This is a genomic window from Actinoplanes campanulatus (assembly GCF_014647795.1).
In the GTDB taxonomy this organism is placed as follows: Bacteria; Actinomycetota; Actinomycetes; order Mycobacteriales; family Micromonosporaceae; genus Actinoplanes; species Actinoplanes campanulatus.
The window spans coordinates 1-57,671 of the sequence record NZ_BMPW01000023.1; the positions used below are offsets into that span (position 1 = coordinate 1).

Genomic DNA, 57,671 nt, shown 5'->3' on the forward strand with positions numbered 1-57,671 from the left:
GAGGTCGTCGGTGGGTTCGCCGCGGCCGGAGTAGCGGTGGGCGAGGTGCCGGGCGAGCGGCAGCCAGGCCTCGATCGCCTGGGCGCGGAGCCGATCGCGGTGCCGGCCCGGTGAGGCGGTGGCCATCGCGGCCAACAGATCTGACGCACTGTTACCGGCCACGCTGTGCACGGGCTGGTGCGGCGCTTCGGTCACGGTCATGTCTGGTCCTCCATCAGACGGGCAGAGAGCCGTGCCCGCACGCGGCGACCGTTCTGAAATGCAACGCTAACCGAGAAGCCTACGCCTGAATAGCCGAAAGTATGAGTGACGTTGCGTAAACGCGGGGAACACGGCGCGGATTCACCCGGCGGTGGCAGGCATGCCGGTCCCGGGACGGGGGGATTCAGTGTCGGTCGCGCGTGGTAGACACCCACCAGAAGTGGCATCCGGAAGAACGGAAGACGCATGACCATCCTCGGTATCGACATCGGCGGGTCCGGCGTGAAGGGCGCACCGGTCGACCCGGCCACCGGCGAGTTGCTCGCCGAGCGATTCCGCGTGCCCACGCCGCAGCCCGCGGACGTGGACAGCGTCGCCGCGGCGGTGGCCGAGGTGGCCGCGAGGTTCGGCGGCTTCGACCGGGTCGGTGTGACGTTCCCCGGCGTGGTGGTCGACGGTGTGACCCGCAGCGCCGCCAACGTCGACAAGTCCTGGCTCGACGCGCCGGCCGCCCAGATCTTCGCCCAGCGGCTCGGCCTGCCGGTGACGGTGCTCAACGACGCCGACGCGGCCGGGGTGGCCGAGGTGGCGTTCGGGGCGGGCCGCGACCAGTCCGGCCTGGTCATGATGCTGACCTTCGGCACCGGCATCGGCAGCGCCCTGTTCTCGGACGGGATCCTGATCCCCAACACCGAGTTCGGCCACGTCGAGATCGACGGCGCCGACGCCGAACTGCTCGCCTCCGACCGGATCCGCGAGGCCGAGGGCCTGAGCTGGGAGCAGTGGGCGGCCCGGGTCGAGCGCTACCTGCACCACGTCGAGATGCTGCTCTCCCCCCGCCTGATCATCGTCGGCGGCGGCGTGAGCAAGAAGTCGGAGAAGTTCCTTCCGCTGATCGACATCAAGACACCGATCGTCCCGGCCACCCTGCTCAACAACGCCGGCCTCATCGGCGCGGCCATGGCCGCGCATCAGGCCGCGGCCGGTCCGGGTGGCCAGCATCCGGGGGCGATCCCGGTCAACGCGGCCGCGGCCTTCTGACAGACACGAGGGGTACGGGCATGGCGCGCTCGATCGCGACGAACAACCGGGTCGACCGGGCCGGGCTGCTGGAGTTCCTGCGGCCCCGGCACCGGGCGATCCTGATGACCACCCGTAAGGACGGCCGCCCGCAGTCGTCGCCGAACGCGTGCGGTGTCGACGCCGAGGGCCGGATCGTCATCTCCAGCTATCCGGAACGCGCGAAGACGGCGAACGCCCGCCGCGATCCACGGGTCTCCGTCTGCGTCCTGTCGGACGAGTGGAACGGCCCGTGGGTGCAGGTGGACGGCGTCGCCGAGGTGCTCGACCTGCCGGAGGCGCTGGAGCCGCTGGTGGAGTATTTCCGCGGCATCTCCGGCGAGCACCCGAACTGGGAGGAGTACCGCCAGGCCATGCGGGACCAGGGCAAGTGCCTGATCCGGGTGACGATCGAGTCCTGGGGCCCGATCGCCACCGGCGGTTTCCCGGCCCGCCTGGCCTGACCCGAACAGAAACGAAGGAGGCCGCAAGGCCGGCACCCAGGAGGACAGATCCGGTGCCGGCCTTGCGGCCTTCGAGCCCCTCCCGTTCCGGCGGACCACAACCATGGCCCTCGGGAGGGGAAAGCAAAGAGGTTCGAGGCGCAACCCGAGTCGGATCGCGCCCGTCGGTGTCGAGGGCTCCGAAATCGGCTAGCGAAGCGTGGTCGATTTCGGCGCCCTCGACACCGACTTAAGGGGCGTGATCCACGCCGAGCGGAGCGAGGCCATTCAACTCAGCACCGAGCAGGTAGAGCAGGGTGTCGCGGTGCAGGGCGGCGATCGGCTCGAGGAGGTCCGGGTGGCGCAGCAGGGCGGCGGCCTCCCGGTCACGGTTGTCCGGCTGGAGCAGGCGGCGGAACTCGGTGGGCATCCCGCCGGCCCGCCGGCCGGCCGGCCGGGGCCGTTGGTCGGGCATCGGCAGGGCGGCGATCACCGAGTCCACGCCGCGCCGGGCCAGCAGCGGGTCGGCCAGCAGGCAGGCGGCCCAGCTGACGACGACCTCGTCGACCCAGGTGCGCCAGCCCTCGCCCTCGGCGAACTCGTCGTCCGGCTCGCTGCCGGCCTTCCAGTCGAGGATCGCGGAGCCGCCGGGGCCGGCGATCGCCACCAGCGCGGCGTCGATCTCGGTCGGGTAGCGCAGCCAGGCGGCGACCGTCACGGCCTGCCGGGCCTGCAACTCGGCGAGGGTGTGCGACACGGTGTTGGACTCGCCCCCGGGGTAGGCGCGGGCCAGCCAGTGGGTGCTGGCGGCGATCACCGGGGACAATGCGGTGGACGGTCCAGCCACGTCGCTCTCCTCCATCAGGCGCTCGCCGGGGCCGGCTCGCGTTCAGGAGTACAACTCGGAGCCGACGAGCCCTCCTTGAGCCGGGTTCCTCGATGGCAACGCACGGCAACCGACACGCTCCCGGGACCACGCCGGCCGGCGGCCCGTCCGCAGCGTCGGGCGGCGTACCGCCGAACCTGATCCGGCTCGCCGGGGCCGTTTCACGGATTCCGCCCGGGAAAGATGAACGCCTGTTGCAAGCAGGTGAAATTGTCGTGTTTTCCGGCGGCGCGCGGCCGCGTCTGGATGCGCCGTGGGCACCCCCCTCCGGTAGGTTGGGACGCATCGGCGATCGGCCGTTTCAAAGCCTCCACTGCGGAGAAGTCACAGAGACGCCGGCGGTGGTTTTCCCGGTCGCCGAGTCCTCCCGCGCCCCTCTGACTACGGTGGAGATCATGACCGGTCGCTTCCCCATCGAAGACGTGACGCCGGCGGTCGCCGGTGGCCGCTATCCCGCGAAAGCGGTGGTCGGCGAACTGGTCCCGGTGTCGGCGGTGTCCTATCGCGAAGGACACCACGCGCTCGGGGTGAACGTGGTATGGCGCGGCCCCGACGGCGAGACCAGGCCGTTCACCCGGATGACCCCGGGCGAGCCGGGCCTCGACCAGTGGCACGCCGCGATCCGGCCGGACCAGGTCGGCCGGTGGACGTTCACGGTGGAGGCGTTCGACGACCCGTACCGGACGTGGCGCGACGCCGTGGTGAAGAAGATCGGCGCCGGTCAGGACGTCGACGACCTGGCGAACGACCTGGCCGAGGGCGCCGACGTGCTGGACCTGGCCACCAAGATCGTGCCGGCCGAGCAGGAGGACCTGGTCCGCGACGCGGCGGCCGCGCTGCGCGACGAGCAGAAGTCGCTGTTCTCCCGGGTCACGCCGGCGCTGGACCTGGAGGAGCTGCTCTGGCACAACCCGGTGCGGCACCTGGTCACCGCGACCCGCTCGTTCGCCATCTGGGTGGACCGCACCCGGGCCCTCTACTCGGCGTGGTACGAGTTCTTCCCCCGGTCCGAGGGCGCCGAGATCGGCCCCGACGCGACCCCGGTGGTCCACGGCACGTTCCGCACCGCCGCGCGACGGCTGCCGGCCATCGCGGCGATGGGCTTCAACGTGGTCTATCTGCCGCCGATCCACCCGATCGGCAGGGTCAACCGCAAGGGGCGCAACAACACGCTGGTGGCCCGGCCGGAGGACGTCGGCTCGCCGTGGGCGATCGGGTCGGCCGAGGGCGGCCACGACGCGATCCACCCCCAGCTCGGCACCCTGGAGGATTTCGTCTATTTCCGGGAGAAGGCGGAAGAGCTCGGCATGGAGGTGGCGCTGGACCTGGCGCTCCAGGCCGCGCCGGACCACCCGTGGGTCAAGCGGTTCCCGCAGTTCTTCACCACGAAGGCGGACGGCACCATCGCGTACGCCGAGAACCCGCCCAAGAAGTACCAGGACATCTACCCGATCAACTGGGACAACGACTACCGCACGCTGCGTGACGAGGTCTACCGCGTGGTGATGCACTGGGTGAACAACGGGGTCAAGATCTTCCGGGTCGACAACCCGCACACCAAGGCCGTCAACTTCTGGCAGTGGCTGATCCCGAAGGTCAAGGAGACCGACCCGGACGTGCTGTTCCTGGCCGAGGCGTTCACCCGCCCGGCGATGATGAACGGGCTCGGCAAGATCGGCTTCACCCAGTCGTACACCTATTTCACCTGGCGGACCACCGCGCAGGAGATGCGGGAGTACATGGGCCAGCTGCTCGCCTCGGCGGACTGGATGCGGCCCAACTTCTGGCCGAACACGCCGGACATCCTGCACGAGACGCTCCAGCACGGCGGGCCGCCGATGTTCAAGATCCGCGCGGTGCTGGCCTCGATGCTCACCCCGTCCTGGGGCATGTACTCGGGGTACGAACTGTTCGAGCACGTGCCCCGGCCGGGGGCCGAGGAGTACATCGACAACGAGAAGTTCGAGCTGAAGCCACGTGACTGGGCGGCGGCGGAGCGGTCCGGGCGGTCGCTGGCGCCGTACCTGACGAAGCTGAACCGGATCCGGGACGAGAACCCGGCCCTGCAGTGGCTGCGGAACCTCCGCTTCCACGAGGTCGACAACGGCGCGCTGCTCTGCTTCTCCAAGCGGGATCCCGCCACCGGCAACACCGTCCTGGTCATCTGCTCGTTCGACTCCGGCAACGTGCAGTGGGGCAACACCACGCTGGACATGCCCGCGCTGGGCCTGGACTGGCACGAACGATTCACGGTGGTCGACCAGATCACCGGCGCGACGTACGAGTGGGGTCAGTACAACGCGGTCCGGATCGACCCCTTCGTCGAGCCGGCGCACATCTTCGTCGTCAGGACGGGGTAGGGGGAGAACTCGATGGAGCTGACGAGCGAGCACGATCCGGCCGAGGGCAGCCACACCGAGGGCGGGGTGGTCGAGCACCCGACCGCCGACGACTTCGGTCATGCCCGCGCGCTTCCGGCGGACCGCACCTGGTTTCAGCGGGCGGTCTTCTACGAGGTGCTGTGCCGGGCGTTCTACGACTCGGGGACCGACGGCTCCGGCGATCTGCGCGGCCTCATCGAACGGCTCGACTATCTGCAATGGCTCGGGGTGGACTGCCTCTGGCTGCCACCGTTCTACGACTCGCCGCTGCGTGACGGTGGCTACGACATCCGCGACTTCTACAAGGTGCTGCCCGAGTTCGGCACGGTCGAGGACTTCGTGGCCCTGCTGGACGCGGCGCACAAGCGCGGCATCCGGGTGATCACCGACCTGGTCATGAACCACACGTCCGACTCGCACCCGTGGTTCCAGGCGTCCCGGCACGAACCGGACGGGCCGTACGGCGACTTCTACGTGTGGAACGACACCAGCGAGAAGTACAAGGACGCGCGGATCATCTTCGTCGACACCGAGGAGTCGAACTGGACGTTCGACCCGGTGCGCCGGCAGTTCTACTGGCACCGGTTCTTCTCGCACCAGCCGGACCTGAACTACGAGAACCCGGCCGTGCAGGAGGCCATGCTGGACGTCCTGCGGTTCTGGCTGGACCTCGGCATCGACGGGTTCCGGCTGGACGCGGTGCCGTACCTGTTCGAGCAGGAGGGCACCAACTGCGAGAACCTGCCGGCCACCCACGCGTTCCTGAAGCACTGCCGCAAGGTGATCGACGACGAGTTCCCGGGCCGGGTGCTGCTGGCCGAGGCGAACCAGTGGCCGGCCGACGTGGTGGAGTACTTCGGCGACACCAGGTCCGGTGGCGACGAGTGCCACATGGCGTTCCACTTCCCGCTCATGCCACGGATATTCATGGCCGTCCGCCGGGAGTCGCGCTTTCCGATCTCGGAGATCCTGGCGCAGACACCGTCCATCCCGGACAACTGCCAGTGGGGCATCTTCCTGCGCAACCACGACGAGCTGACGCTCGAGATGGTCACCGACGAAGAGCGCGACTACATGTACTCGGAGTACGCCAAGGACCCACGGATGAAGGCGAACGTCGGCATCCGGCGCCGCCTGGCCCCGCTGCTGGAGAACGACCGCAACCAGATCGAGCTGTTCACCGCCCTGCTGCTGTCGCTGCCCGGCTCGCCGGTGCTCTACTACGGCGACGAGATAGGGATGGGCGACAACATCTGGCTCGGCGACCGGGACGGCGTCCGGACCCCGATGCAGTGGACGCCGGACCGCAACGCCGGCTTCTCCACCGCCACGCCGGGCCGCCTCTACCTGCCGGTCAACCAGGACCCGGTCTACGGCTACCAGGCGGTCAACGTGGAGGCCCAGCGGGACAGCGCGACGTCCCTGCTGAACTGGACGCGGACCATGCTGGCGGTCCGCCGGCGGCACGAGGCGTTCGCCGTCGGCACGTTCCGCGAGCTGGGCGGCTCCAACCCGTCGGTTCTCGCCTATCTGCGCGAACACGGCGACGATGTGGTGCTCTGCGTCAACAACCTGTCACGCTTCCCGCAACCGATCGAGCTGAATCTGCAGCACTGGAACGGATACACCCCGGTGGAGTTGACCGGGCACGTCAACTTCCCCCGGGTCGGGCAGTTGCCGTACCTCTTGACCCTTCCGGGCCACGGCTTCTACTGGTTCCAGTTGTGCGGGTCGGAGGAGAAGCAATGACGCTGCCGTTCGCCGAGTGGTTACCGAAACAGCGCTGGTACGCCGGCCGCAGCCGGGTTCTCGCCTCGGTCGAACAGGCGGCCGCCACGCCGCTGGGCGGGGAACTGGAGCTGGTCCTCCTCGACGTGGCGTACACCGACGGCAGTTCCGAGCGCTACCAGGTCCTGGTCGGCTGGGGCGCCGGCCCGATACCGGAGTACAGCGCGATCGCCACCATCGGCACCACCGACGACGGCCGGACCGGCTACGACGCCCTCTACGATCCGGCGGCGGCCCGGCATCTCCTGGGGCTGATCGACCGGTCCGAGCCGGTCGGCGACATCACCTTCGACCGGGAGCCCGGCATCACGCTGCCGCTGGAGGCCTGGCCACGGGTGTTCGACGCGGAGCAGAGCAACACCAGCGTCATCTTCGAGCAGGACGCGATCCTCAAGCTGTTCCGCCGGGTCACCGGCGGCGTCAACCCGGACATCGAGCTGAACCGGGTGCTCGGCCGGGCCGGGAACGCGCACGTGGCCCGCCTTCTCGGCTCCTTCCAGGCCGACGACTGCTCGCTCGGCATGCTCACCCAGTACGCGGACAACTCGGCCGAGGGCTGGGCCATGGCGACCGCGTCGGCGCGGGACCTGTTCGCCGACGCGGCGTACGCGGCCGACGAGGTGGGCGGCGACTTCCAGGGCGAGTCGTTCCGGCTCGGTGAGGCGGTCGCCTCGGTACACCTGACGCTCGCCGCGGAGCTGGGCAGCGGCCCGTCGCCGTTCCCGCTCGACGCCGTGCTGGCCCGGCTGCGCACCGCCGCCACCGCGGTGCCCGAGGTGCAGCGGTACGTTCCGGCGATCACCGACCGGTTCACCGCGCTGACCGGCGAGCAGGTCGAGATCCAGCGCATCCACGGCGATCTGCATCTCGGGCAGGTGCTGCGCACCCCGGAGGCGTGGCTGCTGATCGACTTCGAGGGCGAGCCGGGCCAGCCACTGGACGAGCGCCGGCTGCCCGACTCGCCGCTGCGTGACGTGGCCGGGGTGCTGCGCTCCTACGAGTACGCGGCCTATCAGCTGCTGGTCGACCAGGACGAGGACGAGCATCTCGCGGCGCGCGCCCGGGAGTGGGTGGACCGCAACCGGACCGCGTTCTGCGACGGATACACGCACGTGGCGGGCACCGACCCGCGCGTGCACGGTGCGCTGCTGGCGGCGTACGAGCTGGACAAGGCGGTCTACGAGGCCGCCTACGAAGCCCGGCACCGGCCCGGCTGGCTGCGGATCCCCCTGCGGTCGATCGCCAGGCTCGTCGGATGAACCCCGGAGGGCAACCCGAGATCATGATAGGCCAGTCCACCTCTCCCCTCGCCGCCGACCAGCGGGCCATGAACAGCGTGATCGCCGGGGACACCCACGATCCGCACGCCGTCCTGGGCGCGCATCCGCACGGCGGGCGCACCGTCATCCGTACCCTGCGCAAGGGCGCCGAGAGGGTGGCCGTCCTGCACGACGGGGAGCGCCACGAGACGACGAAGGTGCACGAGGACGGGATCTTCGCGGCCGAGCTGCCCGGCACCGTGCTGGACTACCGGCTCGACGTGGACGGGGTGGAGTGCGACGACCCGTACCGGCATCCGCCCACCCTCGGCGAGCTGGACCTGCACCTGATCGGTGAGGGCCGGCACGAGAAGCTGTGGCAGGTGCTGGGCGCGCGGCCGCACGGCACCGGGGTCGCCTTCGCGGTGTGGGCGCCGAGTGCCCGGGGCGTGCAGGTGATCGGCGACTTCGCGGGCTGGGGGCCGTACGACGGGTGGCCGATGCGGTCGCTCGGCTCCAGCGGCGTCTGGGAGATCTACGTCCCGACGGCGCATCTCGGCACCAAGTACAAGTTCAAGATCCTCGGCCGGGACGGGGTCTGGCGCGAGCACGCCGACCCGCTGGCCCAGCACACCGAGGTGCCACCGGCCACCGCGTCGGTGGTGTTCCAGTCGTCCTACCGGTGGCACGACGAGCAGTGGATGCGGGAGCGGTCCCGTCGGTCGTGGCACCAGGAGCCGATCAGCGTCTACGAGGTGCACCTGGGCTCGTGGCGGCCCGGTCTCACCTACGTCGAGCTGGCCGAGCAGCTGGTCGACTACGTGGTGGAGACCGGGTTCACCCACGTCGAGCTGATGCCGGTGATGGAGCACCCGTTCGGCGGCTCGTGGGGTTACCAGGTCACCGGCTACTACGCGCCGACCTCCCGGTTCGGCACGCCCGACGAGTTCCGGCACCTGGTCGACAAGCTGCACCAGGCCGGCATCGGCGTGATCCTGGACTGGGTGCCGGCCCACTTCCCGAAGGACGAGTGGGCGCTGGCCCGGTTCGACGGGACCCCGCTCTACGAGCACGGCGACTGGCGGCGCGGCGAGCACCCGGACTGGGGCACGTACGTCTTCGACTTCGGCCGCAAGGAGGTCCGCAACTTCCTGGTGGCCAACGCCCTCTACTGGTGCGAGGAGTTCCACGCCGACGGGCTGCGGGTCGACGCGGTGGCCTCGATGCTCTACCTGGACTACTCGCGCAAGGACGGCGAGTGGACCCCGAACCAGTACGGCGGCCGGGAGAACCTGGACGCGATCAGCTTCCTCCAGGAGATGAACGCGACCGTCTACAAGCACCACCCCGGGGTGGTCACCATCGCCGAGGAGTCGACCGCGTGGCCGGGCGTCACCCGCCCCACCCACCTGGGCGGTCTCGGGTTCGGCTTCAAATGGAACATGGGCTGGATGAACGACACCCTCTCCTACATGGAGAAGGAGCCGATCTACCGGCAGTGGCACCACCACCAGATGACCTTCGCCACCGTCTACGCCTGGAGCGAGAACTACGTCTTGCCGATCAGCCACGACGAGGTGGTGCACGGCAAGGGCTCACTGACCGGCAAGATGCCCGGCGACCTGTGGCAGAAGCTGGCCAACACCCGCGCGCTGCTCGGCTTCATGTGGGCCTTCACCGGCAAGCAGCTGCTCTTCATGGGCTCCGAGATGGGCGACGAGTTCGAGTGGAACGAGGGCGGCGGCCTGCACTGGCACCTGCTCGGCGACGAGCAGCACGCCGGCGTGAAGCGGCTGGTCACCGACCTGAACCGGGTCTACCGGGAAACCCCGGCCATCTGGACGCAGGACACCGGCCCGTCCGGCTTCCGGTGGATCACGAGTGAGGACTCGCACCACAACACGTTCTCGTTCATCCGGTTCGCCCCGAACGGCGACACCCTGGCGTGCATCGTCAACTTCGCCGCCGTCCCGCACGAGGACTACCGCATCGGCCTTCCGCGGGCCGGCCGCTGGACCGAGGTGATCAACACCGACAGCGAGCTCTACGGCGGCTCCGGCGTCGGCAACATGGGCGCGGTCGAGGCCGAGCACCTCGCCTGGCACGGTTTCGACGCCTCGGTCTCGCTGCGGGTGCCCCCGCTCGGCGCCGTCTGGCTCAAGCACGAGGGCTGACCGCTACCGTGCCGGCTCGCCGCTCCACTCGGTGGCGAGCAGGCCGTAGAGGAGGTCGTCGGTCCACTCGCCCTTGATGAGGGTCTGCTGCCGCAGCAGGCCCTCACGGCGGAAACCGAGCCGTTCCAGCAGGGCCGCCGACCGGGTGTTCCGCAGGTCGCACTCCCCCGTGACCTTGTGGAAACCGTCCCTGCGGAACAGGCGGTTCAGCACGGCGCTCACGGCCTCGGTCGCGAAACCCCGTTTCTGGTACGCCGTGGCGAAGCTGAACCCGATCTCCGCCTGCCGGAGGTTGTCGTGCAGCCGCACGTACACGTCACCGATCAGCGCCTGTTCCGCGGCGAGCTCGACCGCGTACTGGAAGTGGCCCGGGGTGTCGGGCGACGCCTCGGCGTAGGCGCGGACCGCGGCCTCCGCCTTCTCCAGCGGGAACGGCGCGTCCCACGGCTGGTAACGCGCCACCGCGGGGTCCGACCGGTACTCCGCCAGGACCGGCGCGTCCGAGGCCCGGAATCGCCGCAGGATCAGTCGCTCGGTCGCCATCAGCACGCGCCGAGGATATGTCACACCCGTCCGGCAGACTGCGGGGCATGGACTCGACCGAGCGCGTCCGCGAGATCTGCCTCGCCCTGCCCGAGGCGACCGAGCGCCCCAGCCATGGGGCGCCCGCCTTCTTCGTCCGCGACAGGCCGCAGTTCGTGATGCTGTGGCCCGGCGGGCACCACGACCACGACTTCCCGCACCTGTGGTGCGCCGCTCCGCCCGGCGCGCAGCAGGAGCTGATCGCCGCCGACCCACGGCGGTTCTTCCGGCCACCCTACGTGGGCCACCGCGGCTGGCTCGGCGTCCGCCTGGACCGGGATCCGGACTGGTCCGAGATCGCCGAGCTCTGCGAGGACGCCTTCCGCACGGTGGCCCCGAAAACCCTCATCACCCGCCTCGACGAGGCCTAGATGTCGATGACGTCGGCGACGATGACGGTCACGTTGTCGGGTGCGCCGTTCTCCAGGGTGCGGTTGACCAGCTCGGCGGCGCAGCTCTTGCGGTCGGCGACCTCGCGCAGCGTCTGGGCGATGACCGCGTCCTCGACGTAGTCGGAGAGGCCGTCGCTGCACAGCAGGTAACGGTCACCGGCGCGGGCGGCGATCATCCGGCCGGCCGGGCGGAAGGGCCCGCCCTGCACGGCCTGGGTGACCAGGGCGCGCTGCGGGTGACGGCGGGCGTCGTCGGGGGTGAGCACGCCCTGGTCGACGAGCGCCTGCACGTAGGTGTCGTCCCGGGTGAGCTGGGTGAACTCGCCGTCGCGGAGCAGGTAGCAGCGGGAGTCGCCGACGTTGAGGGCGGCCAGCCGGTCGCCGGAGAGCAGCAGCGCGGTGACCGTGGTGCCCATGCCGTCGCGGGCGTCGTCGTCGGCCACGGCGGCCTCGATCCGCTCGTTGGCGGTCTGGAGGGCGCTGATCAGATCCTGCAGGGGCTCGCCGGTGTCCGGCGTCGAGTCGACGGCGCTGAGCGTCTGCACGAGGATGTCGCTCGCCAGCTCTCCGGCGGGCAGCCCGCCCATGCCGTCCGCCACCACGAAGAGTCGATTACCGACGAAGACGGCGTCTTCGTTGTTGGACCGGATCAGGCCCTGATCAGTGGCGGCGACCGCCCGGACAGCAAGCGTCATGTGACAAGAGTGCCAAAGGCCAATTCGGTTGTCTCTAGTACCTCCTACCAAGTGTCATCGAGTACCGCCCGGGACGCTCCGGGCGGCCCCGGCCGAAACCCCCTCCGAAAGCGGTGATGCCGCAGGTCATGGCCCCTTTTCGGGGCCGGGCGGCGGCCGGCGGGCCGGGTTCGGCCGGTCGCGGCCTCCGGCGGCCGCCGCGGCGGGCCCTCGTGACATTCGCGACATCGGGGTACGCACGGCGAGACAGCGGGGCGGAATCGGACATCGCCGGGCGTACCACATCGTGCTCGTCACGTCCGTGGAATCGGCCCGCGGCGTCCGCCGGGGGTCGACCGGGCGAGCGACCCTGCGGGGCGGCGCGACAACCCGCGGCGGCCTCGGTAACAATCGTCGGCGTGACGACAGCTATCCATCAGCGCATCGCCTCGGAGCTCGGGGTACGGGAAGGTCAGGTCACCGCCGCGGTCGAGCTGCTCGACGGCGGGGCCACGGTGCCGTTCATCGCCCGCTACCGCAAGGAGGTGACCGGCACGCTCGACGACGCCCAGCTGCGCACGCTCGAGGAGCGCCTGGGCTACCTGCGGGAGCTGGAGGACCGGCGGGCCGCGGTGCTGGAGTCGATCCGCGCCCAGGGCAAGCTCGACGACGCCCTGGAGCGGCAGATCCTCGAGGCCGACACGAAGGCCCGGCTGGAGGACATCTATCTGCCGTTCAAGCCGAAGCGGCGCACCAAGGCGATGATCGCCCGTGAGGCCGGCCTGGAGCCGCTCGCCGAGGGACTGCTGGGCGACCCCTCGGTCGACCCGAAAGCGGCCGCAGCGGCGTTCGTGGACGCCGAGAAGGGTGTGGCCGACGCGCAGGCCGCCCTGGACGGGGCGCGGGCCATCCTGATCGAGCGGTTCGCCGAGGACGCCGACCTGATCGGTGACCTGCGTGAGCAGATGTGGACACGGGGCCGGCTGGTCGCCAAGGTTCGCGACGGCAAGCAGACCGACGGGGCGAAGTTCTCCGACTACTTCGACTTCGCCGAGCCGTACTCCAAGCTCCCCTCGCACCGGATCCTGGCGATGCTGCGCGGCGAGAAGGAGGACGTCCTCGACCTCACCATGGAGCCGCACCCGGAGGAGGACGAGGGCTACTTCGAGGGCCGCATCGCCGGCCGCAACGGGATCAGCGACCAGGGCCGGCCCGGCGACCGGTGGCTGGTCGACACGGTCCGCTGGGCCTGGCGCACCCGGATCCTCATCCACCTCGGCGCCGACCTGCGGGTCCGGCTGCGGGAGGCGGCCGAGGACGAGGCGGTGCGCGTCTTCGCGGCGAACCTGCGTGACCTGCTGCTGGCCGCGCCGGCCGGCACCCGCGCCACGATGGGGCTGGACCCGGGCTTCCGTACCGGGGTGAAGGTCGCGGTCGTGGACGCCACCGGCAAGGTGGTGGCGACCGACACGATCTACCCGCACGTGCCGCAGAACAAGTGGGACGAGTCGATCCACCGGCTGGCCGCGCTGGCGTCGAAGCACGACGTCGAGCTGATCGCGATCGGCAACGGCACCGCCTCCCGGGAGACCGACAGGCTGGCCACCGAGCTGATCAAACGGCACCCGGACGCCAAGCTGACGAAGGTGGTCGTCTCCGAGGCGGGCGCGTCGGTCTACTCCGCGTCGGCGTACGCCTCGCAGGAGCTGCCCGGCCTGGACGTGTCGCTGCGCGGCGCGGTCTCCATCGCCCGCCGCCTCCAGGACCCGCTCGCCGAGCTTGTGAAGATCGACCCGAAGTCCATCGGTGTCGGCCAGTACCAGCACGACATCTCCGAGGTGAAGCTGGCCCGGTCGCTGGACGCGGTGGTCGAGGACTGTGTGAACGGCGTCGGCGTCGACATCAACACCGCCTCCGCGCCACTGCTCACCCGGGTCTCCGGCATCACCGCGGGCCTGGCCGAGAACATCGTGCTGCACCGCGACTCCAACGGCCCGTTCAAGAGCCGCCAGGAGATCAAGAAGGTGGCCCGGCTCGGCCCGAAGGCGTTCGAGCAGTGCGCCGGCTTCCTGCGGATCCGTGACGGCGCGGACCCGCTCGACTTCTCCAGCGTGCACCCGGAGTCGTACCCGCTGGTCCGCACGATCGCGGCCGACGCCGGCTCGGACGTGAAGACGATGATCGGCAACAGCCCGCTGCTCAAGGCGATCCGGCCGGACCGGTTCGTGACCGACACGGTCGGCCTGCCGACCATCACGGACATCCTCAAGGAGCTGGAGAAGCCGGGCCGCGACCCGCGTCCGGCGTTCACCACGGCCACCTTCGCCGAGGGCGTCGAGAAGATCGCCGACCTGAAGCCGGGCATGATCCTGGAGGGTCAGGTCACCAACGTGGCCGCGTTCGGCGCGTTCGTCGACATCGGCGTGCACCAGGACGGTCTCGTGCACGTGTCGGCGCTGTCCGACAAGTTCGTCCAGGACCCGCGCGAGGTGGTCAAGTCCGGTGACGTGGTGAAGGTCCGCGTCCTGGAGGTGGACCCGGTCCGCAAGCGGATCTCGCTGTCCATGCGCCTCACCGACGAGCCGCGGCAGGGCGGCGGCCGCAACCGCGACGACCGCGGCCAGAGTGGACCGGGCGGCCAGGGCGGTCAGGGCCGCGGTCAGGGCGGCCAGGGCCGGCAGGGTGGCGGACAGCGCCAGCCACGGCAGGGCGGCGGCCAGCGGGGCGGTCAGGGCGGCGGCAACAGCATCGGCAACAGCGCCATGGCCGACGCGCTGCGCCGGGCCGGCCTCACCAAGGACTGAGCGGCCGAACGGATCACGGGCCCGGGCGTCTCGCCCGGGCCCGTGCCGTCACAGCTTCCAGATCCTGAGGTCGGTGAAGGCCACCTCGTACCGGCCCTCGTCCGGCGCGTCCCGCTCGTTGTAGATGCCGAGCAGCACCCGGCCGATCCCGAAGCCCTTCTCCAGCGGAGCATCGCCGACCCGTACGCCGTCGCGCGACACCTGCACCGTGTCACCCTCGACGGCCAGGGTGATCAGGGTGGGTTCGGCGTTCAGCGCGACCGGCGCGCCCAGCGGCATGGTCTTGACCACCGACACCTTGCCGTCGTTGCTGTGCACGCCGAGGTAGATGTTGTTCTCACAGACGCGGACCTGGTAGCCGTCCTGTTTCACGTTGCGGAACCAGATCGCCGCGCAGCTGTCCGGAGTGAGCAGCCGCACGCCGGTCTCGATCCGCAGGTCCGGCGGCAGTTCGTCCTCCGGGCCCTTGCACTTGTAGGTGCCCACGCTGTCGCGGTGCACCACCAGGCCGCCGTCGAAGTGGCAGTTGCCCTCGCCGGCCTGGTCGCTGGGCCGCCAGTAGGACTGCTGCCGCAGCGTGTCCTCCATCCACGGGCGGTCGGCGGGCACGGCCGTGTCGTCGCTGGGCGTGGTCGTGGGATCGGCCGCCGTGTCCCGGCCGGAGTCCGGGCGCATCGCGAGGGCCAGCATGACCGCTCCGGCGACCACCGCGAGGATCAGGAAGGCCACCGCGACCGGCAGCGCCCAGCGGCGGCCCGGCTCGGACGGCGGCGGGCCGGTGAGCCGGGTGTGCCCCGGGGGCGCCGAGATCGGCACGGTGATGATCGAGTTCTCGTCGTAGCCGACCATGCCGGGCGGGATGTCCAGGGTCGGCACGCTCCCGCCGGCCGTCTCCGGCACCGCCGCGAACCCGGTCACGGCCTGTGCCTCGACCGCCGCCGCGCGCAGGGCGGGCTGGTCCGCGAGGGCGGCCGCGGAGGCCGCCGGGCGCTCCCCGGAGATCAGCAGGTCGAGCAGCTCACGGGCGCTGGGCCGGTTGGCGGGGTCCTTCTCCAGGGCGTGGGCCACCAGGTCGCGCAGCGGGCCGCTGAGCCCGTCCAGGCGGGGCGGCTGGGTGAGGATGCGGGCCGCGGTGGCCGGCGGCGAGTCGGCCCGGAACGGGGTGTGGCCGGTGCCCGCGTACGCCACCACGCTGCCCCAGGCGAACACGTCGGCGGCCGGCGTGACCGGGGTGCCCGGGTCGGAGCTGAACCGCTCGGGCGCCATGTACGCCACGGTGCCCACCATCTGGTCGGTCCGCGTGTTGGCGCTGGTCGCCTCCATGGCCCGGGCGATCCCGAAGTCGATCACCTTGGGGCTGCCCGGCGCCAGCAGCACGTTGCGCGGCTTGAGGTCGCGGTGGATCACCCCGGCGCCGTGGATGGCGGTCAGCGCGGTGGCCACCCCGATCGCCACACCGTGCAGGTTGGCGCTGGTCAACGGGCCGCGCTGCTCGACCACGTCGGCCAGGGTGGGCCCGTCCACGTACTCGACCACCAGGTACGGGTGTTCGTGGTCGGGGTCGGCGTCGATCACCTCGGCGGTGCAGAACGGCGGCACCTGCCGGGCCCGGTTCACCTCGCTGCGGAACCGGCGCCGGAACTCGTCGTCGTAGGCCAGGTCGGCGCGGACCATCTTGACCGCGACCAGCACTCCCCCACCGGTTCTCGCCAGGTAGACGGTGCCCATGCCACCCTCGCCGAGGCGGCCGACGAGCTCGTAGTCGCCCAGGTTACGCGGGTCGCGCGGCCGTAGCGGTTGTGTCCGCTCGCCCGGCAGTGCGGCATCGACCATCCTCGTCCCCCCGACAGCTCCTCCTTCGTGCCGATCGCACTGTATAGGGCCGTGTCCCGGCCGGAAATATCGGCGGCCTCATGGAGATCCCCGATACAGGAATCGGGGCACCACCCGATGCCGGAGACCCCCGCACCGGCACACCATGGAGTCACGGTTTCACCACCAGTGACAGTAGGAGTCCACAATGAACGCCGTGCACGACACGCTCGCCCGCCAGGGTCTCGTCCGCCCGCTGAACGGCCGGATGCTCGCCGGCGTGTGCGCGGGCCTCTCCCGCCGCTTCGGCCTCGACCCGTGGATCGGCCGGCTGCTGTTCGTGCTGATCCTCTTCGTCATCCCGGGCAGCCAGATCCTGGTCTACCCGCTGCTGTGGATCCTGATGCCGGCCGAGAAGCCCGCCTTCTCGCCCACCCCGACCACCTTCTGACGAACCCGCCGCCACCCGGTTGACCCACCGTGACGACATGGACACGATGGGGCCATGGCAAAGATTCTGATCCTGACCGGTGACGCGGCGGAGGATCTGGAGGTGATGTACCCGTACCAGCGCCTCCTGGAGGAGGGGTACGAGGTGCACATCGCCGCCCCGTCGGCCAAGAAACTCCAGTTCGTGGTGCACGACTTCGTGGACGGTTTCGACACCTACACCGAGAAGCCGGGCCACGGCTGGCCGGCCGACCTGGCCTTCGCCGACGTGGACCCGGCCGGTTACGCGGCGCTGGTGCTGCCCGGCGGCCGGGCGCCGGAGTACATCCGCAACGACGAGGACTGCCTGCGGATCGTGCGGCACTTCGCCGCGGCCGACAAGCCGATCGCGGCCCTCTGCCACGGTCCGCTGGTGCTGGCCGCGGCGGGTGTGCTGAGCGGGCGGACGGTCAGCGCCTACCCGGCCTGCGCGCCGGACGTGCGCGCGGCCGGGGCCACCTTCGCCGACAGAGCGGCACAGATCGACGGCGTTCTGGTCACCGGGCGGGCGTGGCCGGACCACCCGGCGTGGATGCGCGAGTTCCTCACCGTCCTGCGGGGCAAGGCGCCGATCGCCTGACCCTCACGCGGTGAGCTCGCGGACCTTTCCGGTGAGCTGGAGGTCGTCGAGGTAACCCCGGTGGACGATCTTCCCGGTCCGGTCCACCATCACGTACCAGCTCTGCTGCGCGATGCCGAACCGCTTCCACAGCTTGCCGCCGGGATCGTTCAGGTGCGTGATCGACTCCAGTTCGAAGTCGGCGACGAACTCCTTCATCTCCGCGGTGCCGCCCATCCCGGCGATGCCCAGGATCGCGAGCTCGTCGCCGTACTCGGAATGGATGTCACCCAGGGATTGCGCCTCGCTCGCGCACGTGGCGCACCAGGGCGCCCAGAACCAGAGGATGGCCGGCTTGCCGGCCAGACTCGCCGCGTCGAACTTCTCGCCGGCGAGGGTGGTGCCGGTGAAGGAGAGCGACTTCGGCACGGCCACCGCTTCCGCTTTCGCGGTCGCGGTGGCCGCCGGCACGGAGCTCGTGACGGGCCCGGAACTCGTGGCGGGCGCGGGAGACGCGTCCGGTGTGGTGCCGCAGCCGGTTGCCGCGATGGCGGCCGCCAGCATGATCGAAACCAGCCGGGGTACGCGTGACGCGCGCCGCCTCGTCATTTGGCCGTGGTGGGCTCGGTCAGCCGCAGCGCGAGCGCCGGGCAGACGTTGACCGCCTTGCGGGCGCCGTCCTCCAGCCACGGCGGCAGCGGCGTCTGGGGGAACGCCGGGAACCCGTTGTGGTCCAGCCGGATGATCTCCGGGGCCACCGCCGAGCAGAGCCCGTGGCCGTCGCACCGCGACCAGTCCAGGGCCAGCTTGCGCGCCCCCTTCTCGGCCGTGTACGGCAGCGGCAGGATGCCGCGCACCGGTTTGCCGCAGCCCTCGCCGTTGGAGTGCGCCTGCACGTCGGCGCGGAAGACCTCCAGCGCGGACAGCGCGAACCGCGAGCTGCCGTCCGGGTGGCTGCACGCGCCCCGGCCCTTGACCAGGCCGGCCGCCTGCCGCACCTGCTCCACCGCGTTGCCGCCGAGCGACACCAGGGTCACCGCGCGGGCCAGGTCGGGCAGACCGATCCGGCACGGGCCGCACTGACCGGCCGACTCACCGGCCAGGTACTGCACGACCTGGGCGACCTCGCCGAGCGGGCAGGTCTTGGAGCCGATCGGGATCAGCATGCCGGCGCCCAGGGTGCCGCCGACCTTCGCGAACCCCTTGCGGGAGATCTGGATGGTCTTCGCCTGCTCGGCGCTCACCCACTTGCCGTGGTAACCGCCGACCAGCAGGCCCGGGCCGATGTCGGCGCCGCACATCTCCAGCACCTCCATGAGCGAGGTGCCGGTGGGCGCCTCGACCACGGCGGGGGCCGACGCGGAGCCGCCGACCGTGAGCATCACGGTGCCCGGCTCCTCCGGGATGCCGACCGCGTTGTACTCCCACGGCCCGAGCCGGGCCGCGATCGCGAGCTGCGAGTACGTCTCCGCGTTCGACAGCAGGGTGGGCAGGCCCATCACGCCGTTGTCGCTGGACCGGACCTTGCGGCCGGGCGGGATGTGCGCCTCGCCGTTGATGCCGCGGACCAGCGCGCCACCCTCACCGGAGATGAACCGGTGCGGCACCAGGACGATCCGGGTCGGGCAGGGCATCTTGCGCTCGGCCAGCGCCGCGGCGAGCGACTCCTGGCCGACACCGTCGTCGGCGACGCCGATGACGATCTCCTCGGCGTCCAGGGCGGCGGCGGCCAGCGCCGCGCCGTCCAGGATCAGGTGCGGGCCGCGGGTCAGGATCGCCTTGTCCTTCCAGGACGGCGGCTCACCCTCGGTGGCGTTCACCACGATGACCGGGGGCAGCTCCTGCCGGCGGCACGAGTCCACCACCGCGCGGACCTTACGGGCGAACGGGAAACCCGCGCCGCCGCGGCCGCGCAGCTCGATCCGGTCGGCCAGGCCGATCAGCTCGCCCGAGGAGAGCGCCGCGAAGCCGCCGTGCACCTCCTGGTGGGCCAGCAGGTCGAGGCGACCGTACTCGTCGAATCCCGCGGTGATCCGCGGCGTGCCGATCGCCGTGACCGGGGGAACCTGTGCCGTGCTCAATTCGTGTCCCTCACGTCACCACGGAGCTGGGAGAGGTAGGCGTCGTCGGCGTCGTCGCGCCCACCCCGGCGGCCGCCACCACGGCCCGGTTCGTCCCGCCGGGCCCGGCGGGAACCCGTGTCGACCAGGGTCGCCGAGTCGTCGGCCGGGTAGCCGCCACCGGAACCGTCGGCCAGGTCGACGAACTCGCTACGGCTCTGCCGGCGGGGCGGCTCGTCGTAACGGGGCTCCTGGTAGCGGGGCTCCTCGTAGCGGGGCTCCTCGTAGCGGGCCGAGCGGGACCCGCGGGGGGCCGCGTCGTAGTCGTCGTCGGCGCGGCGACGGCCACGGGAGCGGTCGTCGTACTCCGGCTCACGGCGCATCCGGGTGCCGGTCGCGTCCAGCCGGGTGCCGGTCGCCTCGACGTCGTCGCGGCGGCGGGAACGGGGCTCGTCGTACTCCGGCTCGCGGCGCATCCGGGTGCCGGTGGCCTCCGGGTCGTCGCGGCGCATCCGGGTGCCGGTCGACTCGACGTCACGGCGCGACATCCGGGTCTGGGTGTCGTAGCGCTCGTCGTCCTCGTACCGGCGGCCGCGGCCGCGCGGGCCCTCGTCGTAGACCTCCTGCGAACGGCTACCACGGGACCGGGGGGCCGGCTCCTCGTCGTACCGGTAACGCTCGTCCTCGACGTCACGGCGCGACATCCGGGTCTGGGTGTCGTAACGCTCGTCGTCCTCGGCGGGCCGGCGCTGGCGCGGCGCGGGCGGCGCCTCCAGCTCGGCCTGACGGCGGCCACGCGGCGGGTAGTCCTCCTCGACCGGGGCCGGCGCCGGAGCGGGCGCCGGGCTGACCGGGCGGGTCGGCGGCTGGTTCCACGTCTGGGTGGGCGCGCCACCGTCCGGGGCGCCGGCCGGGGCCAGCAGGTCCACCGGGGGGGCCTCGCGACGGGCCGGGCGGCGGATCGGGGCCGGGGCGGTCGGCACCAGCGTGCCGGTCTCCGACGGCTTGACCGCGCCCACACCGGCCGGCGAGGCGAAGTCCTTACGGCGGTTGAGGCTCACCGACAGGCGCACCGCGAGACCGACGATCACACCGAGCACGCAGACGATGTAGCTGACGGTGACCCAGGTGGCCGCCGGGCGGCCCGAGGAGAGGCCGTGGGTGAGGGCGATCGGCCACATCAGGTAGGAGATCGCGTGGATACCCCGCCACATCCAGGGCTTGCCACGGCCGATGAACCGGGCCCGGGCGATGCCGGACCACATCACCAGCACCATGGTCCAGCCGGCGATCGGGCCGAGGCCGATGTACCACTTGTTCAGCCCGTCGGTCAGGAACGGGACGAAGATGTCGAGCAGGCCGATGTAGTCCTTGGCGAACTTCGTCCAGACGTGCGCGACCAGGGCGCCGACCGCGATCACGCCGGTGGTGCGGTGTGCGGACTGGAGCAGCACCCGCTGGCGGACGCTCAGCACCAGCCGGTCGGTGGCGACCAGCCCCACCATGATGGTGATGGACAGCGACACCAGGCTGACGACGCCGATGTAGTAGTCGAGGTAGAAGAAGAAGTAGACGTACCCGACTTTTCCGGGAGTGGTCATCATCGAGACGGCCCAGATGGCGGCCCCGATGCTCAGTACGAGCAGGATCACCTCGAGCTTCGACGCCGATCGGGTGCCGGTGGAGCCGACTTCGACCGCGACCCGGGAGGCGGCGGTTGCCTTGTTGTTCTTCGAGCGGGCCATGGACTCCTCGTTTTCCTTGGTGCGGTCACGTCCCATGGGCAGTGGGACGCCGGCGTCCGTGGGGAACGCCCCGCGCTCAAGCTCTGCGCTGGACCCGGTCCCCGGCCTTGCTTTCCCCTGCGTGGCCCCGGTCCGTGTCCTCCCCGGATTACGTGCCGGGCCCGGGATCGGATGAACACCGGCGGAACTTTTTGCGTAGTCTGCTGACTACTTTCTGCGCAGGCCCGCTGAGCTGCGCAAACACCGAAAAGGTTGCTCTCTTAAGGAAGAAATAAGGATCGGTGGGCGGGTGACGCGGGCCACCCGCTGAACCATTTCCGGCCCGGAGGCGAACTTAGTAGTGCAGGCGAGTCGATGACAGGCAGCGAAGGGGGATCGTCATGCGTCACCGGATCACCGCGCTCACCGGCGCGGTCATCGCCGGCGCCGTAGTGAACACCGTGGTGTGGGCGGCGCCGGCCGCGGCCGACGTGGAAGGGTTCAACGTCCGGGTCACCGCGCCGGACCGGTTCACCGCCGGGCGCTCCGCCCAGGTCGTGACCGCCGTCGTCACCTCGGACAACCGGCAGTGCCGCAAGGTCCGGTGGGCCCTGCTCATGCACTCGCGGATCGACCCGGACCAGTTCCAGGTCACCCGTTTCGAGGACGACGGGCCGTTCGCGACCACCGACCGGACCGAGGGCGTCACCACGACGATCGTCGACAACGACCTCGACCCGGGCACGGCGTGCCGGGGCCGGACGGTGACCGGCCGCTGGCAGGTCGGGTTCGCCGGCCCGGAGGGCGGCGACGTGCGGTTCGAGGTGCGCGCCTTCGACGCCGAGAACACCCTGCTGACCGCCGGTGGCGCGGATGCCCGGGTGCGCGGCGAGGTGGAGGCGGAGGCGTCCCCGTCGGCCACGCCGGAGGAGTCCGCCGCACCGGAGGAGTCCGAGGAGGCGGCCCCGGAGGAGACCCGCCAACCCACCCGGGCCGTGACCGACCCGGACGAGACCGAGACCGCGCTGGTCGCCGACGACACCACCCTGCTCGGGCCGGGCCTGATCGTCGGCGGTGTCTGCGTCTTCCTGGGCGTGCTCCTGCTGGTCCGGCTGCGGGCACGGGCGCGGCAGGCCCGGCTGGACTCGCAGTCGACACCCACCGGTTTCTACAGAATGCCCCGATAATCCAGATAGGAACACTTCCTCCGGGTGATTTCCCGGCGCAACGAGCCTCCCCGGCCCCACGGCCCACTACCGTGAGGGCCCAGCGTCACCGTCCATAGGGGAGGACTCCGTGGCCCAGATCCCGCCCGCCCGTCCGCGCCCACCGGCCGACCAGCGGCCGCCCGCCACCCGGCAGGCACCCGTCGATCAGCAGCCGCTGAGCGGCCCGCGGCCACCCGCCGCCGAACAAACGCCCGCAACCCACCAGCCGTTGAGCGGTCCTCAGCCACTTGCCGCCCAACAGCAGCCCACCACCCAGCAGCCGCTGAGCGGCCTCCAGCCGCCCGTCGCCCACCCGGCGCCCGTCGCCCACCCGGCGCCCGTCGCCCACCCGGCGCCCGTCGCCCACCCGGCGCCCGTCGCCCACCCGGCGCCCGTCGCCCAGCAGCCACCCATGGGCCACCAAGCACCCACCGCCCAGCAGCCACCCATGGGCCACCAAGCACCTGCCGCCCACCTGCCGTTGAGCGATTCTCAGCCACCTGCCGGGCAGCAGCCGCGCGTCGGGCACGGTCCCGGGCCGGAGCGGTTCTCCGCGAGCGACGCACGTACGCCGGCCGGATCCGGCCGGTCGTCCGGTGAGCATCCGTCCGCGCGGGGGCGTTCCGCCGGGCGCCGGGTCAAGGTGGCCGCCGCGTTCGGGGCTCTCGCGCTCGTGGCGGTCGCCGTGCCGGCCGGTGTCTCGTTCGCCGGGACCGACCGGGCGCCGGCCGAGTCCAAGCCGCCCACCACGCAGGCCGAGAACTTCCATGGGGTCGACCCGCGAGTGCCGCCGGAACTGACCCCGCCGGCCGGGAACGTGCTGCACTCGGTGCTCAAGGCCCGGGGCGTGCAGGTCTACGAATGCCGCGGCGGCACGTGGACCCTGCTGGAGCCGGCCGCCTCACTCACCGGCGTCACCATGCACCCGGTGAAGAAGGTGTCCGCCCTGCACTTCCGCGGCCCGAGCTGGCAATCCGACCAGGACGGCTCGCTCCTGGAGGGCGACGGCCCGAACGCCGAGCGCGCCCCCTCCGAGCACCCGAACAGCATTCCGCAACTGCTGATCCCGGCGAAGCTGAACCGTGGCGACGGCGTCTTCGGCAAGGTCAGCTACGTCCAGCGGCTGGACACGGTCGGCGGTCTCGCACCGGCCGGCCCGTGCACCGGCTCCGGCACCAAGGCCGTCCCCTACCGCGCGGTCTACCGCTTCTTCGCAGCCAAGCCGTGACCTCGCCACCCGCAGCCGCTTCGGCAACGGCTCCCGGAGCCGGCAGCATGAACCCGCCCGGATCCAGGAGCTGTTCAGGAGCCCCGAGACAGCCCTGACCCGCTGGTCAATTGCCTCAGTGCCATCCGCCGCCGCGCGCTTGCGGCCCGGTGGGCGCTCACGTTGCGCCGTCCGTGTACCCGGCCTGCCGCTATGACGCGGGCGGGCGACCACGGAAGCCGTTACGTGTGCGCCGGCCGGGGCAAACGACCCGGAGGGACGGACAGAGGACCGATTGACCAGCAGGGTCAGCCCTGAGAGCCGGACCCGGGTGGCCCGTGCGGCGACAGCCACCGGTCAGGCCGACCGGACCCGGTCGACTTGTGCGGCGCCGGCCGCCCGGTCCGGCCGGCCGGAGCACCGATCTGAGCCCGGCGGGCGCGGCACAGGCGTGACCCGGCAGTGAGCTCGCGGGGAGCTCCGGGGACGGGGTGTTGCGGTTGTGGGCGGCTCACCGCGTACAAGAAACGGGTCTTGGGTTTGGGCGGCGTCAGGCCGGCTGGGTTTCGGACCGGTCGGATGGTCGGGCCGCCAGGTGGGCGCGGGCCGCCTGCACCAGGGCCTCCGGGTCGTCGGCGTGGAAGCGGACGGTGGTCGCCGGCCGGCCCTTGGCCTTGCGGACCGGGAGCACCATCGGGCCGGTCAAGCGCACGTCGATGCTGGTCTGGCTGGCCATGCCGAGGGAGAGGACGCCGTCCTCCAGCTGGGTCTGGCCGCCCGGCGGCATCGAACGGCGGCGCACCTCGATGGACTCGACATGCTCCCAGGCGATCGGGACGTCCAGGGTGATGCTGTTGCGGATGCGCAGCCCGGACGGGCCGACCAGGTGCGGATGGACCACCATGGTGGCGGCCAGGCCGATCATCCAGAACAGGCCGTAGACACCCAGGGCCAGCGCGGTCACCCGGACCGTCTCCCACGGGATCATCAGGTCCAGGATCGGGATCTCCACGGCAGAGACGGCGATGAACGCGCCCAGGATCAGCTTGACCGCGCCCACGTAACCGAATCGCTCGACCCCCGGACCGACCGGGATCGGCCGCCGGAGGATCCAGCGGAACAGCGCTGCCCACAGCCGCAGCTCGTAGACGACCACGAACCGCGCGAGCCCCCACACTTTCGTCACCGGGCCACCGTAGTTCGCGATGCACTCGTATTGCAATGGCCGAACGGACATCCCACGACGAGGACGGCCGGCCGGCGCCACGCGGGCGCCGGCCGGCCGCCGGTTCGTTCAGCTGATCAGAGCGCCGGGTAGGCGTTCGCCATGAGCTGGGTGAACTGCGCCGGGAACCAGGCTCCGGAGATCGGAGCGCCGGCCAGGGCGCCGGACATGCTGTTGCCGTTGCGGGCGTTGCCGGTGTAGGTCGGGTCACACATCCGGTCGAAGCCCTTGCCCTCGTCGTTCTCGATGAGGGTGCTGGAGCCGTCCGACTCGCCCGGCGGCTTCACCCAGACGTAGGCGTCGATACCGGAGGCCGGAGCCGCGGTGGGACGCTCGCCGAGGCCGGCGCCGGACTGGTTGCACCAGTTGCCGGCGTGGATCCGGCGGTCGATGCGGGACTCGTTGACGTAGGTGTCGACGACCGTCGAGGTGCTCGCCGCGGTGGGCCGGGCCGAGCCGCCCCAGCCGTTGCGGGAGGTGTCGATCAGCATGCCGATGCCCGAGTCGAAGCCGACCGAGACCAGCTTGGTGCGGAACGCCTGGGCGAAGGTCAGCTCGTCGGTGTACTGGTTCCAGTCCACCCACTTCGACTGCCGGACGCTCTGGCCACCGACCGTGGTGGTCGGCTGCACGAACGGCTCACGCAGGGCCGAGTAGTTGGCCGTGTTGGTGATGAAGCCGTGCACGTTCTTCACGTTGCCGGACGCCTGGGCGGCCTGCAGCATGATGTCGGCGGTCGGGCCGAAGTTCGAGTCCCAGCCGATCCAGCCGTGGTGGGCGGCGTCCACGTAGTTGTAGACGTTGCCGAGCGCGCCGAGCTTCTGCAGGGCGTAACCGACGCCCTGCACGTACCCGCCGTTGGCCTTCATCGTGTCGCACATCGCCGTGCCGCCGGCCTGGCCGGAGGTGTTGGTGATGAGGTTCGGCAGCGAGTCGATCTCGATGACGTTGATGATCCGCAGGTTCTTGTACTTCGCGTCGGCCTGGATCGCGGCGATCGGGTCGACGTACTCGGCCTTGTACCGCGGCAGTTCGGTCGGGCCCAGCTCACCGTTGGAGGCGAGGGCCGCGCAGTCCCGGCCGGGCAGGTTGTAGATGACGAACTGGATGTAGCCGGCGCCCTGAGCGAGAGCCGCGTCCAGGTGGTCACGCACGCCCATGGAGCCGTTGGAGCTGCTGCCGTCGGTGCCCTCGATGGCGGCGATCCGGTCGATCCAGACGGCGGTCGGGTTGTTGGAGACCCGGCTGCCGCCGGACACCGACTCGGCCTTCGCCTTCCACTCCGGGTTCACGTAGCCCTTGGCCCCGGCGTACGGGTTGTCGACCTTGGTGGTCGGCGACGTCGAGGTCGACGGGGACACCGAGGTCGACGGCGAGGTCGACGGGGACGTCGAGGTGGACGGCGAGCTGGACGGGCCGCCGGTCGAGCCGTTGCAGACCGTGCCGTTCAGCGTGAAGGATGCGGGCGCCGTGTTCGAGCCCGACCAGGTGCCGTTGAAGCCGAAGTTCGCGGTGCCGCTGGTCGGCAGCGAGGCGGCCCACGACGGGTTGGTCGCCGTGACGTTCTGCCCGGACTGGGTGACCGTGGCGCTCCAGGCCTGGGTGACCGTCTGGCTGCCGGGCCAGGTCCATTTCAGGTTCCAGCCGCCGCTGATCGGGTCGCCGAGGTTGGTGACCGTGACGTTGCCGGTGAATCCTGTGTTCCACTGGTTGACCGAGTAATCGACGCGACAGCCGGCCGCGGCGCTGGCGCTGGTCGCCACGGCGACGGCGCCGGAAGCGGCGACGACGCCCACTGCGGCGGCCGCCGTGAAGGCCCTGGCACGGGTGGGGATGGGTCTCATGAGGACTCCTCGAGACGGGGACGGCGCGGGAGGCGCCGGGGAACGGTCGGCCGACACATCGGTGGGGATCGTTGGCCGATGTCGACAGCATTCCATGGGAGCGCTCCCAGCGCAATCACTCCGAAACAGTCGGGCAACGCCGATTTCATGGCGCAACAAGATCCCTGCTCGCGGGCATAGTCAGGTGTGACGATCCAGCGCGAGACCCTCTGGCAGAGCGGCGACTCCGACGACTTCGAGGCCGTGTTCGACCGCTGTTCCCGGGCGGTCTACAACCACGCCTTCCGGCTCACCGGCTCGTGGTCGGTCGCGGAGGACGTGACCCAGGCGGTCTTCCTGACCGCCTGGCGGCGCCGGGCCGAGGTCCGGCTGGTCGACGGCTCACCACTGCCGTGGCTCCTCGTCACGGCGAGTCACCACGCACGCTCCGAGCAGCGCGCCCTCACCCGGTGGCGCAACCGCCTGTTCCGGGCGCCGGCCGACGAGATCCTCGCCGATCCGGCCGACGACGTGGCCGGGCGCCTCGACGACGAGCGCCGGATGCGGGAGGTGCTCACCGCCGTGCGCCGGCTGCCCCGGGCCGAGCGGGAGGCGGTCGCGCTCTGCCTCTGGTCCGGGGTGTCGTATTCCGAGGCGGCGGCCGTTCTGGGAGTCACCGAGTCGACCGTCCGGAGCCGGGTGAGCCGGGCCCGCGCACGGCTGTCCCGGCAACTGGCCACCGATCCCGACCCACCCCCGGCGATCGTCCGCCCTCAACCGGTGGGCGCCGCCGTCCCGGTGCGCCCGAACGACCCGGGGCCCTCGGGGGCGACGGCATCACTCGCAGCAGGAATATCACCCAAAGTAACCGCCGCCACCGCTCATCTTCAGGAGGAGTCATGATCACGAAGCTGGATCCGCCCGCTGAGCGTGACCTGCCGGCCGGCGGGGCGGCCCGGATGCGGGTCCGCCTCCGGTTCGAGATGCACGGGCCGGCGCTCGCCCGGCGGAGGCGGACCGGGCGGCTGGCCCTGGCCGGGGTGGCCACGCTGGCCGCCGCCGCGGCGGTCGCGACCCCGTTGATCCGCGACGGGGATCCGCCCACCACGATCGCGATGGGCCCGGGCGAGCTGACCTCCTCGCTGACCGCCACCGCGAAGGCGTGCCTGCACGGCTATCCCGACGGCCCCATGTTCGAGCGACAGCCCCGGTTCCCCGTCACGGTCGGGGACCTGAGCGTGGCCGTGCAGCACCGTGGCCGGACCGGTGCGCTCTTCCTCACCGATCAGGGCTACGTCGCCTGCAGCCGGGAGGCCGAGCCGGGCCACGAGGAGAGTGGCGGCTTCCATATCGAGTTGTGGAACGGCACCCGGGACTGGCTGCCCGGACCGGTCCAGGTCCTCAGCCGCAGTTCGTCGGAGGCCGAGAGCGGCTGGGTGATCGCGGCCGGCCGGATCAGCGCGCGGGTGGGCCGGCTGACCCTGGAGCACGGCAACGGGACGACGACCGCGGCGCGGTTGTCCGATGGCACGTTCGGGCTGCTCACGAGGACCGACGACGTGCAGCCGGCCGCCGAACTGGTCGCCTACGACAAGGGCGGCCGGGAGGTGTGGCGGGAGCGGTTCTTCAAACCGCTGCTGGGATGGGATCAGTGCTACACGGCCCCGGACGGCCGGGTGGTCTACGAGAACCGGTGGCACGAGGAGAAGGACGCGCAGCACAGCGGCGAGCCGGTCGGCACCCCGGAGCCGGCACCCGAGGGCCCCTGCCGGCCGGCCGAGGCGTGGAAGCCCTGAACCACCACCGGCGCCGGATGCCGGCCGGTCAACGGGGGACGGCCGCCGTCGCCACAATCCTGGTGAGCACCTCGGCCGGCAGGACGGAGGCGGCGGTCGTCAGGACCAGGTAGGCGTGGGCGAAACGGGAGCTTTGGGCGTACGCGTGGGGGATCGCGACACAGCGCAACCCCGCGGCCACGGCGGCCGAAACGCCGCGCGGGGTGTCCTCGAAGGCCGTCGCCGCCTCCGGCGGCAGGCTGAGCCGGTCGAGAGCGAGACGGTAGACGGCCGGATCCGGTTTGTGGCCCGCGACCTCGTCGCCGCAGGCGAGGACCTCGAAACGGGGCGAGGTCGCCGGTCCGGGCCAGGAGCGAGCGGAGCCGCCGGCGACCGCCAGCCGCAACCCGAGTCCTTCGGCCTCGTCCGGCCTCTCGGTGTCCATCAGCAGGCCGCCGAAGTCGAAGATCAGCCTGGAGCATCGAGAGATCGTGCCGGGCACCGGGTCGCACCCGATTTGCGACCCGGCACACGTCTTCAGTGGCTCAACCGCGGGTCGCGGTTGCCGACCACTAGGGCCATGAGCGTGGGCAGCGAGATGCACACCGCCGGTCCCGAGGTGGAGGGGCCCGGTGAGGCGGTCATGACACCGGATCGGCAGTCGCTTCTGCTGACCGAACTGGTGGGGTTCATGACCAAGGACACCCCATCGGTGCAGCACGTCCTGGACCTGACGGCGCCCCACCTGCGGGACATCGCCGGCCTCACCGCGGCCACCGTCTTCGAGCTGGACTCGGAGACCGGCATGATGACCGTGAGCGCCCGGGTCGGCGAACCCGGCCGCCGTGACCAGCTGGTGGCCGGCAAGGTGTTCCGCACCCCGGCCGGCGGCAAGCCGGTCGTCAACGGCGAGCAGATGGCGATCCGTCTGCGCATCGGCGGCCAGACCGTCGGCGTGCTGCTGCTGACCGGCTCCGCCCTGGAAGAGCTGCAGCTGGACACCATCGCGACGATGTCGCTGCACTTCGCGACCACTCTTCAGGGGCTGGCCGCGGAGAAGCAGCGGCAGTTCGTGGCGCACAGCAGCGCCACCATCCGGGAGCTGTTCGAGTACGGCATGTCGGCCGACAACGTGGAGACCGCCGCCGAGCTGCTGGCCCGCTCGTGTGCGACCGCGTTCCGGACCGAGCACGCGGCGATGCACCTGATCGACGGCGAGGGCCGGATCCGGTACGTGCACGGTGTCGGTTTCCCCGACGAGGTGCACCAGGCGCTCAGCACCAACCTGCTCGGCAGGCCGGCCGCGGAATCACCGGTCTGGTGCAACAGCGCCGAGAAGGGCGAGCCGATGCTGGTCAGTGACGCCGGCACGGCCAAGGTCCGGTCCGGCGGGCTCACCCAGACCATCGGGTTCCGCTCGTTCATCGCGATGCCGCTGCTGTCCGCGCAGGGCCCGGTCGGCATAGTGATGTGCGGCGACTCCAGCGGCACCCGGGACTGGACCGCCCAGGACCGGATCCTGGCCGAGCAGCTCGCCGTCGAGGGCACGCTGATCATGGACAGCGCCCGGATGCGGCAGGCCGCCGAGATGCACATGAACGAACTGACCCAGCAGGCCTTCCACGACTCGCTGACCGGGCTGCCCAACCGCAAGCAGCTGCTGGACCGGGCCGAGACGGCGGTCGAGATCGCCTCCGCCACCGGCACGCGGGTCGGCCTGCTGCTGCTCGACCTGAACGGATTCAAACAGGTCAACGACACCGTCGGGCACCACGCCGGCGACGTGCTGCTGCAACTGGTGGCGAAGCGCCTCCAGGGGGTCGTACGGCGGCCGGACCTGGTGGCCCGCCTCGGCGGCGACGAGTTCTCGGTGCTGCTCCTCGGCAACCCGGACGAGAAGACCGCGATCGGAGTGGGCGAGCGGATCTGCGAGCGGCTCCGGGAACCTTTCGACATCGAGGGCGAGCCGGTACGGATCGGGGCGAGCATCGGTGTGGCGCTCTTCCCGGACCACGCCACCGAGTTCACGGCCATGATGCGCGAGGCGGACGCCTACATGTATCAGGCCAAGCGAGGCGGTGGAGGGGTACGCCTGGTCGGCTCCTGACTCGCCATGTCGGCAAAGCGACGCGTAGTTCGACCCGTACTGGTAGTTTTCGTGCTGAAACATCACGAAACTACCCCACGGGGAGGATCAACGTGGGCAATACCCGTTTGCTCGCGGCCGGCGGCGCGCTGGCCGCCACGATGGCCGTCGCGGTGCCCGTCGTGACGCTGGACCGGGCGGTCGCCGTCCCGGCGCCGGCTCGCGGGCCGGCGAGCGGTATGGAGTTCTCCGCCCCGCACGACGAGGTGGAGGCGGGCACCCCGATCGTCCTCAGCGGCCGCGCCGGATACCTGAACCGGGCGACCGGTAACGGAGGACGGGTGGACATCTTCTTCCGCAAGGAGCAGACCGCGCCGAAGGTGTACCTGGGCTCGGTCACGGCCGGCAGCTCGGGCAAGTTCCGCTTCCCGACGCGGGCCAATGCGACCGGTGAGTACGTCGCCCACTACCAGCACCGGAAACTGGCGATCACCGCGGACGCCACCGACTTCCTGGCCGTCTTCACGAGCCGGCAGGTGGACCGGAGGCTCTTCTCCTGGACGGCCACCAACCTGTCCTGCCTGCCCACCTGCAAGGCCGTCGGCCCGGATCAGCTCATCAGCGCGGGCCCGGTGAAGGTGAAACTCGAACGGAAGTGCCTCCAGCCGAAGTCCGGCGGGCGGATCGGTTTCACGGCCGACCAGAAGAACGCCTACCGGGCCGGCGACCTGGGCTGGCGTGACTTCCCGGAGGGTGACGGGCCGACCGAGTTCGAGCTGAAGCCGACCACCGTGAAGGGTCACTTCTACCTGGAGTGGACCAGCGCCACCCCGCCGCAGGGGCAGTTCTCCTCCTGCGACATCTCCTTCGCCGTCTCGCAGACGAGCACGGACAAGAACTACGTCTGACGGCTCCCCGGAGGCGGCCCGGCCGCCTCCGGGGAGGTCCTGAAAGGCGTAAAGATCGTCGGCTGGCACAAATCGCATACCTCCCCCGGTGTGGGCGCACCTAGACTTCGGTCCCATGCTCACCATGCAGGACGCGCTCGCCCGGTTGACCACCTACTGGACGGATCAGGGCTGCCTGGTCGTCCAGCCGATGAACACCGAGGTCGGCGCCGGCACGCTCAACCCGGCCACCTTCCTGCGGGTGCTCGGGCCGGAGCCGTGGCGGGTCGTCTACACCGAGCCGTCGGTGCGGCCGGACGACTCCCGTTACGGCGAGAACCCGAACCGGCTACAGACCCACACCCAGCTCCAGGTGATCCTCAAGCCCGACCCGGGCAACCCACAGGAGCTCTACCTCGGCAGCCTGGCCGCGCTCGGCATCGACGTGACCGCCCACGACGTCCGCTTCGTCGAGGACAACTGGGCCTCCCCCGCGCTCGGCGCCTGGGGTCTCGGCTGGGAGGTCTGGCTGGACGGGCTGGAGATCACCCAGTTCACCTACTTCCAGCAGGCCGGCGGCCTGAACCTCGATCCGGTGAGTGTGGAGATCACTTACGGCATCGAGCGGATCATCATGGCGCTCCAGGACAAGACCCACTTCAAGGAGATCGAATACTCCCCCGGGGTCAGTTACGGCGAGGTCTTCGGCCAATCCGAATACGAGATGTCGCGCTACTACCTCGACGACGCCGACATCGAGGCGAACCGGCGGCTGCTGGAGATCTACGCCGGCGAGGCGCAGCGCATGATCGACGCCGGCCTGCCCGTCCCGGCCCACTCCTACGTGCTGAAGTGCTCGCAGGCCTTCAACGTCCTGGATGCCCGGGGCGCCGTCTCCACCGCCGAGCGGGCCGCCGAATTCGGCCGGATGCGGCGGCTCGCGGGGGAGGTCGCCAAGCTCTGGGTGGATCGCCGCACCGCGCTGGAACTGCCGCTCGGCACCGTCACCCCGCTCGCCCCGGCCCGGCCGGCCGCCGCCGTGCAGACCGGCGACACCGCGCGCACGCTGGTCTTCGAGATCGGCACCGAGGAACTGCCGCCCGCCGAGCTGCGCTCCGCGCGCGAGCAGGTGCAGCGGCTGCTCACCGAGGGCCTGGCGGCCACCCGGCTGGGCCACGGCGAGGTGCGGGTCTTCGGGACGCCGCGCCGGCTCATCGCCGTCGCCGCGGCGGTCGCGGCCCGCGAAGAGGATCACGTGCGCACGGTCAAGGGCCCCAAGGTCCAGGCCGCCTACGCCGGGGACGGCACCGCCACGAAGGCGCTGGAGGGCTTCGCCCGCGGGCAGGGCGTCACCCTCTCCGACGTCGAGACCGAGGAGGTCGGCGGCGTACCCCACGTGGTGGTCCGGAAGCACGAGGCCGGGCGCGCGGCGCCCGAGGTGCTCGCCGCCGTGCTCGCGCAGGTCGTGACCGGCCTGCGGGCCGCCAAGAACATGCGGTGGAACGATCCGAGGCTGGCCTTCAGCCGGCCGGTCCGCTGGCTGACCGCGCTCTGGGGCGACGACGTCGTGCCGGTGGCCGTCTCCACGCTGGCCGCCGGACGCCGGACACGGCTGCTGCGCACCGCCGTGCCGCCGGAGACCGAGATCGCCTCGGCCGAGACCTTCCTGGAGACGCTCGGCGTCAACGGGATCGTCGCCGACCACGAGGACCGCCGGGAACTGATCGTCATCGGCGCCCAGGACCTCGTCTATCCGGACGGGCGGATCGACGTCCAGGGCGAGGCCGCGCTGATCGACCAGATCACCGACCTGGTGGAGCAGCCGCTGCCGCTGCTCGGCACCTTCGACGAGGGCTATCTGTCGCTGCCGGACGCGGTGCTGACCACGGTGATGCGCAAGCATCAGCGTTACCTCCCGGTGCGTGACGCCGACGGGAAGCTGCTGCCGATGTTCGTCACCGTGGCGAACGGGCCGGTCGACGTGGAACTCGTCCGCGCCGGGAACGAGGCGGTGCTGCGCGCCCGTTACGAGGACGCGGCCTTCTTCTACCGCGCCGACCAGGCGACGCCGATCGCCGAGATGAAGTCGCACCTGAACCGCCTCACCTTCACCGACAAGCTCGGCTCGATGGCCGACCGGGCCGACCGGATCGCCGCCCTCGCCCTCTCTATCGCCGACCGCCTCGAATCCGGTTCACCGCTCCTGCGGAGGGCCGCCGAACTGGTCAAGTTCGACCTCGGCTCGCAGCTGGTCACCGAGATGACCAGCCTGGCCGGGGTGATGGCGCGCGACTACGCGCTGCACGCCGGTGAGGACCGGGCCGTGGCGCAGGCGGTGTACGAGGCCGAGCTGCCCCGCAACACCGGTGACGACCTGCCGCGTACGCTGCCGGGCGCGCTGCTGTCGCTGGCCGACCGGCTGGACCTGATCGCCGGGCTGGCCGCCACCGTGGGTCTGCCGACCGGGTCGAGCGACCCGTTCGCGGTCCGGCGGGCGTTCCTCGGGCTGATCGCGGTGCACCGGGCGACGCCGGGGCTGGCCGGGTTCGACCTCACCGAGGGGCTGGCGCTGGCGGCGGCCGCGCAGCCGGTGCCGGTGGCGGACACCGTCCTGGAGGCGTGCGCCGAGTTCCTGACCCGGCGGCTGGAACAGGTGTTCACCGAGGAGGGGCAGCCGGTCGACCGGGTGCGCGCCGTACTGCCGCACGCCGCCCGGCCTGCGGTCGCCGCCGCGCTGCTGGGACAGCTGCGGGACGCGGTCGGCGATCCGGGCTTCCGGGCCGTCGCCGAGGCGGTGCAGCGGGCGCGCCGGATCGTGCCCGCCGGGACTCCGGCCGGCTACGACGCGGGGCTCCTCAAGGAACCCGCCGAGATCGTGCTGCACGAGGCGGTGACGGCGGTCGCCGTACCGGCCTCGCCGGACGTCACCGCGTTCGTGGCGGCCACCCGGCCGCTCGTGGAACCGGTCGGCCGGTTCTTCGACGAGGTGTTCGTGATGGCCGACGACCCGGCGCTGCGGGCCGCCCGGCTGGGTCTGCTGGCCCGGGTCCGGGATCTCGGCGACGGGCTGCTCGACTGGTCCCATCTGCGGTTCTGAGAAATGTCGTAGCCCGGCTCTAGGGTGTGCCGCATGCCGCTCACCTGGGCCGGGCTCGCCCGCCCGTTCAGCCACACCGACAGCGCCGCTCTGACCGCGCTCCTGCTCGGCGCCACCGAGCGGGAGCGGCTGGCGTTCGCCGCCGAGATCGAGCGACGGATCCGGGCGGACGACGAGGGCCCATGGGCGCGGTCGACGAGCCCGGCCGGCCTGTTCGGGCTGACCGTGATCGCCTGCATGCCGACGGCGGCCCGTGCGGCGGCCCTGCTCACCCGCCGGAGCATGCGCGACTGGGGCCGGATCCGCGTCGACCTGTTCCTGGAGATCGCCCGGGCCCGGGAGCTGCCCTGGATCGGTGATCTCGGCGTCCGGCTGTGCGGGCGGCTGCCGGCCCGCAATCCGGCGCCGCTGGACTGGGAGTTCGCCGAGGCGCTGCTCATCGAGGGCGGCGCCGAGCCGCCGGTCACCGAGCCGGTGGTGCGCGGCTGGCTGGCGGCGGTCCGGTTCGCCCCGCTCGCCGGATACTTCCGCGCGAGTCCCTGGCTCGACCTGCTGCTGCCCAGCGCCTTCGAGATCGACGGCCTGTCCGGCCTGGAGACCGATTTCCCGTATGCGGTGGCGCAGTTGACGGCCGAGGGGCGCCTGGACCGCGCGACCATTCTGGCCGCCACCGCCGATCGCCTCACCCGCCCCGGGACCGCGGCGGCGCTGCGGCCGTTCGCCCGGCTGCACGACGCCCTGTCCCCGGTGCCCGCCGAGACGGCCCCGCATCTGCCGGTCCATGCGCGGCTGCTGCCGGAGGCGCCGTCCCCGGTCGCCGCGATGGCCCGGGGCGTGCTCCAGGCGCTCGACGACGACGGCCGGCTGCCGCTGGAGACCCTGCTGGAGATCAGCGCGGCGACCCTGGCCCGGCCCGAGAAGACTCTGGTGCGGGCGCAGATCGACTGGCTGGACCGGGTGGCCCGGCGGGAGCCGGACCGGGCCGGGGAGATCCTGGAGACGGTCGCCGTCGCGCTCGCCCACCCCTCCCTCGACCTCCAGGAGCGGTCCCTCGAAGTGATCGCGGTCCACCTGGGCACGGCCGGGCCGGAGACGGTAACCCGGCTGGCGGAGGCCGCCGGTGGCCTGACCGGGACCGTGCGGGCCGTGGCCGGCGCGCTGCTCGGGCCGGTGCTCGCGGAGCCGGCCGGGGTGGTGGCCACTCCCCCGGCCGGGCCACGGGCGGTTCCGATGCCGCCGCCCATCGGGAGCGCCGCCGAGCTGGCCGAGGAGCTGACCGCGCTGGCCCACGCCGCGACCGCGGTCCGCTGGGAGCGGATCATGGCCAGTCTCGTCACGCTGCACCGCACCGGCGAGCTGTCCGGCCTGCCCGACGAGGTGGGCCGGCTGCTCCCGCCCGAGCTTCCCCGGTTCAACGTGCCGGCCGATGTGCTGACCTGGCGGCTCGCCGAGCTGTCGGCCCGGCTCACCGGCAGCCCGGTCCCGGTGCTGCTGGCGACCCCCACCGACGTGTCCGGGAGCATCGGCGCGGGCACCCTGGTCGAGCGGATGGAGCGGCTGGAGGAGGCCGGCCGGGACCCTTGGCCGGTCGACTTCGAGCAGGCGCTGCTGCGGGTGGCCCACACCGGCGACGCCACGGTGCTCGCCCGGGCCGCCGCCCTCGGTTCGCCGGAGGGGGAACGACTCGCCGGGTGGCTCGGCCGCGAACGGGTCGAGACGATCGGCGCCCGCCTGGAGCAACCGGCCGGACACTACGGGTACGACGCCTGGACCCCGATCGACACGGGGCCGGAGCTGATCCGCCGGGTCGTCGTCACCATGGCGCCGCGACGCGACGACCCGCGACTGCCCCTGCTGGGCCGCCTACTGTTCACGATCGGGCGGCGGCCGACCGCCCGGGAGGACTATCTGTCGTTCCACCATTGCCCGCCGGACGTGCTGGCCATGACGCTGCCGCACGACCGGGAGGCGGTCGCGGCGTGGGCGCTGCCGGAGATCGCCGCGCTCGCCGACCGGGACAGCCGGGACGACACGGCGCTGCCGCTGCTGGGGGACTGCTCCGGGCCGCCCGGGCCGGCCGTGGCCCTCGCCCTGGCGTACGGTCTGGGCGCCCGCCATCAGCCCGGCCGGGCCGCGGCCGTCGACACCTACCTGGCGGTGACCGCCGAGACCGGTCCGCTGCCCGCGGTGGTCGGCGCCGAGCTGGGCGACCTGTGCGCCGACGGCACCGTGAAGCTGACCCGGGTGGTGCCCGCGCTGGCCGACGCCCACGCGGCCGGAGCGTCCGCGGCCGTCTGGGAGACGGTCACCGGAGCCCTTCCACCGCTGCTGAAAGCCACGCCACGCGGCCTGCCCGACCTTCTGGAGCTGGCCACCCGGGTGGCGTCGGAGCTCGGGAGGCGGGGCGAGGTCCCCGGCCTCGACGCGGTGGCCGGGCGCGGTGGCGGAGCCCGCCTGACCCGGGAGGCGAAGCGCCTCCAGGCCACCCTCGCCGGACCGTTGGGTTGAGCGGCATGTCGCTGACCTGGGACCTCCTCGATCGGTATTTCCACGAGGACGACGACGAGACGGTCACCGCCGTGCTGCTCGCCGCCGATGAGACGGAGCGGCTGGCGTTCGCGGCGGAGCTGACCGCGCGGATCCGCGCGGAGCGGGAAGACGTGTGGCGGCGACCGCCACATCCGGGTGGGCTCTACGCGCTGGCCGTCATCGCGTGCGCCCCGTCGGCGGCCCGGGCCGCCGATCTGCTCTCCCGCCGGGAGCTGCGCCGGTGGGACGAGATCCCCGTCGACCGGTTCCTGGAGATCGTCCGTGCACGGGGGCTGACCTGGACCGGTGATCTCGGGGTGCGACTCTGCGCCAAGATTCCGTCCGATGGGCTGTGGCCCCGGGAGTGGCGGTTCGTGGCGGCCCTGCTCGACGAGGGCCGGGCCGAACCCCCGGTCACCGAGGGCGTCGTCCGCTCCTGGCTCGACGCGCTCATCGACAGCCGGCTCGCCGAGTCGACCGATGTGCCCTTCCTGCATCTGCTGCTGCCGGCCGTCTTCGAGATCGACGGCCTCGGCAGCTCGGTCATGGCCAGCACCTGGGACTCGAAACCCGGCTTGGCCACGGTCGTGACCTGGCTCATCGAGGACGGGCGGATCGACCGGGCGAAGGTGCTGGAGATGACCGTGGACCGGCTCGTCCGCGGCGACCGGCCGGCGAGTCTGCGGGAGTTCGCCACCCTGCACGAGGCGCTGGCCCCGGCACCCGGCGAGATGGCCGCGCACATCGTCGGCTACGCGCGCGTGCTCGGCTCAGCGACGTCCGCGGTGGCCGGGCTCGCGCAGCGGTGCCTGCGGACCGTCGACGACGCCGGGCTGCTACCCGTGGAGACGCTGCTGGAAGCGTCCGCCGAGGTTCTGGTGCGGACCGAGAGGACGCTGGTCAAGGCACAACTCACCTGGCTCGGCCGGGTGGCCCGCCGGGCACCGGACCGGGTCGCGGAGATCGCGGAGACGGCGGCGGTGGCGTTCGGGCATCCGGCTCTGGACGTGCAGGAGCGGGCGCTCGACCTGGTGGCGCGTGTGCTGCCCGGGTCCGGCGCCGGTCTTCGCGACCGGTTGGCGGTGGCTGCCGAGGCGCTCACCGGTGACCTCCGCCATCGCGCGACGACCCTGCTCGGCGCGGACGAGATCGGTCGGCAGGCGTCCGGGTCCACGGCGGGCCCGACCACGTCGGCCGCCATCGGTGCGCCTGGGCCGGTCACGATGCCGCCTCCGATCGGGGGCGCCGCCGAGCTGGCGGAGGAGGTGTCCGTGCTGTTCGAGGCGGAGGACGCCGTCCGGTGGGAACGGGTTCTGGCCGGGCTGGTCACCGTGCACAGGGGCGGCGACACCGCCGCGCTGGGGCCACTGCTGGACCGGCACGACAACCGGTATCCGTTCCAGCCGAAGCTGATCTACCTGTTGGAAGCGGTCCGGGTCCTCCTCGGGCGGCCCGAGCGGGACGACGACATCAGGTGGCGGATGGCCGGTGTGGTGCAGTCCGCCCTTCCGGACAGCAGCCGCCCACGGTCGTCCGCGAGTTCGCCCGCGGACCTGCTGCCACTCCGGATCGGGGAGCTGGCGCTGCGGCAGGCCGAACAACCGGTACCGCTGCTGCTGGCCACACCGACCGACGTCACCGGCGCGATCGACGCCGGTGTCCTGGTGGACCGGTTGGCCCGGCTGGAGGCGGCCGGGCTGACCCCGTGGCCGATCGACTTCGAGCAGGCGCTGTTGCGGGTCCGTCCCGCCGCCGGCACGGAGGTGACCGAGCGGGCCGCGGCGCTCACCTCCGCCCGGGGACGGCAGCTGGCCGCGTGGCTGGCCGCGGGCGGTATGCCCGATCCGGTCAGCAGCCGCAAGGTGCAGTGCAACCGTGGGCCGGACGGCGAGATCGTGATGCGGCGGGTGCTGACCGAACTGGAGTCCACCCGCACCGGACATGACGGCCTCCGGCTGGAGGGTCTGTTCCTTCCGCTACGGAGGGCAGACCATCCCCGCTACTTCGGTGACCGTGACTACCGTCCGGACATCCTGGCCATGGCGCTCCCCCGGCATCGTGAGGTGATCGCCGCCTGGGCGCTGCCCGACCTGGCGGGCCTGGCCGATCAGGACGCCCGGGACGCCTCGCTGCTGCCGCTGCTCGCCGACGCGGGCGGCCCGGCCGGCCCGGCGATGACGCTGGCCGTCACCTACGGCCTGGCGGCCCGCCACGAGGCCGACCGGATCGCGGCCGTCGACGCCTTCCTGCTCCTGGCCTCCGAAACGCCGCCGGCCTCCGCTGAACCGTCCGGCGCCGTCCCGCCACCGGGGGCCGGGCTCCGGGACGGCGCCGCGGCCGAGGGCGCCGATCCGGAGGAGACGCCGGCCGGGGCCGCTCCCGGATCGTTCGCCGCCCGGGTCGGGGCGGAACTGGGCGATCTCAGCGCGGACGGCACGATCAAGCTGAGCCGGGCGGTGTCCGCCCTGGCCGGGGCCCACCAGGCCGGGGCCTCGGCCGCGGTCTGGGAAGTGCTGACCACAGCGCTGGCTCTCCTGTTGCGGACCGCGCCGAGAGGCCTGCCGGACATGATCGAGCTGGCCACCCGCGTCGCCGGGGCCCTCGGCGTCCGGGCCACGATCCCAGGCCTGGCGGAGGCTGCCGGGCGACCAGGCAGCAGCCGCCTGACCCGAGAGGCGAAACGCCTGCACGCGACCGTCACCCGCTGACGGCGGGGGCGAGAGCCCCCGGCGAGGGCTGCGGCGGGGCGGGGATGACCATTGACCCGGCGTTCGCGGACGCGCCATGAGATCGTCGCCTGCGTGACGGATCGGTCACGTCGACTCTCAACGGGCATCCGGCGATCACCGCCGGAGAGGTTCTTCCGGCGGGTGGCGCCGGTGGTGGTTCCGGCATCGCGGCCGGACCGAGTTCGTGGAGGAGAACGTGGCAGATCGCCGTCAGGTGCTGCGCTTCGGCGCTGTCGCCGCCGCCGCTCCGGCGCTGGCCGGTGCCGCTTCCGCGCCCGCATGGGCCGGCGGCGACGGCAGCACCCGGAACCGGGCGCTGGTGGTCGGCCACCGTGGCGCGTCCGGTTACCGGCCCGAGCACACGCTGGCGTCGTACGAGCTGGCCGCACGGATGGGTGCCGACTACATGGAGCCCGACCTGGTGATCACCAAGGACGGCGTCCTGGTGTGCCGGCACGAGCCGGAGATCGGCGGCACCACCGATGTGGCGTCGCGGCCCGAGTTCGCCGGCCGGCGGAGGACGGTCGTTCTGGACGGCGTGAGCGTCACCGGCTGGTGGACCCAGGACTTCACGCTCGCCGAGCTGAAGACGCTGCGCGCGGTCGAGCGGATTCCGGCGATCCGTCAGCGGAACACGCTGTACGACGGCCGGTTCGAGGTGCCGACCTTCCAGGAGGTGCTGGACCTGCGCCGGCGGCTGTCGAAGGAGCTGGACCGGGACCTGGGTGTGTTCCCGGAGACCAAGCACCCGACCTTCTTCCAGCGGCTCGGCCTGGAGCTGGAGAAGCCGCTGGTCCGGGCGCTGCGCCGCAACGGCCTGGACCGGCGGGGCGCGAAGGTGTTCATCCAGTCGTTCGAGGCGGCCAACCTGCGGACGCTGGCCGACGAGCACCGGGTCGACGTGCCGCTGGTGTTCCTGAGCAGCGCGTCGGGCAGCCCGTTCAACGACCCGCGCAGCTATGCCGACTACCTGACGCCGGGTGGGCTCAAGGAGCTGTCCGAGTTCGTGGACGGTCTCGGCCCGGAGAAGGGGCAGATCATCCCGCGCCGGGCGGACGGCACCCTCGGCTCGCCGACCAGTCTGGTCGGTGACGCGCACGCGGCCGGGCTCAGGGTCGTGCCGTACACGTTCCGCGCGGAGAACTCGTTCCTTCCGGCCGAGCTGCGGGTGGGCGCCGACGTCAGCGCCTACGGCAAGGCGATCGACGAGCAGGTGACGTTCCTGCGGACCGGGATCGACGGCCTCTTCACCGACAATCCGGACATCGGCGTCCTGGCCCGCGGCCTGGCATGACGGACCCGGGGCCCGGCCGACGGCGGAACGGCCGTGCCCGGGAGGGACCGCTCACGCCCGGCGGGCGCGGCACGGCCGTGGGGGCGCACCCGGCTCGCGGGTGCGCCAGGGTTCGCCGTTGTCGCTGTGGGGGCGCTTGGCCCGTACCGATGAAAAAGCGACGGCCCCGGCGCCGAGACGCCGGGGCCGGGCCGCGCGATCTACTTCTCGACGAGCGTCGGGTAGATGTGCGAGAAGTCGAGCTTGTAGCCGAATCCGCTGGCCACGATGAACGTCAGGCCGAGCAGCACGCCGAGGACGACCACCGCGAACAGGGCGTAGCCGAGGGCCGTGCCGAGCGGGCGCTTGGTCCCGGCGGTGACGCCGCTGGTGTTGACGGACGCCTCGCCGGCGCCCCAGGCGAGGGAGCGGATGCCGAGGGCGAAGAGGATCGGCAGGCCGGCGCCGAGGGCGAGGCCGGCGAGCAGGACCTGCCACGCGCCGGTGAGCGCGAAGTCGAGGTTGTGCATGTCCCGGCCTTTCAGTTCGCCGCGGCGGCGGGGATCGGGGTGACGGGCTGGACGGCCGCGCCGTCCCAGTCGTCGTTGACGTTCTCGTGGTCGACCTTGCCGGAGCGGGAGCGCAGGTACATCGCGCCGGAGGCCGCGACCAGGAGGGCGAAGACCACCAGGGCGCCGGCCATGCCGCCGACGGCGTCGCCCACGTACCACATCGCGGCGCCGACCAGGCCGGCCGAGGGAAGGGTGATCAGCCAGGCCAGGACCATCCGGCCGGCGACCGCCCAGCGGACCGTGGCGCCGGGACGGCCGAGACCGGAACCGATCACCGAGCCGGTGGCCACGTGGGTGGTGGAGAGCGCGAAGCCGAGGTGGCTGGAGGCCAGGATGACCGCGGCGGCGCCGGACTGCGCGGCGGTGCCCTGCGGCGGGGTGATGTCGGTGATGCCCTTGCCGAGGGTGCGGATGATGCGCCAGCCGCCCAGGTAGGTGCCGAGCGCGATGGCCAGCGCCGCGGAGACCTTGACCCACAGCGGGATGTTCTCCAGGTCGTCCCAGTGACCGCTGGCGATCAGGGCGAGGGTGATCACGCCCATGGTCTTCTGGGCGTCGTTGGTGCCGTGCGCCAGGGAGACGAGCGAGGCGCTGCCGATCTGGCCCCAGCGGAAGCCCTTCTCGGTGAACCGCGCGGCCACCCCGGCAGTGATCTTGAAGATGATCCAGGTGCCGACCACGGCGACGACGCCCGCGATGACCGGCGAGATGACGGCGGGCAGGAGCACCTTGCCCACGACGCCGTCGAGCTTGGAGCCGTCGCCGTTCCAGTTGACGCCGGCCACGCCGAGACCGGCGAGGGTGGCGCCGACCAGGCCGCCGAAGAGGGCGTGCGACGAACTGGAGGGCAGGCCGAGGAGCCAGGTGAGCAGATTCCAGACGATGCCACCGACGAGGCCGGCCAGGATGATCAGCAACAATCCGCTGCCGCCGTCGGCGAGGAGTTCCGCCTTGGGCGCGCCGCTCTTGTCCTGGATCTTGACAACGGCATTGGTGACGGTCAGCGCGACTTCCACGGAGAGGAAGGCGCCGACCAGGTTCAGGACACCGGACAGAGCGACGGCCGTTTTGGGCCGGAGCGCCTTGGTCGCGATGGAGGTGGCCATCGCGTTGGCGGTGTCATGGAACCCGTTGGTGAAATCGAAGGCCAGGGCCGTGATGACCACCAGCGCCAAGATCACGGATGTTTCTGTCACGCCGTGATCGTGACCGAGTTACGGGCCCACTGCCATACCCCCAACGCAACATGTACAAGGTTCGGCCCTCGTTAACCTTACGTTTCCCAAATGTCACCCCTGGGTGACTGAACAATTACTCTTCGCGTCCACGGATGGACGGCGGATGAACAAAACTTTAGGCTCGCCACGGCGGAAACCCGGCAAAGGATCATATGTCGCATCGAGGTGGTGGGTTCGGACCGTCGCTCCCGCCGAGGGCACGGCACGGCCCGCTGGCCGCTGGCGCGTCCAGAACGCGGGCCGCACCGTGCGACGTGCGTAAGCGGTTGCGCCCGAAAAAGCCCATCGAACCCGGCTGGCTCTCCGGGCTGTTTCGGGACCCGTGAGACAGCCCTCAGGGCCGGCTGTAGTTGATCTAGGCGATCCGGGATTCGGCGTCGGCCGTGGCGATCGCGCCGGACAGGATGGCGAGCCCCTCCCGGGCCTCGTCCTCGGTGAGGGTGAGCGGCGGGCCGATCCGGAGCACGTTGCCGTACAGGCCGCCCTTGCCGACCAGCAGCCCGCCCTCCCGGCAGAGGTCGAAGACCCGCAGCGTGACCGCCGGGTCCGGCTCGGTGGTGCCGGGCCGGACGAACTCCAGCCCGATCATCAGGCCCCGCCCGCGCACCTCGGCCAGGATCCCGTACGACAGCGCCCGCAGCCCACCGAGCAGGATCCCGCCGACCCGCCGCGCGTTGCCCTGGAGGTCGTGATCGAGCACGTAGTCGAGCACCGCGTTGCCGGCGGCCGCACTGACCGGGTTGCCGCCGAACGTGGAGAAGCTGACCGCCGGAACCGCGTTCATCACCTCGGCACGGCCGACCACGCCGCCGAGCGCGAACCCGTTGCCGATGCCCTTGGCGAAGGTGATCAGATCCGGGGTGACGCCGTGCGCCTGGTAGCCCCAGAAGTGGTCGCCGGTCCGCCCCCAGCCGGTCTGCACCTCGTCGGCGATGAGCAGGATCCCGTGCTCGGCCAGCACCTTCCGGTACGCCCCGAGCAGCCCGTCCGGCCCGTGCACGAACCCGCCCACACCCTGGACCGGCTCGGCGATCAGGGCGGCCACGTCCCCGGCGGTGACCGTGGCGAGGACCTCCCGCAGGTCGTCGACGGCCGCGTCGAGCAGGTCGGCGTCGTTCAGCCCGGCCATCCGCCCGCGCAGCCGGTCGGCGGAGGCCAGCCAGTTCACCGACAGCGGGCTGAGCGAGCTGGACGACCAGCTGCGGTGCCCGGTGACCGCCATGGTCGCGAAGGTCCGGCCGTGATAGCTGTTCTTGATCGCCAGGATCTGGTTGGATCGCCGTACGTTCGTGGCCATGAGCAGCGCCGACTCGTTGGCCTCGGTGCCCGAGTTGGTGAAGAAGACCCGCGCGTCCGGGATGCCGGAGAGCCGGGCGATCTTCTCGGCCAGCTCGACCTGCTGCCGGATCAGGTAGAGCGTGGAGGTGTGCGCGACGCCGGTGCCGATCTGGGCACGGACCGCGTCGCTGATCTCGGCCACGTCGTACCCGATCATCGTGGTCAGCACCCCGCCGAAGAAGTCGAGGTAGGTGCGGCCGCCGGCGTCGGTGACCCGGCGCCCGCTCCCGGAGACGATCTCCAGCGCGTCGTCGCCGTAGTAGACGGGCATCCAACCGGGCATCACCGCCCGGTGACGGTCGAGCAGACTCATCGATGACCTCCGTTGTCGTGTGCTCCCCTAGCGCCATCCGGGTGGGTGCGCGAGGTCCCGCCGGCCGCTGCCGCGGGTGGTCTCGGAGGTGGCCGCCGCGAGCACGTCGGCCAGCTCGCCGTAGCCGTCGGCGACCAGCCCCGCGGTGATCCGCAGGTGGTCGCCGGGCAGCGGGGTGACGCAGAACGGGGCGCCGGGCGCGGCCGCGATCCCGTGGGCGGCCAGCGCGACCATGGCGTTCTGCTGGTCGGGGACCGGCAGCCAGAGGTTTATCCCGTCGGTCGCCTCGGTGGTCACCCCGCGCTCGGCCAGCGCGGCCGACAGCGCGGCCCGGCGGTACGCGTACGCCTCCCGCGCCGCCGCCACCTGTGCCGTGACGTCCGGGTCGGTGAGCAGGTCGAGCAGCACGCCCTGGAGCAGCCGGCTGGACCAGCCGGGCCCGAGCAGCCGCCGGTCGGCGACCGCGTCGAGCACGTGGGCGGGCCCGCCGACCGCCGCGAGCCGCAGGTCCGGCCCGTGGCTCTTGGAGAAGCTGGCCACGTGGACGGTCCGGTCGGGCAGGTAGCGGCCGAGGCTGACCGGCGGGGCGGTGGCGATGTCGCCGGCGTGGTCGTCCTCGACCACGAGCAGGTGCGGCGCCTCCAGCAGGACGTTGGCGAGCAGCGCGGCCCGGGACTCGTCCATGCTGGCGCCGGTCGGGTTGTGGGCCCGCGGCTGGAGGAAGAGGGCGACCGCCCGGTAGCCGCGGACGGCCCGCAGCAGCGCGTCCGGGACGATGCCGGAGGCGTCCATCGGCACCCCGACGACGGTGGCGCCGACCGCCTGGAGCAGGTCGAGCAGGGGCGGGAAGGCCGGGTTCTCGACGAGGACGTGGTCGCCGTACCGCAGCACCGCCCCGGTCACCCGGTCGAGCGCGTCCATGGCGCCGTCCACCACGGTGAGCCGCTCCGGCGGGTACGGCCACCGCTGCCGCAGCACCTCGTCCAGCCCGGGCAGCACCGGCGGGTCGAGGTAGCTCCCGGCCCACCGGCCGTCGCCGATGCGGCGCAGCGCGACGTCGAGCGACGGCAGCAGCAGCGGGTCGGGCACACCGGTGGACAGGTCCCGGGGCAGACCGATCCGGGCCCCGCTGAGCTGGGCGTACCGCAGTCGTGCGCGGGGCGGCAGCGGCCCGGACACGAAGGTCCCGGAGCGGCCGCGGGTCTGGATCGCCCCGGCGAGGATGAGGTTGCGCCACGCCTCGCTGACCGTCGTCGGGCTGACGCCGAGCCCACCGGCCACCGTGCGGACGGTGGGCAGCCGGGCCCCGGCGGGCAGCCGGCCGGAGGTGATCAGACGGCTCACCGCCGCCGCGATGCCCCGGGCGCTTCTGTCCTGAACCGCCCCGGTGATCAGCGTCAGCAAATTATCGTCTCCGAAACATTCCGTAACGTACGGGCAATTGTCCGCCATGATGTGTGTCGTTAGTGTCCTACGGCATCCGACGCCGACAAGCAACCCCTGGCGCAGGACCCTTAACGAGGAGTAAACACACGATCACAGGCGCTTCGAGGCGCACTGCGCGTGCCAGAAGATCAAATAGAGAGGGGCCGCAATGACGACCGGAGTCGTCCGCGCCGCCCTCGTCCAGACCACCTGGACGGGCGACAAGGAATCCATGATCAAAGCGCACGAGGACTACGCTCGTGACGCCGCCGCCCAGGGCGCGAAGGTGATCTGCTTCCAGGAGCTCTTCTACGGCCCCTACTTCTGCCAGGTCCAGGACGCCGCCTACTACGAGTACGCCGAATCCGTCCCGGGCCCGACGACCGAGCGTTTCCAGGCGCTCGCCGCCGAACTGGGAATGGTGATGATCCTGCCGATGTACGAGCAGGAGCAGCCCGGCGTCCTCTACAACACCGCGGCCGTGGTCGACGCCGACGGCAAATACCTCGGTAAATACCGCAAGAACCACATCCCGCAGGTGAAGGGGTTCTGGGAGAAGTTCTACTTCCGTCCCGGAAACCTGGGTTATCCGGTCTTCGACACCGCGGTCGGGAAGGTCGGCGTCTACATCTGTTACGACCGGCATTTCCCCGAGGGCTGGCGCGCGCTCGGCCTGAACGGCGCGCAGATCGTGTTCAACCCGTCGGCCACCAGCCGCGGTCTCTCCTCCTACCTGTGGCAGCTGGAGCAGCCGGCCAGCGCCGTGGCGAACGAGTACTTCATCGGCGCCATCAACCGGGTGGGCGTCGAGGAACTGGGTGACAACGACTTCTACGGCCAGACGTACTTCGTCGACCCGGAGGGCAAGTTCGTCGGCGAGGTGGCGGACACCCACCATCCCGAGCTGATCGTCCGTGACCTGGACCTGAGCCTGCTCGGCACGGTCCGGGACCGCTGGCAGTTCTTCCGCGACCGCCGCCCCGACTCCTACGACGGGCTGGTGGCGCCGTGACCACGCTGATCAGGGGCGGAACGGTCGTCGGGCCCACCGGACCGGTGCGGGCCGACGTCCTCATCGACGGTGAGACCATCGCGGCGATCTTCGCGCCCGGGCAGGCCCCGGACGGACCGGAGGTCATCGACGCCACCGGGAAGTACGTCATCCCGGGCGCCGTCGACGCCCACACGCACATGGAGCTGCCCTTCGGCGGCACCCACGCCAGCGACACGTTCGACACCGGCACCAGGGCCGCGGCGATCGGCGGGACGACCACGATCATCGACTTCGCGGTGCAGCGGACCGGCGAGGTCGTTCAGGACGGTCTCGCCGCCTGGCACGGCAAGGCCGACGGCAACTGCCACATCGACTACGCCTTCCACATGATCCTCGGCGGCGTGGACGACGAGTCGCTCAAGGCCATGGACCAGCTGGTGGCCGGCGAGGGCATCTCCAGCTTCAAGCTCTTCATGGCGTACCCCGGGGTGTTCTACTCCGACGACGGGCAGATCCTGCGCGCCATGCAGAAGGCCCGGGACAACGGCGCCATGATCATGATGCACGCGGAGAACGGGCCGGCCATCGACGTACTGGTCAAGCAGGCCCTGGAACGCGGTGAGACGGACCCGATCCATCACGGTCTGACCCGCCCGCAGGAGCTGGAGGCGGAGGCCACCAGCCGGGCCATCTGGCTGGCGAGCGTGGCCGCGGACTGCCCGCTCTACATCGTGCACCTGTCCGCGACGAAGGCTCTCGAACAGGTCCGCAACGCCCGTGACCTGGGGAAGAACGTCTTCGCCGAGACCTGCCCGCAATACCTCTACCTCACCCTGGAGGACCAGCTCGGCGCGCCCGGCTTCGAGGGCGCCAAGTGGGTCTGCTCGACGCCGCTGCGGTCCAAGCACGAGAACCACCGCGCCGACCTGTGGCAGGGCCTGCGCACCAACGACCTGTCGGTGGTGTCGACCGACCACTGCCCGTTCTGTTTCAAGGACCAGAAGGAGCTGGGCCTCGGCGACTTCTCGAAGATCCCGAACGGGATCGGCGGTGTCGAGCACCGGGTGGACCTGCTCTACCAGGGCGTCGTCGACGGGAAGCTGTCGCTGGCCCGCTGGGTGGAGACGATCGCGACCACCCCGGCGCGGATGTTCGGCCTCTACCCGCGCAAGGGGATCATCGCCCCCGGCTCGGACGCCGACATCGTCCTGTACGACCCGAACGGGCGTACCCGGATCAGCGCCGAGACGCACCACATGAACATGGACCACTCTGCGTGGGAGGGCTGGGAGATCGATGGCCGCGTCGACACGGTCATCGCCCGCGGCGAGGTGATCGCCGCCGGTGGCGAGTACACCGGGCGGGCCGGCCGCGGCCACTACCTCAAGCGCGGCCTCAGCGACTACCTGCTCTAGAAGGGGGCGGGCATGGACATCGGTGTCGTCCTACAGAACGACCCACCCGCGCTGGAGGTCGTCGAGTGGGCGAAGAGGGCGGAGGCGGCCGGCTTCAGTCACTTCTGGACCTTCGACTCGCACGTGCTCTGGCAGGAGCCGAACGTGGTCTACGCGGCCATCCTCGGCGCCACCGAGCGGATCGTGGTCGGGCCGATGGTCACCAACCCGGGCACCCGGGACTGGACGGTGACCGCCTCGACCTTCGCGACCCTCAACGAGATGTACGGCAACCGCACGATCTGCGGCATCGGCCGGGGCGACTCCGCCCTGCGGGTGCTCGGCTTCGCCCCGCAGACCCTGGGTCAGCTGCGCGAGAGCGTGCTGGCGATCAAGGGCCTGGCCAACGGGGAGAAGGTCACGGTCCGCGGTCAGGAGCTCCAGCTGGCCTGGGCCGCGGACAGCCGCCTCGAGGTCTGGGTGGCGGCCTACGGCCCGAAGGCCCTCGCCCTCGCCGGGGAGGTGGGCGACGGCTACATCCTCCAGCTCGCCGACCCGGACATCGCCGAGTGGATGATCACGGCGGTGCGGAAGGCCGCGGTTCTCCACAAACGGGACCCGGACGCCATCAGGTTCTGTGTGGCGGCGCCCGCCTACGTCGGCGACGACCTGGCGCATCAGCGCGAGCAGACCCGCTGGTTCGGCGGGATGGTGGGCAACCACATCGCCGACATCGTGGGCCGCTACGGCGGCGACGGCCGGGCGGTGCCGCAGGCGCTGACCGACTACATCGCGGCCCGGCAGGACTACGACTACGCCGAGCACGGGCGGGCCGGCAACACCCACACCACGTTCGTGCCGGACGAGATCGTGGACCGGTTCTGCGTCCTCGGGCCGGTGGAGAACCACGTGAAGCGGTTGCAGGAGCTCAAACAGCTGGGCGTCGACCAGTTCGCCGTCTATCTCCAGCACGACGCCAAAGATCAAACCCTTGCGGCGTACGGCGAGCACGTCATCCCGGCGTTCTCGTGAGGCGGGTCCTCTCGGTGATCGCCGGGCTGGCCGTGGCCGCGCTGCTCTGGGAGGGCTACAAGGCGGCCGGTGATCCCGAGGGGACGGTGCTGTTCGGCGTACGGGTCCTGCCCCGCGCCGACGACCTCTCGATGCCGCATCTGTGGACCATCGGGCAGCGGCTGGCCGATCCGGAGATGACCGGCGGCCGGCCGGTGTGGCTCGTGGTGCTGCAGGCCTGCCTGTTCACGCTCGGCATCACCGCGGCCGGTTTCGCCGCCGGCACGGTGATCGGGCTGGTCCTGGCGGCGGCCATGCAACGGTTCCGGATCGTGGAGCGGGGGCTGCTGCCGTACGTCGTCCTCTCCCAGACCGTGCCGCTCGTGGCGCTCGCGCCGCTGATCGCCGGCTGGGGCGGCACCCTCATGCCGTCCTGGGCGACCGTCTCGGTGATCGCCGCCTACCTGGCGTTCTTCCCGGTCGCGGTGGGCATGCTGCGCGGGCTCCAGTCGCCGTCGGCCGGCGGGGTGGAGCTGATGCGCAGTTACGCCGCGGGATGGTGGCGCACGCTGGTGAAGTTGCGCTTCCCGGCGGCGCTGCCCTACCTCTTCCCGGCGTTGCGGCTGGCCGGCGCGGCCGCGGTGGTCGGCGCGGTGGTCGGTGAGATCTCCACCGGCACCCGGGGCGGCATCGGCCGCCTGATCATCGAGTACTCGCGGGAGGCCACCTCGGATCCCGCCAAGGTCTACACGGCCATGCTCGGCGCGGCCCTGCTGGGCCTGCTCGTCGCGGGCGCCGTGAGCCTCCTGGAACTGCCGCTGATGCGGCACCGGCGCCACGTGGAGGTGGTGACACTGTGAGCGAGCTGGCGAGCCCGGCCCCGGACATCGTGCCGGCGCCCGAGCGCGCGGCCTCGGTGATCGTCGACGACGTCACGAAGGTCTTCAACCAGGGCCGCTCCGACGAGGTCCTGGCCCTTTCCGGCGTGAGCCTGACCGTGGGCGGCGGCGAGTTCGTGTCGCTGATCGGGCCGTCCGGCTGCGGCAAGAGCACCCTGCTGCGGCTGATCGCCGACCTGATCGAGCCGACCACCGGCACGGTCACCGTCGCCGGGCGCCCGGCCGGTCAGGCCCGCCGCGACCAGGAGTACGGCATCGCCTTCCAGCAGGCCGGCCTCTTCGAGTGGCGAACCGTCCGCCGCAATGTCGAACTGCCGCTGGAGCTGCGCGGGGTGTCCAAGGCCGAACGCCGGGCCAGGGCCGAGGAGATGCTGGAGCTGGTCGGCCTGGCCGACTTCGCCGGGCACTATCCCGGTCAGCTCTCCGGCGGCATGCAGCAGCGGGTGGCGATCGCCCGCGCCCTCGCGGTCCAGCCGCCGCTGCTGCTGATGGACGAGCCGTTCGGCGCGCTCGACGAGATGACCCGGGAACGGTTGCAGTCGGAGCTGCTCGGCATCTGCGCCAAGACCGGGACCAGCACGGTCTTCGTCACCCATTCGATCTCCGAGGCGGTGTTCCTCTCCGGACGGGTGGTCGTCATGTCCGCCCGGCCGGGACGGATCACCGCGTCGATCGAGGTGGAGCTGCCGTCGCGGGACGAGGCCGGACGGCAGGCCCCGGCCTACTTCGAGAAGATCACCGAGGTACGGCAGGCGCTGCGCTCATGAGACGGATTCTGCCGCCGGTGGTCGTCGGTGTCCTGGCCCTGCTCCTCTGGGAGCTGTTCGTGACGCTGGGCCGGGTCGCGCCGTTCATCCTGCCCGCGCCGTCGGCGATCGGGGCGCAGATCGTCGAGCAGCGGCGCAACATCGTGGAGGCGGCCCTGGCCAGTGGCGCGAACGCGCTGGTCGGCCTGATCGGCGGCACCCTGGTCGCGGTGCTGGCCGCGCTCGCCGCCAGCCGGTTCCTGGTCCTCGGCGAGGTGTCGATCCCGTTCGCCGCGGTCCTCAACGCGCTGCCGATCATCGCCCTCGCCCCGATCCTCAACAACATGTTCGAGTCGACCAGCAGCGTCCCGCGCCGCCTGGTCACCGGCATCGTGGTGTTCTTCCCGGTCTTCCTGAACCTGCTGCGCGGGCTGCGCGAGGTGGATCCGGTCCACCAGGAGCTGATGCGCACGTACGCGGCGTCCGGCTGGACCTTCGCCCGCAAGGTCCGGCTGCCCGGCGCGCTCCCCCACCTCTTCACCGGCCTGCGGCAGGCGTCGTCGCTGGCCGTGATCGCCGCGGTCGTCGCCGAGTACTTCGGCGGGCTGCAGGACGGGCTCGGGGCGCGGATCACCTCCGCCGCCGCGTTCACCGCCTACCCCCGTGCCTGGGCCTTCGTGGCCGGCGCCTGCCTCCTCGGACTCACCTTCTACCTGGCCACGCTCCTGCTGGAGCGCCTGGCCATGCCCTGGAAACGACGTTTCACAAGTTAGGGGTACGCGTTGAAGCTCTCCCGGATAGTCCTCGCATCGGTTCTCGCGCTGACCGCCTGCGGCACCGCCGACACCGCCACCACTCCGGCTCCGGGCGCGAGCGGCGCCCTGACCCCGATCAAGCTGCAGCTGCAGTGGTTCTACCAGGCCCAGTTCGCCGGCTACATCGCCGCCGTGGACCAGGGCTTCTACCAGGAGCAGGGCCTGGACGTGACGCTGCTGGAGGGCGGCGTCGACATCGTCCCGCAGACCGTCCTGGCACAGGGAAAGGCCGACTACGCGATCGCGTGGGTGCCGAAGGCGCTGGCCTCCCGCGAACAGGGCGCCGGCATCACCGACGTGGGGCAGATCTTCGCCCGCTCCGGGACCTACCAGGTGGCCTGGAAGGACAGCGGCATCACCAAGGCCGCCGACCTCAAGGGGAAGAAGGTCGGCAACTGGGGCTTCGGCAACGAGTTCGAGCTGTTCGCCGGCATGACCAAGGCCGGGGTCGACCCCGGTAAGGACGTCACCCTGGTGCAGCAGCAGTTCGACATGCAGGCGCTGCTGAAGAAGGAGATCGACGCCGCCCAGGCGATGAGCTACAACGAGTACGCCCAGCTGCTGGAGGCGAAGAACCCGGCCACCGGCAAGCTCTACACGGCCGACGACTTCGCGATCATCGACTGGAAGACCGAGGGCTCCTCGATGCTCCAGGACGCGGTGTGGGCGAACACCGCGAAGCTGAACGATCCGGCGTACCAGCAGCAGACCGTCAAGTTCCTGACCGCCACGATCAAGGGCTGGGCGTTCTGCCGGGACAACCCGGAGAAGTGCCGTGACCTGGTCGTCGCGAAGGGGTCCAAGCTCGGTAGGAGCCACCAGCTGTGGCAGATGAACGAGGTCAGCAAGCTGGTGTGGCCGGCCGCCGCGGGTGGGATCGGCACGGTCGACGAGACGGCCTGGAAGCAGACCGTGGAGATCTCGCAGACCACGCGGAACCAGACCGGCGACACCGTGCTGACCAGGGCGCCGGAGGGCCTGGCCTACACGAACGACTACATCAGGCAGGCGATCGGGCAGGCCGAGGCCGCGGGCGTCGATGTCGACGGGTCCGGTTTCCAGCCGGCCACGGTCACCCTGACCGAGGGCGGCGCCTGAGCTACTGGGACGACATGACGAGCCGGGCCGCGAGGGCGACCGTGGCCAGGTCGCCCGCGCGGAGCTTCTCGGCCGCGTGCGCCTCGCCGAGGGCCTCCAGCCGCTGCGCGGACGCGTCGATCAGGGCGTCCTCCCCGGCCAGGAGGCGGCGGGCGACCCGCACCTGAACCGGGTCCAGGTCGGCGTACGCGCACTTGTCCAGCGCCTCGACCGTCTCGTCGTCCAGTTGGCCGTCCATCGCCCGCTCGGTGATCACCTGGAGCAGCCAGCTCGGCCACCAGCTGTACTTCCCGACGATCTGGCCGGAACGGATCGCGGCGGCCGGTTCGAACCCCGCGGCCAGCATCTTGACCGCGAGGTCGACGTCGAACCGTTCCATCCGCAGCGCACCCACGAAGGCCCGGAGGACCTTCTGCGTCGGCACGAACGCCTCGGCCGCGTACGCCGCCTCCCCGAGACGGCCCAGCAGCAGATGACAGGTCGCGCGCGCCTCGGCGACCATCGACGCATCGCCGGATCTGTCCTCGATCCGGTCGAGGGTGGCGGCCAGCCGCTCGGCGCTCTTGGCGGCGCGCTCGGCCAGCTCTCCGCTCTCCGGCTTGTTGAGGTACCGGACCATGACCTCGGTGGCGATCTCCGCTTCGCGCCGCAGCAGCTGCGAGGCGATATTCGGGTTGATCAGCTCGCCCAGAGCCTCGGTGAGGTGCGCTGCGTCGAACCGCTCGGAGGCCTCTGGGAACTGTTCCCACCATGACGCCGGGTGTCTCTGCTGGGGTTCTGTCACGCACCAAGCGTGACCTAACGATTACGCTCCGGCAATGGATTCGACCAGGTGATATGCGTGGTCAGCTTCACCGCGCCTTCCGCTCAACCAGGGCGGCCGGGTTCAGCAGCCCCGCTTTCACGATCGTCCGGCTCAGCGGCCGGGTCAGCGACGCGAGCCGCAGGCACCCCTGCTCGCCGATCGCGCGGTAGGCCACCTCGGCCACCGCGTCGGTCCGTTCCTCGATGTGCGCCCGCAGGGCCACGCCGGCCCCGGTGAGCCCGTCGTCGCCGTACAGGCCGCTGCGCCGCAGGTCGTCCTCGGCCTCGGCCCACTGCTCACGGCTCCACCCCCGGGTGGCCCGCAGGAACCGGCCGTCGATCTCCCCGCTGGCCGCGTGCATCACGATCGCGTCGAGGCCGCTGACCCCGTTGGCCAGCAGCGCCGCCACGTGCCCGTCGCCCCGGAACTCGCGGAGCAGCATCTGGGCGTGGAAGAGCACCAGGTGCGGCGCCTCGGGCCAGGGCAGCGCGGCGTGGACGGCGAACAGCGGGCGGCCGTGCGGCAGCCGGGTGGCCGCCTCCGCCGCCGTACGGGCCAGCGCGGCCGCCTCGGCCATCTCCGGGCCGGCCAGCACGTCCGCGCCCAGCCCGCGGGTCAGGGCGGCGTCGGCGGCCTCCAACCGGGCCTGGAGCAGCTGCTCGGGGCTCGCCTTGGCCCAGGCGGCGGGCAGCGCGCGAGCGACGCGGGCCGGGTTGAAGTTGTAGAAGGTGGCGGCCACGATCTCCGGGCCCACCACCCCGAACGCGGCCCCGCGGGAGGCGAAGTAGCCGTCCATCGGGGAGAGGCCCAGCTTCGCGAACCGTTCGAAGGTCTCGGGCACGAAGTAGACCAGCGAATGCAGCGGCTCGGTGACCCGCCAGGCGAGTCGGTACGGGCTCTCGGTCACGGTTCCCACGGCAACTCCTCGGCGTGGACGGTGTCTCCGGAGCCGACCGCCCCGGAGTGGCGCGGCGCCGGCCGCGCCGCCACCGTATGCCATCGCCCGGATCGACGGGATGCCTCCCGGACCACGAGGTGCACCGGCAGCGGCGGTGGCGGGAACGGGCCGGCGCCCCAGCGCACCCAGATCGCCAGCCGGCCGGCCGCCGCCTCGGCGAGCAGTTTGTCGACGGTGCGCTGCCGGTCCAGCCGGTCCACCTCGATCGCCACCGGCGGGCCGTCCGGGCGCGCGCAGGCCACGTCCAGCACCGAGGTGCCCCGCAGCGGCGCGGGCAGCGGGAAGACGCTCGGCGCCCGCCGGTAGACACGCCAGCCCTGGGCGGCGGCCCACTCGGCGACCGCGTCCACGATCCGGGCGGTCGCCTCGGCCTCCGGCAGGTCGGCGAAGGTCACCCGCTCCAGCCAGCCGGCGAGCGAACGGGCGGTCGACGTGCCCTCGTCGGACGTGCCCTCGTCAGAAATGCTCACGCCGTACGATATCGGGGGTTTACGCGGCGATCTTGACCCGCCGGGCGGCGAGAAGCGCGGTGAGCTGCTCGGCCGGCATCGGCCGGCCCAGATGGTAGCCCTGGCCGACGGTGTAGCCGAGCCGGAGCAGCCGGTCGGCCTGCTCCTGGTTCTCGATGCCCTCGGCCACCGTGTCCAGGCCGAGCGCGCCGGCGAGCTGGGCCACGGCGCGGGCCACCGCCTGCCGGGCGTCGGCGGCCGGGGTGCCGGGCTCGTCGAGCTCGACGCCGTCGACGAACGACTTGTCCAGCTTGACGATCGCCGCCGGGAAGGCGCGCAGCAGGCTCAGGGACGACTCGCCGGTGCCGAAGTCGTCGAGCGCCAGGCGCACCCCGGAGTCGTGCAGCTCGTGCAGCACCCGCAGGACGTGCTGGCCGCGCAGCACCGCCGACTCGGTCAGTTCCAGGACGAGACGGTCGGCGGGCAGCCCGTGGTCGGCGAGCGCGGCCGCCACGTCGGTGACGAAGCCGGGGTCGTGCAGCTGGCGCACCGACACGTTGGGCGCCACCTTGTCGAGCGCGCCCGGACCGAACTCGGACAGCCACGCGGCGCCCTGCCGGCACGCCTCCCGCAGCACCCAGCGGCCCAGCGGCACGATCAGCCCGGTACGTTCGGCGGCCGGGATGAACTCGGCCGGCGACACCACGCCCCGCGCCGGGTGCTCCCACCGGACCAGCGCCTCCACCCCGACGATCCGGCCGTCGCCGAGGCTCACGATCGGCTGGTAGTGCAGCCGGAACTCACCGGCGTCCAGGGCCCGGCGCAGGTCGCCGGCGAGCTGGGCGTGCGCCTGGACGGGCCGTTCCATGCCGTCGGCGTACCGGATCCAGTTGGCCCGGCCGCGCTGCTTGGCCGCGTACAGGGCGGCGTCGGCCTGGCGCAGCAGACCACCGGCGGCGGCGCCGCGCGACCCGGTGGCCAGGCCCGCGCTGAACTGGACCAGCAGCCGCTGGTCGCTGATCGGCACGGCGGTCGCCGCGGCGACCCGCTCGGCCACCGCCCCGCCGTCGGCCGGACCCGGCAGCAGCACCGCGAACTCGTCGCCGGCCAGCCGGGCCACCACCGACCCCGGCCCGGCCGCGTCGCTCAGCACCGCCGCGAACGCGACCAGCAGCCCGTCGCCGGCGTCCTGGCCGAGCGAGTCGTTGACCGAGTTGAACTCGTCCAGATCGGCGAGGAGCACGGTGGCCGGCCCGGCGGCCAGCGTCTCCTCCAGCCGCTGCCGGAACAGGGCCCGGTTCGCCAGCCCGGTCAGCGGGTCGTGGGACGCCTGGTGCCGCAGCCGCGCCTCGGACTCCTGCCGTTCTCCCAGCAGCCGGGTGTTCTCCCGGAACGTCACGTACTGGCGGACCGCGACCAGGGCGGTGACCAGCGCCGCCGCGGACACCACGAAGGCGCCCTCCCAGACGCCCGGCGCCCAGTGCGAGCGGCGGATCAGCACATCGGCGACCGGCACGTCGACCGCCGCGATCGCCAGGTAGGGCAGCCACACGTTGGCCGGGCGGCCCGGACCGGCGACGGCGGTCAGCTGGCGGCGGGCGCCGACGGCGATCAGCAGGCCGCAGACCGGCATGACCATCGCATGGGCGGGCAGGATGGCCTGGTAGCCGCCGAGCGCCGCGAGCAGCGCCACGGCGGCCGCGCTCAGCCCGCTCGAGGCGACCAGGCGCATGGCGGACCGGTCCACCGGGCCGCCCGCGATGTACGACACCTTGGTGATCGACACGGCCGCGAACATGCAGGCCGTCACCAGCACCGCCAGCGCCGACAGGGTCCACGGCTGGGGCGCCCGGTACATCGGGGCGATCCCGAAGTGCCACAGCACGGTGGCGCAGCCGAGCAGGGCGACGGTCCGGTCCAGCCACTGTTTGCCGCGCTGGTAGCCGGTGGTCACGCCGACCGGGACCTGGCCCACGCCCCACATCGCCACCAGGACGCCGGAGCAGATCAGCACGGCGCCGGCGACCGGCATCGCGGGCAGTTCCGGGGCGGCCCGGAAGGCGTACACGGCCTGGAGGATGAAGCCGGCCGTGAAGAGGTGGCAGCAGAGTTCCAGGAGCCGCCAGAAGCGGCGCCCTGCGGGGGCCATCGGCACGGTTCGCAGCAGGGAGCGTACGGACAGCCCGCCGAACGCCATCGACACCGGCATGAACAGGTAGCCGATCACGGGGGTGCCGCGGCCCGCCATCCCCCACGTCAGATACCACAGGACGCCGAGCAGGCAGGTGAGCCCGGCGGCGGTCACGTGACGCCTCATGACGCGTACGTCCGGGTGCGCTGCTTCTCCTCGTACATCCGCAGGTCCGCGGCGTTCAGCAGATGATCCGGGTCGGCGGACGGCCCGACGGCGACGCCGATGCTGACGCCCACCCGCAGCGGCCGCCCGGCGATCTCGGCCGGCCGCTCCAGCACCGTCCGCAGTCCGGCGGC

47 protein-coding genes and 1 pseudogene (1 of these 48 running past the window's edge) are annotated in these 57,671 nt (G+C 71.8%); 27 read left to right on the top strand and 21 right to left on the bottom strand.

What is annotated here, in order from left to right; translation table 11 throughout:
* Window positions 1-201 (bottom strand): annotated as a pseudogene (locus IEZ13_RS35985) (RNA polymerase sigma factor SigF); the annotation flags it as partial.
* 246 nt (window positions 202-447) lie between these two features.
* Between IEZ13_RS35985 and ppgK the strand changes: the two are divergent.
* Both ppgK and IEZ13_RS35995 read left to right on the top strand, forming a co-directional pair.
* Window positions 448-1,242: a polyphosphate--glucose phosphotransferase gene (ppgK, locus tag IEZ13_RS35990; protein ID WP_183225670.1), complete on the top strand. Its 795-nt coding sequence runs from the start codon at window positions 448-450 to the stop codon at window positions 1,240-1,242.
* 20 nt (window positions 1,243-1,262) lie between these two features.
* Window positions 1,263-1,724 carry a PPOX class F420-dependent oxidoreductase gene (locus IEZ13_RS35995; RefSeq protein WP_183225668.1) on the top strand — a complete coding sequence of 154 codons (462 nt, stop codon included), beginning with the start codon at window positions 1,263-1,265 and terminating at the stop codon, window positions 1,722-1,724.
* A gap of 229 nt (window positions 1,725-1,953) precedes the next feature.
* Here IEZ13_RS35995 and IEZ13_RS36000 read toward each other — a convergent pair whose 3' ends face one another.
* On the bottom strand, window positions 1,954-2,550 hold the full coding sequence (locus IEZ13_RS36000; RefSeq protein ID WP_183225666.1) for a hypothetical protein: 597 nt from the start codon (window positions 2,548-2,550) through the stop codon (window positions 1,954-1,956).
* A 434-nt stretch (window positions 2,551-2,984) separates the two neighbouring features.
* Between IEZ13_RS36000 and IEZ13_RS36005 the strand changes: the two genes are divergently transcribed.
* From IEZ13_RS36005 to glgB, 4 genes are all read left to right on the top strand, one after another.
* On the top strand, window positions 2,985-4,949 hold the full coding sequence (locus tag IEZ13_RS36005; protein ID WP_183225664.1) for an alpha-1,4-glucan--maltose-1-phosphate maltosyltransferase: 1,965 nt from the start codon (window positions 2,985-2,987) through the stop codon (window positions 4,947-4,949).
* Window positions 4,950-4,961: 12 nt separating this feature from the next.
* Entirely contained in the window at window positions 4,962-6,719 is a 1,758-nt protein-coding gene (gene treS / locus IEZ13_RS36010; protein ID WP_183225662.1) for a maltose alpha-D-glucosyltransferase, read from the top strand.
* Window positions 6,716-8,017, top strand: a complete 1,302-nt coding sequence (locus IEZ13_RS36015) for a maltokinase N-terminal cap-like domain-containing protein (RefSeq protein ID WP_183225660.1) — start codon at window positions 6,716-6,718, stop codon at window positions 8,015-8,017. The genes treS and IEZ13_RS36015 overlap by 4 nt, the downstream gene beginning before the upstream one ends.
* Before the next feature lie 68 nt (window positions 8,018-8,085).
* Window positions 8,086-10,191: a 1,4-alpha-glucan branching protein GlgB gene (gene glgB / locus IEZ13_RS36020; protein ID WP_183225688.1), complete on the top strand. Its 2,106-nt coding sequence runs from the start codon at window positions 8,086-8,088 to the stop codon at window positions 10,189-10,191.
* Window positions 10,192-10,194: 3 nt separating this feature from the next.
* On the opposite strand, the gene IEZ13_RS36025 is transcribed toward glgB, so the two are convergent.
* Entirely contained in the window at window positions 10,195-10,734 is a 540-nt protein-coding gene (locus IEZ13_RS36025; RefSeq protein ID WP_183225689.1) for a GNAT family N-acetyltransferase, read from the bottom strand.
* Window positions 10,735-10,781: 47 nt separating this feature from the next.
* On the opposite strand from IEZ13_RS36025, the gene IEZ13_RS36030 reads away from it, so the two are divergent.
* Complete coding sequence (locus IEZ13_RS36030) at window positions 10,782-11,144, top strand: MmcQ/YjbR family DNA-binding protein (RefSeq protein ID WP_183225658.1); 363 nt, start codon at window positions 10,782-10,784, stop codon at window positions 11,142-11,144.
* Here the strand turns inward: IEZ13_RS36030 and IEZ13_RS36035 are convergent.
* A complete protein-coding gene (locus IEZ13_RS36035) occupies window positions 11,141-11,860 on the bottom strand; it encodes a PP2C family protein-serine/threonine phosphatase (protein WP_183225656.1) in 720 nt (239 codons plus the stop codon). The genes IEZ13_RS36030 and IEZ13_RS36035 overlap by 4 nt on opposite strands.
* Window positions 11,861-12,258: 398 nt before the next feature.
* Here IEZ13_RS36035 and IEZ13_RS36040 point away from each other — a divergent pair, with 398 nt between their 5' ends.
* Window positions 12,259-14,643, top strand: a complete 2,385-nt coding sequence (locus tag IEZ13_RS36040) for a Tex family protein (protein ID WP_183225654.1) — start codon at window positions 12,259-12,261, stop codon at window positions 14,641-14,643.
* Between the two features lie 48 nt (window positions 14,644-14,691).
* Here IEZ13_RS36040 and IEZ13_RS36045 read toward each other — a convergent pair whose 3' ends face one another.
* Window positions 14,692-16,476 carry a serine/threonine protein kinase gene (locus IEZ13_RS36045; RefSeq protein WP_183225652.1) on the bottom strand — a complete coding sequence of 595 codons (1,785 nt, stop codon included), beginning with the start codon at window positions 16,474-16,476 and terminating at the stop codon, window positions 14,692-14,694.
* A 187-nt stretch (window positions 16,477-16,663) separates the two neighbouring features.
* On the opposite strand from IEZ13_RS36045, the gene IEZ13_RS36050 reads away from it, so the two are divergent.
* Entirely contained in the window at window positions 16,664-16,906 is a 243-nt protein-coding gene (locus IEZ13_RS36050; protein WP_183225650.1) for a PspC domain-containing protein, read from the top strand.
* A 54-nt stretch (window positions 16,907-16,960) separates the two neighbouring features.
* Window positions 16,961-17,524 carry a DJ-1/PfpI family protein gene (locus tag IEZ13_RS36055; protein WP_183225649.1) on the top strand — a complete coding sequence of 188 codons (564 nt, stop codon included), beginning with the start codon at window positions 16,961-16,963 and terminating at the stop codon, window positions 17,522-17,524.
* Window positions 17,525-17,527: 3 nt separating this feature from the next.
* Here the strand turns inward: IEZ13_RS36055 and IEZ13_RS36060 are convergent, their stop codons facing one another.
* Genes IEZ13_RS36060 through IEZ13_RS36070 form a run of 3 tightly spaced genes read right to left on the bottom strand, consistent with a single transcriptional unit; the run spans window position 17,528 to window position 21,308 of the window.
* Window positions 17,528-18,112: a TlpA family protein disulfide reductase gene (locus IEZ13_RS36060; protein ID WP_229795474.1), complete on the bottom strand. Its 585-nt coding sequence runs from the start codon at window positions 18,110-18,112 to the stop codon at window positions 17,528-17,530.
* Window positions 18,109-19,584, bottom strand: a complete 1,476-nt coding sequence (locus IEZ13_RS36065; RefSeq protein WP_183225647.1) for an NADH-quinone oxidoreductase subunit NuoF family protein — start codon at window positions 19,582-19,584, stop codon at window positions 18,109-18,111. The genes IEZ13_RS36060 and IEZ13_RS36065 overlap by 4 nt, the downstream gene beginning before the upstream one ends.
* Entirely contained in the window at window positions 19,581-21,308 is a 1,728-nt protein-coding gene (locus IEZ13_RS36070; protein ID WP_183225645.1) for a translation initiation factor III, read from the bottom strand. The genes IEZ13_RS36065 and IEZ13_RS36070 overlap by 4 nt, the downstream gene beginning before the upstream one ends.
* 380 nt (window positions 21,309-21,688) lie before the next feature.
* Here IEZ13_RS36070 and IEZ13_RS36075 point away from each other — a divergent pair, with 380 nt between their 5' ends.
* Entirely contained in the window at window positions 21,689-22,474 is a 786-nt protein-coding gene (locus IEZ13_RS36075; RefSeq protein WP_183225644.1) for a hypothetical protein, read from the top strand.
* Between the two features lie 85 nt (window positions 22,475-22,559).
* On the opposite strand, the gene IEZ13_RS36080 is transcribed toward IEZ13_RS36075, so the two are convergent.
* On the bottom strand, window positions 22,560-22,919 hold the full coding sequence (locus tag IEZ13_RS36080) for a hypothetical protein (RefSeq protein WP_183225642.1): 360 nt from the start codon (window positions 22,917-22,919) through the stop codon (window positions 22,560-22,562).
* Between IEZ13_RS36080 and IEZ13_RS36085 the strand changes: the two genes are divergently transcribed.
* Window positions 22,908-23,723 carry a DUF3455 domain-containing protein gene (locus tag IEZ13_RS36085; RefSeq protein ID WP_183225640.1) on the top strand — a complete coding sequence of 272 codons (816 nt, stop codon included), beginning with the start codon at window positions 22,908-22,910 and terminating at the stop codon, window positions 23,721-23,723. The genes IEZ13_RS36080 and IEZ13_RS36085 overlap by 12 nt on opposite strands.
* 529 nt (window positions 23,724-24,252) lie before the next feature.
* Here IEZ13_RS36085 and IEZ13_RS36090 read toward each other — a convergent pair.
* The gene (locus IEZ13_RS36090) at window positions 24,253-24,888 is read right to left on the bottom strand and encodes a hypothetical protein (protein WP_183225638.1); all 636 of its coding nucleotides are present in this window, start codon (window positions 24,886-24,888) and stop codon (window positions 24,253-24,255) included.
* A 116-nt stretch (window positions 24,889-25,004) separates the two neighbouring features.
* The gene (locus tag IEZ13_RS36095) at window positions 25,005-26,771 is read right to left on the bottom strand and encodes a glycoside hydrolase family 6 protein (RefSeq protein ID WP_183225636.1); all 1,767 of its coding nucleotides are present in this window, start codon (window positions 26,769-26,771) and stop codon (window positions 25,005-25,007) included.
* 186 nt (window positions 26,772-26,957) lie between these two features.
* On the opposite strand from IEZ13_RS36095, the gene IEZ13_RS36100 reads away from it, so the two are divergent.
* Both IEZ13_RS36100 and IEZ13_RS36105 read left to right on the top strand, forming a co-directional pair.
* On the top strand, window positions 26,958-27,653 hold the full coding sequence (locus IEZ13_RS36100) for an RNA polymerase sigma factor (protein ID WP_203833988.1): 696 nt from the start codon (window positions 26,958-26,960) through the stop codon (window positions 27,651-27,653).
* Window positions 27,650-28,546, top strand: a complete 897-nt coding sequence (locus tag IEZ13_RS36105; protein WP_183225634.1) for a hypothetical protein — start codon at window positions 27,650-27,652, stop codon at window positions 28,544-28,546. Before IEZ13_RS36100 ends, IEZ13_RS36105 begins: the two co-directional genes overlap by 4 nt.
* Before the next feature lie 28 nt (window positions 28,547-28,574).
* Here the strand turns inward: IEZ13_RS36105 and IEZ13_RS36110 are convergent, their stop codons facing one another.
* Window positions 28,575-29,027, bottom strand: a complete 453-nt coding sequence (locus IEZ13_RS36110; protein WP_229795476.1) for an HAD-IA family hydrolase — start codon at window positions 29,025-29,027, stop codon at window positions 28,575-28,577.
* A gap of 78 nt (window positions 29,028-29,105) precedes the next feature.
* Between IEZ13_RS36110 and IEZ13_RS36115 the strand changes: the two genes are divergently transcribed.
* The 6 genes from IEZ13_RS36115 (at window position 29,106) to IEZ13_RS36140 (ending at window position 41,147) form a co-directional block, all read left to right on the top strand.
* The gene (locus IEZ13_RS36115) at window positions 29,106-30,632 is read left to right on the top strand and encodes a sensor domain-containing diguanylate cyclase (RefSeq protein WP_183225633.1); all 1,527 of its coding nucleotides are present in this window, start codon (window positions 29,106-29,108) and stop codon (window positions 30,630-30,632) included.
* Window positions 30,633-30,724: 92 nt separating this feature from the next.
* Window positions 30,725-31,519 (top strand): hypothetical protein, encoded by a 795-nt coding sequence (locus IEZ13_RS36120; protein ID WP_183225632.1) that lies wholly within the window; start codon window positions 30,725-30,727, stop codon window positions 31,517-31,519.
* A gap of 115 nt (window positions 31,520-31,634) precedes the next feature.
* Window positions 31,635-34,595, top strand: a complete 2,961-nt coding sequence (locus tag IEZ13_RS36125) for a glycine--tRNA ligase (RefSeq protein ID WP_183225630.1) — start codon at window positions 31,635-31,637, stop codon at window positions 34,593-34,595.
* 33 nt (window positions 34,596-34,628) lie between these two features.
* Window positions 34,629-37,103, top strand: coding sequence for a DUF6493 family protein (locus IEZ13_RS36130; protein WP_183225629.1), 2,475 nt, complete (start codon window positions 34,629-34,631; stop codon window positions 37,101-37,103).
* Window positions 37,104-37,108: 5 nt separating this feature from the next.
* Complete coding sequence (locus IEZ13_RS36135) at window positions 37,109-39,832, top strand: DUF6493 family protein (RefSeq protein ID WP_183225627.1); 2,724 nt, start codon at window positions 37,109-37,111, stop codon at window positions 39,830-39,832.
* Between the two features lie 217 nt (window positions 39,833-40,049).
* Window positions 40,050-41,147 (top strand): glycerophosphodiester phosphodiesterase, encoded by a 1,098-nt coding sequence (locus tag IEZ13_RS36140; RefSeq protein WP_183225625.1) that lies wholly within the window; start codon window positions 40,050-40,052, stop codon window positions 41,145-41,147.
* 200 nt (window positions 41,148-41,347) lie between these two features.
* Here the strand turns inward: IEZ13_RS36140 and IEZ13_RS36145 are convergent, their stop codons facing one another.
* The 4 genes from IEZ13_RS36145 to IEZ13_RS36160 all read right to left on the bottom strand — a co-directional run bounded on the left by IEZ13_RS36145 (window position 41,348) and on the right by IEZ13_RS36160 (window position 45,991).
* Window positions 41,348-41,656, bottom strand: a complete 309-nt coding sequence (locus IEZ13_RS36145; RefSeq protein ID WP_183225624.1) for a hypothetical protein — start codon at window positions 41,654-41,656, stop codon at window positions 41,348-41,350.
* An 11-nt stretch (window positions 41,657-41,667) separates the two neighbouring features.
* Window positions 41,668-42,894, bottom strand: coding sequence for an inorganic phosphate transporter (locus IEZ13_RS36150; protein WP_183225623.1), 1,227 nt, complete (start codon window positions 42,892-42,894; stop codon window positions 41,668-41,670).
* Between the two features lie 397 nt (window positions 42,895-43,291).
* A complete protein-coding gene (locus tag IEZ13_RS36155) occupies window positions 43,292-44,587 on the bottom strand; it encodes an aspartate aminotransferase family protein (protein ID WP_183225622.1) in 1,296 nt (431 codons plus the stop codon).
* Between the two features lie 27 nt (window positions 44,588-44,614).
* Window positions 44,615-45,991: an aminotransferase class I/II-fold pyridoxal phosphate-dependent enzyme gene (locus IEZ13_RS36160; protein ID WP_183225621.1), complete on the bottom strand. Its 1,377-nt coding sequence runs from the start codon at window positions 45,989-45,991 to the stop codon at window positions 44,615-44,617.
* 190 nt (window positions 45,992-46,181) lie between these two features.
* Between IEZ13_RS36160 and IEZ13_RS36165 the strand changes: the two genes are divergently transcribed.
* Genes IEZ13_RS36165 through IEZ13_RS36195 form a run of 7 tightly spaced genes read left to right on the top strand, consistent with a single transcriptional unit; the run spans window position 46,182 to window position 52,969 of the window.
* The gene (locus tag IEZ13_RS36165; protein WP_183225620.1) at window positions 46,182-47,024 is read left to right on the top strand and encodes a nitrilase-related carbon-nitrogen hydrolase; all 843 of its coding nucleotides are present in this window, start codon (window positions 46,182-46,184) and stop codon (window positions 47,022-47,024) included.
* Entirely contained in the window at window positions 47,021-48,421 is a 1,401-nt protein-coding gene (gene hydA, locus IEZ13_RS36170; protein WP_183225619.1) for a dihydropyrimidinase, read from the top strand. Before IEZ13_RS36165 ends, hydA begins: the two co-directional genes overlap by 4 nt.
* 12 nt (window positions 48,422-48,433) lie before the next feature.
* A complete protein-coding gene (locus IEZ13_RS36175; RefSeq protein ID WP_183225618.1) occupies window positions 48,434-49,432 on the top strand; it encodes a TIGR03842 family LLM class F420-dependent oxidoreductase in 999 nt (332 codons plus the stop codon).
* Complete coding sequence (locus IEZ13_RS36180; RefSeq protein WP_183225617.1) at window positions 49,429-50,271, top strand: ABC transporter permease; 843 nt, start codon at window positions 49,429-49,431, stop codon at window positions 50,269-50,271. The genes IEZ13_RS36175 and IEZ13_RS36180 overlap by 4 nt, the downstream gene beginning before the upstream one ends.
* A complete protein-coding gene (locus tag IEZ13_RS36185) occupies window positions 50,268-51,077 on the top strand; it encodes an ABC transporter ATP-binding protein (protein ID WP_229795478.1) in 810 nt (269 codons plus the stop codon). The genes IEZ13_RS36180 and IEZ13_RS36185 overlap by 4 nt, the downstream gene beginning before the upstream one ends.
* Entirely contained in the window at window positions 51,074-51,829 is a 756-nt protein-coding gene (locus IEZ13_RS36190) for an ABC transporter permease (RefSeq protein WP_183225616.1), read from the top strand. Before IEZ13_RS36185 ends, IEZ13_RS36190 begins: the two co-directional genes overlap by 4 nt.
* A gap of 9 nt (window positions 51,830-51,838) precedes the next feature.
* A complete protein-coding gene (locus IEZ13_RS36195) occupies window positions 51,839-52,969 on the top strand; it encodes an ABC transporter substrate-binding protein (protein ID WP_183225615.1) in 1,131 nt (376 codons plus the stop codon).
* Window position 52,970: 1 nt separating this feature from the next.
* On the opposite strand, the gene IEZ13_RS36200 is transcribed toward IEZ13_RS36195, so the two are convergent.
* From IEZ13_RS36200 to IEZ13_RS36220, 5 genes are all read right to left on the bottom strand, one after another.
* Window positions 52,971-53,753 (bottom strand): hypothetical protein, encoded by a 783-nt coding sequence (locus tag IEZ13_RS36200; RefSeq protein WP_183225614.1) that lies wholly within the window; start codon window positions 53,751-53,753, stop codon window positions 52,971-52,973.
* Window positions 53,754-53,820: 67 nt separating this feature from the next.
* Window positions 53,821-54,690: an SCO6745 family protein gene (locus IEZ13_RS36205; protein ID WP_229795480.1), complete on the bottom strand. Its 870-nt coding sequence runs from the start codon at window positions 54,688-54,690 to the stop codon at window positions 53,821-53,823.
* Complete coding sequence (locus IEZ13_RS36210) at window positions 54,678-55,196, bottom strand: hypothetical protein (RefSeq protein ID WP_183225682.1); 519 nt, start codon at window positions 55,194-55,196, stop codon at window positions 54,678-54,680. Before IEZ13_RS36210 ends, IEZ13_RS36205 begins: the two co-directional genes overlap by 13 nt.
* A gap of 25 nt (window positions 55,197-55,221) precedes the next feature.
* Entirely contained in the window at window positions 55,222-57,498 is a 2,277-nt protein-coding gene (locus tag IEZ13_RS36215; protein WP_183225613.1) for a putative bifunctional diguanylate cyclase/phosphodiesterase, read from the bottom strand.
* Window positions 57,495-57,671, bottom strand: partial view of a diguanylate cyclase domain-containing protein gene (locus tag IEZ13_RS36220; protein ID WP_183225612.1) — the 3' end only. 1,650 nt of this gene lie beyond the right edge of the window; only the last 177 of its 1,827 coding nucleotides appear in the window; its start codon lies beyond the right edge, outside the window — the gene reads right to left on this strand; it ends in the stop codon at window positions 57,495-57,497. Before IEZ13_RS36220 ends, IEZ13_RS36215 begins: the two co-directional genes overlap by 4 nt.

Bases quoted from the DNA above. Each gene is read 5' to 3' on its own strand.
- IEZ13_RS36025 (WP_183225689.1), bottom strand. From the start codon at position 10,734: ATGGCGACCGAGCGACTGATCCTGCGGCGATTCCGGGCCTCGGACGCG.
- IEZ13_RS36030 (WP_183225658.1), top strand. From the start codon at position 10,782: ATGGACTCGACCGAGCGCGTCCGCGAGATCTGCCTCGCCCTGCCCGAG.
- ppgK (WP_183225670.1), top strand. From the start codon at position 448: ATGACCATCCTCGGTATCGACATCGGCGGGTCCGGCGTGAAGGGCGCA.
- IEZ13_RS36175 (WP_183225618.1), top strand. From the start codon at position 48,434: ATGGACATCGGTGTCGTCCTACAGAACGACCCACCCGCGCTGGAGGTC.
- IEZ13_RS36005 (WP_183225664.1), top strand. From the start codon at position 2,985: ATGACCGGTCGCTTCCCCATCGAAGACGTGACGCCGGCGGTCGCCGGT.
- IEZ13_RS36085 (WP_183225640.1), top strand. From the start codon at position 22,908: ATGGGCCACCAAGCACCCACCGCCCAGCAGCCACCCATGGGCCACCAA.
- IEZ13_RS36165 (WP_183225620.1), top strand. From the start codon at position 46,182: ATGACGACCGGAGTCGTCCGCGCCGCCCTCGTCCAGACCACCTGGACG.
- IEZ13_RS36130 (WP_183225629.1), top strand. From the start codon at position 34,629: ATGCCGCTCACCTGGGCCGGGCTCGCCCGCCCGTTCAGCCACACCGAC.
- IEZ13_RS36145 (WP_183225624.1), bottom strand. From the start codon at position 41,656: ATGCACAACCTCGACTTCGCGCTCACCGGCGCGTGGCAGGTCCTGCTC.
- IEZ13_RS36060 (WP_229795474.1), bottom strand. From the start codon at position 18,112: ATGACGAGGCGGCGCGCGTCACGCGTACCCCGGCTGGTTTCGATCATG.
- IEZ13_RS36075 (WP_183225644.1), top strand. From the start codon at position 21,689: ATGCGTCACCGGATCACCGCGCTCACCGGCGCGGTCATCGCCGGCGCC.
- IEZ13_RS36125 (WP_183225630.1), top strand. From the start codon at position 31,635: ATGCTCACCATGCAGGACGCGCTCGCCCGGTTGACCACCTACTGGACG.
- IEZ13_RS36135 (WP_183225627.1), top strand. From the start codon at position 37,109: ATGTCGCTGACCTGGGACCTCCTCGATCGGTATTTCCACGAGGACGAC.
- IEZ13_RS36070 (WP_183225645.1), bottom strand. From the start codon at position 21,308: ATGGCCCGCTCGAAGAACAACAAGGCAACCGCCGCCTCCCGGGTCGCG.
- glgB (WP_183225688.1), top strand. From the start codon at position 8,086: ATGAACAGCGTGATCGCCGGGGACACCCACGATCCGCACGCCGTCCTG.
- IEZ13_RS36215 (WP_183225613.1), bottom strand. From the start codon at position 57,498: ATGAGGCGTCACGTGACCGCCGCCGGGCTCACCTGCCTGCTCGGCGTC.
- IEZ13_RS36155 (WP_183225622.1), bottom strand. From the start codon at position 44,587: ATGAGTCTGCTCGACCGTCACCGGGCGGTGATGCCCGGTTGGATGCCC.
- treS (WP_183225662.1), top strand. From the start codon at position 4,962: ATGGAGCTGACGAGCGAGCACGATCCGGCCGAGGGCAGCCACACCGAG.
- IEZ13_RS35995 (WP_183225668.1), top strand. From the start codon at position 1,263: ATGGCGCGCTCGATCGCGACGAACAACCGGGTCGACCGGGCCGGGCTG.
- IEZ13_RS36045 (WP_183225652.1), bottom strand. From the start codon at position 16,476: ATGGTCGATGCCGCACTGCCGGGCGAGCGGACACAACCGCTACGGCCG.
- IEZ13_RS36095 (WP_183225636.1), bottom strand. From the start codon at position 26,771: ATGAGACCCATCCCCACCCGTGCCAGGGCCTTCACGGCGGCCGCCGCA.
- IEZ13_RS36115 (WP_183225633.1), top strand. From the start codon at position 29,106: ATGAGCGTGGGCAGCGAGATGCACACCGCCGGTCCCGAGGTGGAGGGG.
- IEZ13_RS36035 (WP_183225656.1), bottom strand. From the start codon at position 11,860: ATGACGCTTGCTGTCCGGGCGGTCGCCGCCACTGATCAGGGCCTGATC.
- IEZ13_RS36015 (WP_183225660.1), top strand. From the start codon at position 6,716: ATGACGCTGCCGTTCGCCGAGTGGTTACCGAAACAGCGCTGGTACGCC.
- IEZ13_RS36105 (WP_183225634.1), top strand. From the start codon at position 27,650: ATGATCACGAAGCTGGATCCGCCCGCTGAGCGTGACCTGCCGGCCGGC.
- IEZ13_RS36050 (WP_183225650.1), top strand. From the start codon at position 16,664: ATGAACGCCGTGCACGACACGCTCGCCCGCCAGGGTCTCGTCCGCCCG.
- IEZ13_RS36055 (WP_183225649.1), top strand. From the start codon at position 16,961: ATGGCAAAGATTCTGATCCTGACCGGTGACGCGGCGGAGGATCTGGAG.
- IEZ13_RS36190 (WP_183225616.1), top strand. From the start codon at position 51,074: ATGAGACGGATTCTGCCGCCGGTGGTCGTCGGTGTCCTGGCCCTGCTC.